Source organism: Chryseobacterium vietnamense, assembly GCF_031454475.1.
Classification (GTDB): Bacteria; Bacteroidota; Bacteroidia; order Flavobacteriales; family Weeksellaceae; genus Chryseobacterium; species Chryseobacterium vietnamense.
Window position 1 is genome coordinate 461,374 of the sequence record NZ_JAVDQX010000003.1, and the last position, 57,671, is coordinate 519,044.

Genomic DNA, 57,671 nt, shown 5'->3' on the forward strand with positions numbered 1-57,671 from the left:
AAAATCAATATTCCGTTAAGGTAGCCTGTATAAAAAGAGCTATTGCAGGAACAACCCTGGGAATTGGAAGAGCGGTTGATACTGCTTTCTTAAACAGTGATATGTCACAGTCTGTTTTGACAACATCCATATTGCAACCTTATTAATTTTCATCGCAATACAATAATAGGAAATCTAAAAACGTTATGTTTTTAGATTTTTTTTGTTTATTAACTCTATTTCTTGTGAATTTGTTCAGATAAAGTAAAGTGTATTATTAAAAATTGAATTATATTTGGACAAGCTAAAAAAATTCTATATGGTAAAAAACTATTTTTTAAAAATGTTTGCCGGTATTGCTTTTCTTGGGCTGCTGACAGCATGTAATACTACCTCAGATCCCACAGAATCCATCCCGAATCCGGATGATGGCCCTCCTCCTAAAAAGATTTTAGCGAAGGTTAGCTCCAATAATGTTTCTCAGGAAGATTATGTTACAACTGCTGTAACCGGAGAACTGCAGACTGCAGTATCTAAAGATGAATCTTTTGCAGGAAGTGCTTATTATACGGGAACAGTAACCTATACCGAAAAAAATATCACCAAAATTAAATATGTAAGTTCAGCGTCATCAAGTCTTGCTTATGAATTTAATATTGTTCCTGATGCTACAGGTAAAAAGATTTATAATGCTACTTCTACAGCTACGGGGGCAACGCCATCCGCTTCTGTGGTAAGTGACTATGCATTTACTTATGATCCGGTTACCAACAAACTTACCAAAATACTTGAGAAAAGAAAAGAAGGAGGAATCAGTGCTTATAACAGATTTATTAATTATTCTTTTGTGTATAACGGAGAAAATGTGATTCAGGTCGTTCGTTCCAAAGGACTGTTGGATATCAACGGGAACCCGAATATGAGTACAGCAGTAATCAGCAAGTTTAGTTTTCAAAACTATGACGCTCAGAAAAGCCCGTATTATACACTGCCATCAGTGTATTTCATCACAAGAAGTCTGATCGATCCTGCTCAATTCTACAAAATATCTCCAAACAATCCTACTTCTACGTTTATAGAATTGCCGTCACCCGCTACTCCTGTTAATACTTCTCAAAGTTATTCTTATGATAATCAAGGATATGTAGTTGTGGAGAAAAATCAGAATTTAACTTTTACCTATAAAAATTTATAGAGGAAATATAGTTACTAATCTTACCGGAATATAAATAATAATATAATTTTTAGGCAAAAAAAAATTATATTTGTCAAAAAAATAATCAATTACAAGGAAATGAAACAAATTTTCTATTTTATTTTACTCATCGCAGGTTTTTCCTCAGTACATTCCTGCAAAGACATGCTGGATGAGGATGGAAATCCATTATTGGATCTTAACAATACAGGGGGATTAAGCGGTCCCAGAGCATTATACAGAGAAATTACAGATAAAGATACTATCGCAGAATATCAGTACAGTGGACTTCTTGTGACTAAAGTAATCACAGACAGTGCTTCCATTACAGATATTATGTACAGTGGTGATAAAATCAGCCAGATTAATTTCAACGGTTTTCTTGATCTTGACGGAAACGGAAAACTGGATAAAGACAGTGTATCCTACACTCAATTGTTCACTTATGCAAATAACAACAAACTGCAGCTGATTTCTGAGAGCCGTTCAACATTCAGAAGACCTCCGCCAGTACCACCGGCAACGACTCCGGGGCCACAGACATTACTGAAAAAAGAGAAAACAGCTTATCAGATTAAATACAGTACTGCTACAGGAAAACTGGATTCAATCATTATGAGAAACGGACCGGATGTTCCAGGAGTTCCACTTAATTTCACAGATTATTCTAAAACAGGTTATACTTACGTAGGAGACAATGTATCTAAAGTGGTAAGACACTACGGAACAATGACAGGAGGAACATTTGGTGCTGTTACCGGAAAATACAGCTACGAATACTATGCCTATGATGAGCAGGTAAGCCCATTCACATTGTTACCACACGTATATAAAATTTCAAGATTATTATCTACGGTAATCAATGATAAAGAAAGTCTTATCTTATCTCCAAACAACCCTAAGAGATGGTCGGTAACAGATCTTACACCGCCAATTCCAACACCAATTGTTAAGAGTACCAATTACGTCTATGATCCTCAGACTTACATGACAAAAGGATATGGCGTTAATTACATCTATAAACCACAATAGAAGAGTTTTTTTAAACAATATTCAAACTCAATCTTTCCTAAGATTGAGTTTTTTATTTTTTATACCTTAATTTTGCAAAAAATTTCTGATGAAATATTTAATTGTCGGGCTTGGTAACAAAGGCCCTGAATATGAAAATACAAGACATAATATAGGCTTTAAAGTTGCTGAAAAAATAGCAGAAACTCTTGAAGTATCATTCAATACCTCCAATTTTGGCTGGCTGGCAGAAGGAAAGCACAAAGGCAGAAAAGTTTTTGTTCTTAAACCGGATACTTATATGAACCTTTCCGGTAATGCAGTGAAATACTGGATGCAGAAAGAAAATATTCCTTTGGAAAATGTATTAATCGTTACTGATGATCTTGCTTTACCTTTCGGAACTTTAAGATTGAAGGGAAAAGGCTCTGATGCAGGACATAACGGTCTTAAAAATATTAATGAAGTATTGCAAACCCAAAACTATGCAAGACTTCGTTTTGGAATTTCTGCAGATTTTACAGCAGGAAGACAGGTAGATTATGTATTAGGAACATGGAATGAAGAGGAATCAGGAAAGCTTACAGAAAGAATCGAAACCTTTGCTAAGGCCAGTCTTTCTTTTGTATTTGCAGGTCTGAATAATACGATGTCTGCATTTAACGGGAAGTAATTCCGGAAAGGAAAAAGAACTGTAATCAGAATATAGTTTATAATATTAAATGACTGCCTTTTTTTTGAGGCAGTCATTTATTTTGTGTACTCATGAATATTTTTCTTGTTTGCCTTTTAATATATTTGAGCTTATTGTTTAAATGAATGTAAACATTAGCATAATTATAAAACAATAAAATTTAATGAGCTTTCCCTTTTAGTAATAGTGGCTTCGGCAGGCTCAGCCTGACAGCGCTTAAAGATTTCGTCTGGTATTCGGGTCTTCACCCTGAGCTAGTCGAAGGGCTAATAAAACAAAAATGCCATCGGATTCCGATGGCATTTTCTGTAAATTATAATTGAAATGTAAGAGTTTTACTTTTTTATAACCAGGTTACTGCACCTGTTTCAACGTCATAGTTTGCTCCAACGATTTTAATTTTACCCTCCGCTTCAAGCTTTTTAAGTGTTGAACTCTGCTTACGGATATCTTCAATCGCACTTTTTACGTTCTGATGATTAAGTCTTTCAAGAAGTGAACTGTTTTTTGATGAACGTTCTTCATTCTCTTCAATGATCTCATTGATGATTGGGTTGAAATGATTGATAAGGTGGTTCAGGTTATCCATTCCCAGACCTTCAATTTGTGCAGCGTCAAGACCTCCTTTTAAAGCCCCGCACTTGGTGTGTCCTAAAACTACAATAAGCTTAGAACCTGCAACATTACAACCAAATTCCATGGATCCCAGAATATCCTGATTGACGAAGTTACCTGCAATTCTGATACTGAAAACGTCTCCTAATCCCTGATCAAAGATAAGTTCTGCAGAAGTACGGCTGTCTATACAGCTTAAAACTACAGCAAAAGGCCATTGTCCTTCACGTGTTGCATTCACCTGCTCAAGAAGGTCTCTGTTTGCCTTAAGGTTGTTGACAAATCTCTGGTTTCCTTCTTTTAAGAATTCCAATGCTTTTTCAGGAGTAATAGTTGACTGTGTTTCGTATGTATGTGCTTTCATATTTTTATTATTTTCGAATTTAAAGTTAAAAAAATTAATTAATTGTTGAGATTACATGGCTCTTTTGTGAGTAACCAGAATATGGGAATCTTCACTTCTTTCGTAATCTCTGTATGAAGTTTTAAAGCCTATCAGTTCTACATTGATATCCTGTTCCTTTGCACGGATATTCGCAAAGTCCTGGATCATTTCCAGTACATCGGTTGCAATATAGGACGTACTTCTTGCATCAATGATCACTGTAGAATTTGGTTTTATATTTTTAAGTGTTTTTTTGATGGCTGCCTTATTTAAAAATGATACTTCTTCTGCAAGCTTGATATTGATTCCATCAGCATCATCCAGTCTTTCTCTGCTTAAATAGTAAGCCCGTTTCATATTTCCCTGAAGAATATAAAAAACGGAGATCGTAAGCCCGATTCCTACTCCTTTTAACAGGTCTGTTGCCACGACAGCTACCACAGTTGCTACGAACGGAATAAACTGGAATTTTCCTAAGTGCCAGAAATGTTTGAATGTTGCCGGCTTTGCCAATTTATATCCTACTAAAATTAATACCGCAGCCAATGTAGCTAAAGGAATTAAATTTAAAACAACAGGAATAGAAAGAACACAGATCAATAAGAATACGCCATGAATGATAGCCGAAATTTTTGAAGTTGCCCCAGCATTGGCATTTGCAGAACTTCTTACCACAACAGAAGTCATTGGAAGTCCGCCAATAAAAGAACTTATAAGATTCCCGATTCCCTGGGCTTTAAGCTCAAGATTGGTATCTGTAATTCTTCTCTGTCTGTCTAGGCGGTCTGAAGCTTCAATACAAAGTAACGTTTCAATAGATGCCACAATGGCAATGGTTGCTCCTACAATCCATACCTTAGGATTGGTAAAACCGTTAAAGTCCGGAGTCGTGATCAGATTTTTAAAATCATCAAAAGACTGTGGAACCGGAAGAGAAACCAAATGCTGGGTCTGGATAGCCAGAGAACTTCCGGACATCTTAAAAAGTTGGTTCAAAAGAATGCTTACAATAACGGCAACTAACGCTCCCGGAAGCATTTTCATCCTTTTCAGTACGTGAATTTTGTCCCATGCGATAAGGATTGCTACAGAAACCAAAGTAATCACAATGGCCCCCGGATGGATCGCTCCAAATAATTCAGTAAAATATCCGAAGTTCAGGCCATTATCAAAAATAGATTCATGACCTTCGTAATCTTTGTCGAATCCCAGAGCATGTGGAATCTGTTTTAAAATAATAATGATTCCTATGGCCGCCAGCATTCCTTCAATAACGTTATTGGGGAAATAGTTGGAAATACTTCCGGCTCTTACAAACCCTAAAACCAATTGAATAAGTCCCGCAATAATCCCTGCGCAAAGGAAAAGTTCAAATGCGCCAAGATCTGTAATTGCTGTTAAAACGATAGCTGTCAGACCTGCTGCAGGTCCGGAAACTGAAATATTTGAATTACTGATTGTTCCTACTACCAGGCCGCCTACGATACCGGCAATAATACCGGATAAGGGTGGAGCACCTGATGCTAAAGCAATTCCTAAACACAACGGAAGTGCTACTAAAAATACCACGAGTCCTGAAGGAAAATTTTCCTTGATTCCTCCTATTAATGATGTCTTTTTCATAATGTGAAGCTGTAAGGTATAGCCGGCTTATTTGTTTTAAATAAGTCAGTTATAAAAAGTTGAGAAAAAATAATTTTTAAAGTACATGAGTATCCGATATCAAAAAATGATATGGAAATGGTATCAAAAAAATCTAACTATAGGAGTTACGCTTCCGGAGGAGGAGAAAATATAGTAAGTAAGGGTGAAAGATGAAAAGAATCATCAATCAGAACAAAAGACACACCCTGAACATCTGGTTCTGAAAACTTCAGATAATCGAATACATCTAAAGGTTTCGGAATGGTTTTTTCGTAAACAATAAATGAGGATGGGTGAGAATGAGGCTCTTCTTCATTGATTATTATATTCGTTCTCGCAATATCCCAGCCCGCAACCGCAGCAATGCCTGGCAGCGCTGTAAAATTCAGAAAGAACGTTAATACAATAATACTCCAGAATTTCATTTTACCTTCTTTTTTAGAAAAACTACTTAGTCTTTCTGCTCATTACCCAATCCGAACCTGTAAGATTATAGATCTTTTGGATGTCTTTTAAGATTTTCTCAAAATCAATCTCCAGATCAATGATTTTACCTGTTCTAAGGTCAAATACCCAGCCGTGAACAATAGGATACTCTTCTAAAATGTATCTTTCCTGCACACAGGCCATTTTGATTACGTTGATGCACTGCTCCTGAACATTAAGTTCTACAAGTCTGTCATAACGCTTGTTTTCGTCCTCAATAGAATCCAGCTCTGCCTGATGTAATCTGTAAACATCACGAATGGTTCTCAGCCATGGATTCAATAATCCCAGATCCTGAGGAGTCATCGCTGCTTTTACACCACCGCAGTTATAATGTCCGCAGACAATAATATGTTTTACTTTCAGATGTTCTACAGCGTATTGAATAACAGCTGTGGAACTCATGTCTAAAGTATTCACAACATTGGCAATGTTTCTGTAAACAAACACTTCTCCAGGTTTTGCTCCCATCAACTCTTCTGCGGTAGCTCTGCTGTCTGAACATCCTATATACAGATAATCAGGATGCTGAGTTTTAGCAAGTTCATGGAAGAAATTTGGATCTTCAGCTACTTTGGACTCTACCCATTTTTTATTGTTTTCGAAAATAACTTCGTACGATTGTGACATAATTTTAAAGTATTATAATTATTTATTTCGTTTAAATTATTTCCAAAATCAATAGACCAAATCAATAATTGTACAAAAATATACTTTTTGTTAAAAAATAAATCACTTTTAACAAAGTTTAATATTAAAATATGCTTAAAATCATATTCATCATTCCAATATTCTTTGTAAGGCGGCTATTGACATCTATAAGGAAATCCAAACGTTTAAAAAACCAGGATAAAATTACGAAGTATAAATTAAAATTCAAGATTTGTGAATTAAAATATTCTTAATTCTCAAGACAATCAGAATTGTTTTTGCTGAAATAGTTCATAAAAATACTTTGTATATGTCAAAAAATAGATAATTTAAAGCTCTGATTAATCTTTCAATCTGATGTCTGATTTTGGTCTGCAATCTTTACCGCCGGTATTTTACCTGGCAGGAGTTTTTATTTCCTGTTTCTCTTCATTTCTGATTGCGGGGAAACGTAAGAAAGTAATGGCTGATTATATTCTGGCAGCATGGTTTATGATTATAGGAATACATCTTATCTTATTTATTCTATTTTTTTCCGGCAGCTACATAAAGTTTCCTTATTTTCTGGGTTATGAGGTTATATTTCCCTTTATTCATGGGCCCATGCTGTACCTGTATGTTTTGAGTGTTACAGGAAAAGCGCCGGGCAGAAAAATCTGGCTTCTGCATTTTGTCCCTGTTTTGATTGTCATTGTGATGTTGTTTAAACTATTGATTTTATCTCCATGGGATAGACTTGCCATTTATCAAAGCGGAGGCAGCGAATACCAACTGATAAGCAGTATTCTCAAATATATGATGATACTATCAGGAATAGTATATATTGTAGTAAGCTTTTTTGCTGTCAGAAAGTATACGAGAGAGATTGCTGAGCAATATTCAAATACAGAGAGAATTAATCTTCGCTGGCTGTATTATCTTATTGCCGGATTAGCTTTGATATGGGTTGCCGTGATGATCAGAAATGATATTCTTATTTTTTTTATCGTTGTTCTGTTTATCATTGTGGCTGCTTATTTTGGGATCAGCCGTGTTGGAATTCTGGACTTACCTGTAATCACAGTAAATATAAATGAAGAAAAGGTGGATGATGAAGTGATAAAATACCAGAAGAATTTTCCCGGAGAGGATGCGATCATAGCTGTTTATGAAAAACTTATTTATCAAATGGAGAAGGACAGTCTTTATAAAGATCCTGAGCTGAGTCTGAGTCATACTGCTGCATTACTGGAAGTTCATCCTAATATACTGTCTCAGGCAATTAATTCGATTGAGAATAAAAATTTTTATGATTATATCAACCGTCAGAGGATTGAAGAGTTTAAAAGGCTGGCGGTACTTCCTGAAAATAGAAAATATACCATTCTTTCATTAGCATTTGAAAGTGGGTTTAATTCAAAAACGTCATTCAACCGGAATTTTAAAAAGTACATGAACTGTTCACCCAGGGATTTTTTAAAAAGCCAAAGCATAGAGAATGAAATGTGATTATTTGTAGTGAGTTAAATAAGTTCCACCTTTCATTTTGGAACAATTGAAGCCTTTCTATTCCTCATTTTTACAGAAAAATAATGGTTACCTATGAGAAAATTACTATTTGTAATAATGGCTGTACTGGCACTATTGATCGGAGCTTATCCTCTTATTTATGTGTTCGTAGAATCTAAATATACTTTTCTGGGTTCAAAAACTCCCGAATTACTCCACAGCTTGATCTGGAGAACAGCATTTTTTGGGCACATTATTTTCGGAGGACTTGCTCTTTTTATAGGCTGGCGTCAGTTTGGAGCTTCATTCCGGAATAGATACATGAGGATTCACAGGAGCATTGGAACTTTGTATGTAATTGCTGTGATGATAAGTTCTGTTTCAGCTGTTTATATGGGATTTTATGCCAATGGAGGTCTTGTTTCAGCGATGGGATTTATCTGTTTAGGATTACTCTGGTTTATAACAACTCTTGGAGCCCTGGTAAAAATCAGAAAAGGTAATATAATCAGACATCAGCAGCTGATGATTTATAGCTATGCCTGTACCTTTGCTGCTGTAACATTGAGATTATGGTTCCCTTTGCTGAAAAATATGACGGGAAATCCTATAGATTCCTATATTGCCGTAGCATGGCTGTGCTGGATTCCTAATGTACTGATTGCTTATCTTATTAACAGAAAATTAGCAGCTGTATAGAATAGGCGTAGATACAAATGGATGTTACTCCGGAAGGTCTTTATATTCCATGCTTCTCATATTTAAGTTCAGATATTTATTCCCTTCATTTTTATAATGCTGAGGAGTTTCAAGCCCCATATATTTCATGATCAGCGGATAGATATAAGTGGTTTGGGTTTGTCTTGTTTCGTGCCCTGTAATTCTATAGTTGGCAGGTACTTTATCTCCAAACCAAACAAAAAATGGTACCTGGGTAGATTCTTTGGAGTCTATATGCAATAGTTTGTCACCCTGTATTTTAAGACCATGATCTGAAGCATAAATGACTACGGAATTGGTGTTCTTCAGTGTGCTGAAAATATTTTTGAAAACGTAATCTGTATATTTGATAGAGCTGTCATAACAATTCAGATCACCAGAATTCCAGTTAGGAGGAAGCCTGTTACACGGATTTGGATGGCTTCCCATTATATGAAGAACTATAAATTTATCTTCCTTCTTCTGAATTACGTTGTTAAGCTCAGGAACAATTACTTCATCATAGCCATTGACCCATTTTTTATTTTTAGACATGGAAGCGATGGCTGTAATTCCTCTGGCACTTGCCTGTGTGCTCAGCCAGAAAGAATTGTAACCGCTCTGATTGGCCATGTTGATGATATTATAGGATAGTTTATCATAACGGTAGCGGAATTCATCAGGATGAATGCTGGATAGCATTAGTGGGACACTCAGGTTGGTAATGCCTGCAGGAGAAATGGCATGATCAAAGATCATCATATTTCCCGCCTGTTCATCCGTATAGGGAGTTGTCTTTTTGTTATAACCATATAATGACATGTTTTGTTTTCTTTCGGATTCTCCAATAATGAGAATTACGTTTTCTATACCAGGCTGTATTTTTCTGATATTGAAAACCGGAACATTCTTTTTGATTTCATTAATGTCTCTCTGTATATTCAAAGCGGTATTGAAATCGGATAAATGATAATAAACATTCTTGATCATCCTACCTCCTCCTTTATTGCTGACATAGGTATGTTTAAGATGGTATCCGAATGGTAGAATAAGCCACAGTAATGCAATAATGATAAATTTAGCATCAGCTTTTACTATATCTTTTTTTAAATAATTCACAGAGTACAGCAGCATTCCCAGAAAAACAAAAAATAAAATGCCTGGAAGAATAAACATATAAGACATGCTCATCGCCTCATCAGGATTAGACTCCAGAATGCTGATGGCCATTCCTACATTGAATCCGGAGTGATAGATAAGAAAACAGGATACCGAAATCAGAAAGTTAATACTTAATACTAAACAAAGAATAACAGCAATTACAGAGGTATATTTATTCTTAAAAAGAAGGGCATTAAATACAAGGAATGAACAAAACATAATTCCATACTCAAAAATATTCCGGATACTGTCCAGTTTTTCGGCTCCGAACAGATTATCAAATATATAAGGGAATGATACCAAAAAACCTGTAAGGTATATTATAATGAGAAGAATGGGAACTATTTTTTTTAACATGTTTGTATGTGTGCTTTTGAGATCAATTTTATATCATCTTTAGTGTTTTTGAATAAGTGAGTGTTGAATATCAGAATTGTGTATAGCATGAAAAAGAATTAATACCAGATAATAATTCTAAATCTTGCAGATATTGTATCAACTCAAAAAGACACTTTTGAAGATAAGTTGTTACGGTTTATAGCGGTATGTTGTTATTCCGCTTTATAGAGTTGGTTGTGTAGGTAGGAATAGAGACCTGGGGATTTTTGTTTTTTTCATCAAAAATTATTTTTTATTAATAATAGGTTGGAGTTGTGTTTTTAATATTAAGCGATTTTTTCAGAACAAGTTGCATGATTTGATGTCATCAGAACCATACAATTTCCAAATGTACATGAAATTACTGATAAATACAAGTAGAATTTTTACGATAACTGTTGGAGTTACTACACTTTACGGTTGATGTAATCCTTTGTTGCATCTGCTGTTGGGATAATTTTTGCGGGATTTCCTATGACGACAGAATGTGAGGGAACATCGAAGTTAACATAAGAATTGGGAACAATCAATACATTATTTCCAATGGTGATCCCTCCTACAATAACTGCATTGGTCCCTATCCAGACTTCGTCACCAATAACAGGATACCCTTCATTTTTTCCACGGTTTTGCTGCCCTATAGTAACTCCATGGGCAATATTGCAATTTTTCCCGATAACTGTTTTTGGATTGATAACAAGGCTTCCAAAATGTCCCAAATAAAAACCTTCACCAATCTGAGTCTCAGGATAAATCTGAAATCCATATTTGATCTGGTAATGTCTTAGCACAATCCTCCAGAAAGTGTTCAAAAAAGGATTTTTCTGATGCTTCTGCGCCATTCTCAGAATGTAAACAAAATGTAGATTTGGATTAATACATTTTTTCCAGATCTGAAATGTTGAAAGCCACTTTCCGCTTTCCCGGTAAAAGTCTTTTTGAATGATTGAATGCTCAGCCATCGTCAATATTTTTATACTTCGTCAATTATTTTCTGAAGATGTTCTACAGATTTTTCCAAAACAAAAGGTAGCTCAGTTTCCGAGATCTGTTTTTTGTATTCCTCAGTGATATTTTTATCCGTAAGAAATTTTTTCATTCCTTCATAAATTCCTTCTTCTGAGTTGGCTGTGATATTTCCCAGTTTTCCATCCTGCAGAAGATCCCTGATCCCAGAAATATCTGTTGCAGAAATAGGTTTATTCAGAATAAGCGCTTCGGCAATAATGGTAGGAAATCCTTCATGTCGTGAAGACATAATATAGAAATCCGCCTTTTTCATATAAGGGTAGGGATTACTGCTGAAACCAAGCATTTTTGCAGTATCCTGGAGACCAAGCTGGTTGAGCTGATCCTGAATCGCATTAAAATCATACCCATCGCCAATAATCAACAGCTGATGTTTCAACCCTTCATCAATAAGCTTTTTGTGGACATTAAGCAATCGGTCGTATCCTTTTTGGGGATATACCGTTCCTACTGTTACAAAAGTGGGAAGATCGCTGTTGAAAGGATAGTCATTCACTTCAATATCCGCCTTTCTTAACGTGTCATTTCTATCAATCGGATTGAAGATCTTAATCACAGATGCTTTTTCAGCTTCATTTTTAGCCAGATTATGCATTCCTTCCTGCAGTTTGTTGGAAATCACAAGAATTCTGTCGAATCTGAAAAACTGTCTGATGACTTCAGGTGTATATTCTTTTAAATTAAAAATATCATTCTGTACCCAAATGATTTTTTTCGAATCTTTTTGCGGGCTGGAGAGAATTTCCTGATGCATCGCATGGATAGCAGCAATCTCTACATCGTATTTTTTATTTTTTAAAATAAATTTATAAAGAAGAGAGGGGAACCAAAGAAACATTTTCTGATAAAGAACCCTGTAGGCTTTCACAGGAATATCCTGCGGCCTGTTGGTTGTTATCATTTCTCCTTTTGTCAAATAGTACAGTGTTACCCATGACGGCACCTCTTTAATGTATAATCCTGAATAAAGATTTACCAGAAGGTCAACTTCATATTTATCGGCAGGGAGATTCTTCAAAAAATTAATTAATACTTTCTCGGCACCACCATGACGTAATGAACCTATACGAATGAGGAGTTTTTTCTTTTTCAATTTGTTTTTTCTATTTTATGATTTTACAAGATAAATTTATTTAATTTTTCTTGCTTTTTTATACTTGTGAGGAAGATTTTCTTTGATATAGGCATCCAGTTTTTTTCGGTCTTTTTCCAGTTCGCGGGGATATTCCGAATTGTTTTTAAGAACAATATCACCATAATCTTCAATGGTGCATAAAAACTGAGCAGGGTTTCCAATAAAGACCGTGTTGTCCGGCATAGACTGGGATAATACAGAGTTAGCCCCTAAAATACAGTTGTTCCCAATCTGAACATCCTGCATAATCACACAATTGAGCCCGATGGTGCAGTTGTTTCCGATTTTTATTCTTCCCAGGATTCTTGCATCTTCATAACCGGGAAGCTTTCTAAGCAACGTGGTTGTTCCACCATGGTTCACAAACCTTACATCTCCTGCAATGTTCACATTATCGCCAATTTCGATAAGGTAAGGTTCAGTTCCGAAATACACTTTATCAGGCATATTAAAGTTTTTTCCTACTTTCATACCTCTGTATTTAGCCACTTCAAGGCTGCCTCTGTTCAAAAAATTTTGATAAAGAGAGTCTATTTTCAATAGGATTCTGAATATAAAAATCATCACAAGTGTAAATTTGTTTTCGTTACTTTTGCAAAGAAAGAGAATTTATTAATATGATGAAAATTTCAAAAATAGAATATTATCTGCCTCAGCAGGTGTTAACTAACGAGGATCTTGAAAAGCAGTTCCCTGAATGGAGCTCCGAACGTATCCAGGAGAAAGTAGGTATTTCCCAACGCCATATTTCTTCTGACAGCGAAACCGTACTGGATATGGCTGTGCAATCTTCAGAAAAAATTTTCGAAAATTATGACAGAAACAAAGTAGATTTTATTTTGTTCTGTACCCAAAGTCCGGAGTATTTTCTCCCTACAACGGCCTGTATTTTGCAGGACAGATTGGGGCTTAGAAAAAATATCGGAGCCATAGATTTTAACCTTGGCTGTTCAGGATTTGTGTATGGATTGGCCTTTGCAAAAGGACTGATTGCCGGAGGAATTGCAAAGAGTATTCTGCTGGTAACTTCAGAAACGTACACCAAGCATATTCATCCAGATGATAAAGGCAACCGAAGTATATTTGGAGATGCCTCTGCCTCTGCAATTATTGAAAAAGCTGAAGGTAATGATTATCAGTTCTGTCTGGGAACAGACGGAAGCGGTGCTGAAAACCTTATCGTGAAAAAAGGAGCTTTCAAAAAAGACTTTGAACTGAATCCTGAGCACGAATTCAGCCCTGAAAATATTTATATGAACGGCCCGGAAATTTTTAATTTTACGATTGAAAATATTCCGGGTCTGGTAAAAGAAACATTGGAAGTGAATGGTATGACCATGGATGATATCGACCATTTTGTTTTTCACCAGGCCAATTCTTTTATGCTGAATTATTTAAGGAAGAAAACAAAAATACCGGCAGAAAAGTTCTATATTGACATGGAAAAAACCGGGAATACGGTTTCTGCAACTATTCCTATTGCTCTTAAAAATATGATGGATAAGGGGATGCTGAAAGAAGGCGATAAGGTTTTAATGGCAGGATTTGGAGTTGGATATTCGTGGGGCGCCACCATTATGGAAATTTAATACAAAACATTTAAAATTATAAAATATGAAAACATCCGTTTTTTTAGAAAAACTACAGGAAGAATTGGAAGAAGATGAAACATTGACTACTGAAACGAACCTGAAATCTTTAGAAAGCTATGATTCTATCAGCTTACTTTCTGTTATTGCGTTTGTAGACGAAAATTTCAGCAAAAAAATTGATACCAAGCATTTTAAAGATATTGAAACCGTTTCAGATCTGATGAATGTTATAGGAAAAGAAAATTTTGAAGATTAATGGATGCTTTCTCATTAAAAAATAAAATTATTCTCATTACAGGCGCTTCTTCCGGGATCGGGAGAAGCTGTTCTGTAGAATGTAGTAATAGCGGTGCTGATCTGATTCTTGTAGGAAGAAATCAGGAAGAACTTGCGAAAACTGTTTCTATGCTCAATCCTGAAACAAAAGTTGAAACAATTACTGAAGATATTACCCAATCTGAAAATCTTGAAGCAGTTGTTGCGGATAAAGTTGCAGTACTTGGTAAAATTTCGGGATTTATACACTGTGCCGGTATCGAAAAGACATTACCGTTAAAAAAGCACAACCCTCAGCTGTACCAAGATATATTTGCTGTCAATGTTATTGCAGGACTTGAAATAGCTAAAATTTTATCTTTAAAAAAATACAAAGATGAAAACTCCAGTTTTGTATTTATCTCTTCCGTGGCAGGGATGATAGGAGAGGCCGGGAAAGCAGCTTATTCTGCCAGTAAAGGAGCTGTTATATCCGGAGCCCGTTCTTTGGCTATGGAGCTTTCAAGAAGTAATATCCGGGTCAACAGCATAAGTCCGGCGATGGTAAACACTCCGATTTTAGAGAAAATGTTTGAAAATATCGGAGAAGAAGCTTCCTCAGAAATCATAAAAAAGCATCCGCTGGGAATAGGCGAGCCTAAAGATGTAGCGAATGCCTGTATTTTTTTACTGTCTGATGCCTCAAGATGGGTCACAGGCAGCAATCTTGTGATTGACGGAGGATATTCTGCACAGTAACTTATTTTTTGTGCAGGGTTTCTATAATGTTTTCTACGCTGTCAAATATTTTCTTGTTGTCAAACTGACTTTCAATGGTTTTAAGGTTCTCTCTGATGTGCAGAACAAGGTTAGGATCAGTAAGGAATGTTTTCATTGCTGAATACATTTCATCTACCTCATAATTGATGAGGTATCCTGTTTCACGGTCTTTGATCATAAGACCTACATCTCCTACCTCTGTTGCAATAATGGGTTTCTGAAGGATTAAAGCTTCAGCAATTACCAATGGCCATGCTTCAGATTCTGAAGGAAGAATAAAATAATCCGCTTTTTTGATGTAAGGATAAGGATTCATCTGATTTCCAGCCAGAATAAATGTTTTTTCAACATTATTTTTGGCTGCCTGTGCCTTGAGGTTGTTCATTTCATCACCGTCACCGATAACAATAATGCTGTGATGAAATCCTTCATCTATAAGCTTTTTATGAGCGTCAATAAGTTTGTGATATCCTTTTCTTGAATGAAGTCTTCCAATAGATGCGAAAACAGGTCCTTCAGGGAAATTGTCAAGCTTTTCTTCAGCCTTCCGTTTAATTTCTTCGATAGGAATTGGATTAATGATAACGCTTTCAGCCGGATAATTGAGATTCGGATAATGCTGGTGCATCATATCTTTTATCTTGTGGGAGCAGTATACCATATGATCAAATTGCGGAAAGCTCTTTAAAATATTCGGAACTAAAGGCTGAAATTTCGGCACATTAATTTCAGAATGAAACCATCCGATTTTTTTTGAATTCTTATTGGTTGAGTTCAGAATAGCATCATAGTCTCTGTAATCCATCCCGATCTCAATATCAAAAGTATCATTGATAAGACGGTCTGCAATGGCAGGAGAATTTTTCAGTTTTCTCAGCTTTAGTCTTCTTTTAACGAGCTGAAGTTTCTGTAAAAGAGAATTATGGGAAAAGTCTTCTTTTCCATCCGTAAGGTATATTTTTCTGATATGTTTCGGAAGTTCATCACGCAGTTTACCCTGATTGAGGGTAAGGCATACCGTCATTTCAAATTTGTCAGGATCAAGGTTGTTGAGAAGTCCCAGTAATACTTTTTCCACGCCTCCCATTTCCATGGAACGGTGCCTGAACAAAATTTTTATTTTTTTTTCTAACATTATCCGAAGATTGATTGTAACGTAATTTTTATTTTTTTCTTAATACGGAATGGCAGCTGGTGCTGGTACTGCAGCAGCCCGAATATTTCATCAGCTCCCGTATACTGTTCCGGAACTTTTTTTCCGTTGATGGTAGTAAGTCCTCTGCGTTTCATGGTATTAAAAATCACCTGAGCAAAATATTCATGGGATTTCTTTTTATTGTCATTCTGGGAAATCCCGCCCTGATGTGTCCGGTAAAGATAGTTCGTTTCATTAATAAACTGAACTTTCCCTTTTTCATATATTTTAAGATATAAATCCTGATCTTCCCCAATTTTTAGATTAGGGTTCATTTTTTCTGTCTGCTCATAAACTGCTTTTCTGAAAGTTACAAAATGAGCAATCTGAATCGGGAAATTAAAAAAACAGGGATCTCCATTCGGTACCTGCATCGCAGATCTGAACGGGGCTATTGGCTTCAGGTTCTGGTCACATGTCATAAACCTTGAATAGGTAAGGACTGTATTCTTTTTAGTCTGGAAAATTTCCATACATTTTTGGATAGCAGTAGGAGAGATGGCATCATCAGGATCCAGAAAACCACAGATTTCTCCTTCAGCCAGCTCAATCAGTTTACTTTTTGTAACACCTACACCGGAATTTTTTTCATTTTCAAAAAATCTGAATCTTTTGTCCTTTGAAATCATTTCCTGTATTATTTTCTTCTCATTTTCAGCAGAACCATCGTCTAGAATTACAGCTTCCCAGTTTGTATAGGTCTGTTGAAGAATACTTTCAAAACAATCCTTAAAAAAAATAGCGTTGTTGTAATGGGCAATAAGGATAGAAAACTTCATGACCGTTCCTTGAATATTAAATCCTGATGATTGATAACAGTGGTATTAGACGGAATATCTTTGTGAATGACACATCCTGCTCCGATGATACAGTTGTCACCAATAGTAACCCCTTTTAAGACAGTCACATTACTTCCAAGCCAGCAGTTACTTCCTATTTTGATGGGAGCGGTGGTGAACTCAGAAGAGAACAGCTTAAATTCCGGCTCAGTCTGGTAAGCGTGGTTGTGGTCATACAGTTTTACCCCTTCTCCGAATAATGTGTTGTCTCCTATAGAAATACTCTCGAGACAGTTGATAGAGCAGAAATTATTCATGAAAAAATGATCTCCGATTTCTAAAGTGGCATTCTGCTGCACAAGGATATGTACATAATTCCTGAAACTCATGGAATTCCCGAGCGTAACATTTTTTAAATTTTCGTGCAGAACAAAATGATTACTGATCCCAAGCTTTATCCCTTTAAAAGAAACATTAGGGTGTTTTTTGAGACGAGAAATCTGGCTTTTCCGTTGAATTTTTGCTAAAATTTCATCAAGCATACCTGAATTTATTTTCACATTTGTAGTGTACAAATATAATTTGTTTTAAATAATTATAATAATAAATCTTATTTTTGTGCCTTAAAAATTAATACTTTATACCAAATAAATGCCACCTTCGGAGTTGAGGTTGCTGAGTTTTGATAAAGTAAAGCATTTTGTGTTCTGTGAAGATAAGTCAGATTACATTTACCAGGTTTGTTGCTGCAATGGCAATTGTTATTTCTCATTTCAATAAGGATCTGTTTTTATACAAGATAGATTATATTTCCAATCTTTTTTTGAGAGCTAATGTCGGCGTAAGCTATTTTTTTATTCTTTCGGGATTTATCATGATCATTGCTTATCACAAGAAAGATAAAATTGATTACCTGGAATTTTATAAAAACAGGTTTGCCAGGATTTATCCACTTTATATGCTCGGACTTTTGCTTTATTTTATGACAAGATATGAGATGTTCGATTGGTATAAACTGCTTTTATATGGATTGGGCATTCAGAGCTGGATTCCGGGCGAAGCCATGATCCTGAATTTTCCGGGATGGTCAATTTCCGTAGAGTTCTTTTTCTATCTGCTTTTTCCGCTTTTGTATAATTATTTTTATGTCAGGAAAAACAAAATGATATGGGTGTTTGCCATTGGTCTCTGGTTGATCACTCAGGTATTTTCTAATCTTTATCCGGTGTATGGAGCTTATGAAGGACCTCATACAAAAAGCCATGAGTTCCTTTACTATTTCCCATTCTGGCATCTTAATGAATTCCTGATCGGAAATCTGGCAGGGATATTTTTTGTAAAAAATTACAGGCAGAAAAATTATGATCGTCAGGTAATTGCAGTCTTTTTTCTGATTCTTGTGTCTCTGATGTTTGTCCCGTTATTCTATCACAATGGTTTGATGGCATTACTTTTTGTTCCCGCTATCCTTTTGATCTCTGCTAATAATGGATGGGTTACCAGGTTCTTTTCACTGAAGCCACTGGAATATCTTGGAGAAATAAGTTATGGTATATACATCACCCATATCCCTGTGCTATATCTTGTAAGAGAGCTTTTAAAATGGCAGGAATACACATTCAGCATTGATATCGTATTTGTGATTTACATAATCGTTATGCTTTTTAGTTCTGCAGCTTTTTACCAGTTTATTGAAAAGCCGATGCGGAATCTTTTAAGAAAGATCCATTTTGCAAAGCGTTAATTTTCAAATCAATCTCTTGTAAACTAAATATTTAGTTTAGTTGTTTTGTTAGAATAAATCATTTCTGAAATTGATATTATAAAGCCCTGAACGTATGCTTTTATAATCTGTCAGCAAATATTTGGTGATCATTCCCCACTTTTTCAGAAGGGGAGCATTTGCGATCTGAAAACTTCTGTATACCCGTTTGATGTGAAGTTTAATATCCTCAGGAATGGTGTTTTCATTTTCTGCCCAGTGGTTCACTTCCTTCCACAATACAACCCGCGTGGAAGCCGGTTTCACTTCTCCGGAATCTACTTTGGTAATTCTGTTGTTCTCATGAACTCCTCTCACCGCTACTGCTTTATCAAGAATCCCCGGATATAAATTCAGATAGTAGGAGAGTCTGAAAAGAAATTCTGTGTCCTGATGAAGCTTTAAATGGGTTTTGAAAAAATATTCCATATGCTGTAGAGAACTTTTACGGATGGTCAGTGCATCAATACTGAAAAGCCCGAAGGTTCCTCTCATATTCAGCTGTCCCGGGAATACATCTTTAGGAGGATGCTCTTTATAAACTGTGGTCAGGCGATCTCCAAAAACCTTATAATACTGTTCTTTTGCCTTTTCAGAATAATAATGAACCCCTATAGCGCCATACACTCCATCTACCTCATCATTGGTGAAAAGCTTTTTTTCTGCATCAAAACGGTTAGGGAGATAGTAGTCATCAGCATCAAGGAAAGCAATAAAATCTCCTTCAGCCTTTTCCATTCCTAAATTTCTGCTGGCACCCGCCCCATGATTCCCCTTGTCTGGATGCTGAAAGAGCTTTACCCTATCATATTTTTCAGCGAGTTCCCGGCATACCTGCAAGGCATTGTCAGGTGATTTGTCTTCTACCAATACCACTTCATATACTTCTTCAAACCGGAGTGCAGATTCTACAGCCTGAGCAACATATTTTTCGGCATTGTAGACGGGAATGATTACTGAAATTTTCATTTTTTCGATTATGCGTTTAATTTAATTTTTAAATAATGGGTAACTCTTTTTTCTACAAAATAATACAGAACTGAGGCCAGAATAATAACCAGGGCAATTTTAAGAAGAAAAAAAGGAATGTTGAGATAACCTTCAACTTTAAATCTTTTTAAAACAATTTCTATAAAAGGATGTGACAGGTACAGTGAATACGAAATATCTCCCAGAAATATTAAGAATTTGTTTCCTTCAAAATGGAATATATAATCAAAAGTCAGAAAAGAAAAAACAAACATGGAGATGATGGCCAGTTTTAGCCAGTCATTGCTGATAGGAATGATACTAAGTAAAACGAGTATAAATGATGTTATCCCTGTTACAGATACTATTGCAGCCCACTTCTTTGGAACTGTATATTTGTTCAGTAGAAGCGCGAAGAGAATTCCTACAACAAAATAAAGATTGAGAGAATGGGTTACCATTTTCAGATAAGGACTGTCAAAATGTATACAATATCCCAAAATGGTGGTAAGAATGAAAAATCCTACGATGAAATAATACCTTTTTTCTTTAAAAAATAATGAGAGCCCGAATATGAGATAAAAAAACATCTCAAAATTTAAGGACCAGCCCAGGAAAAGCACGGGAAATTCCTTTTGAGTAGGAAGAAATAACAGGGAATGAATAAGTTCATAAAGACCAGCTCCATGAAAATAGATCAACAAACCGCCCCCCGGTATTATTACAGCAAATGTCAAAAGATAATACAGCGGAACAATTCTGATCAGTCTTCTTTTGTAAAATAAAGTGATCTGCTGAAAAGAATCTTTACTGAAATTTATTTTTTGAGTGGTGAAAGCCATGATAAATCCACTGATAATAAAAAATACGGGAACACCGATACTTCCTTTATTAAAAAGAATATCGCCAAGATTCAGCCCGGGTAAGTTTATCGTTTCACGGAAATGAAAACAACATACCAATAATGCTGCAATCCCTCTTAAAATCTGGATATTATTAAGCTTCATTACGGATGCCGGATCTTATCTTTTAAAAATTTTTTTCAAAATAAGTCCCATCACAAACGGTACTCTTGCAATATTATGCTGAAGGGTCTTGAACCTGTCAATTGTAAATTTTGTATCTTCAGTCATTCCATATTCTGAAAAATCAACCTCAGGAACCGCTTTATGTTTAAAAGTAACATTCATCAGATTGTACTGATGGATGATCTGTATGTACATTTCCTTACTGTCTTCCACGGAGAAATCCGGATAATGACGATAGCTGTTATGCGCTCTCTCCTTTAACATGGTTTTGAAGTTGTCTACACTTTCTGCAAGGCTTACAAAAGGATTTACGACAGCATTATATACATTTACAACGGCTTTACGACCCGGAAGCATTGTCAGCTGATATCCTCTTCTTAAGTCAATCACAAGATCATGAATCGGCTTGAAGTGCTCCTGTACGGTTTTTATATAGTCCTGATGAAGCATATCATCATTATCAAGCTCACTGGTGATGACAAATTTTGTCTCAGAAGTGAAGAACTGAGGAATTACTTCTACTGCTTTGGTTTTCATTGCATCAAAATCCTCTACAAAAACAGCTCTGAAAACAGGATATTCTGCTTCGATTTCTTTGATGATTTTTCTAAACTTATCAGATGTATTGGTGTCAAAGAAAGTGAGCCATATATAGTTTTGGTTAGTCTGATTTTTATAGGAAGGAAGTACATAAGTTCTGAATAACTTGAAGCGGTCATCCAGCCATTCTTCCGTTAGAGGTTTATATCCTGAACGTGTTTCGTTCCAACCTTTTGTAGGAACATTGAATCTTGTCATAATCACGTGTACAAACTGACTCATCTCAATAAATTTTTTAAAAAGTTAAATATTCTGTAAGGTTTACTGTTGTAGATATTCTCCAGTTTTTTTTCATAAAATGTTTTTCTGTTTAAAAGGGCAATATAACTGGGGAAAAACTCATGAAACAGTGCTTTGTGTTTTTCATATACGGCATGGTAGATAAACTCTTTTTTATCATTACTGCCGGTAATATCTTTTATCATGGAAGTGTCCGGATGGGATCTGTAGTTGAAAACAACATAATCAATTTTTGTTACAGGCTGGTTCCTGTGCGAAGATATAAGTTGTATCCAAAACTCCCAGTCTTCAAATCCATGTCTTAATTTTTCGTCATACGTAATGCCTTCATCAAAATACTTTTTGGCAAACATAGAAGTACAGTATAATTTATTCCCCAAAAGCAATTCCCGAAGGGTAAACGTTTCCTGTAAATTTGACTTTTTGCTGGTATGGCCAAAGGTAACGGTATCAGAAAAAACAATTAAGGTATCAGGATTCTGATCAAATACGGCCACCATCTTTTCTAAAGCCAGCGGGTTAAGTGTATCATCTGCATCCAACGGCAGAATATAGTCTCCTGAAGCATTTCTGATTCCTGTATTCCGGGCACCTGAAAGGCCTTTATTTTCCTGATAAACATAGCGTATTTTATCATTTTCAAGTTTTCCGGATACTACTGCAGTATCATCAGTAGAGCCGTCATCTAAAATAATACATTCCCAGTTTGTATAGGATTGGTTCATTACAGACTGGATGCATTCTTCCAGATATTTTGCATGATTAAAACAGGGAACAATAATGGAAACTTTATTTTTCATTCGATATGTTTTATTTTATAAATAGGCTGAAAATAATTTTCTTAAGTAGTCCTCGGAAGAGATTCCCGTGAAAAAAGATTCTGTGCGGGGATTAAACTCTATATTATAATAAGACCCTTCATCAATATTTTTAAACACTGCTTTTTTTCCTAAATACTGTTCCAGCTGAAACAAAATTTCAGGCAGAGAATACTGGTAAGGATAGGTGAGATTAATAATTTCATTGTTCAGTACATCAATATATTGTTTTGTAAATAAAGCAATATCATCAGTACCAATGAGAATTCTCTTTGCATTGTTGTGTATGGTGAATTGGGTTCCGGACACAATTGAGTTCTTAAGAAAGTTGATTAATGTGTTTGGATTTCCTCCACGGCCTACTGCATTTCCAATTCTGAAAATGACAAAGTTTTTACAGTGTTCTGTAATGAATTTTTCAGCATTAAGCTTATGGTTTACGTATGGACTTTCTTTTTTTGTAGGATCATAAATACTGCAGGTTGAAAAATAAACCAGTTTTTTATCCGGAAATTCTTCTGTCGCTTTTGTTAACAGAGAGATTTCTCTTTCAAATTCTGCAGGATTCTTTTCCAGAGAATTGGAAACCCCAGATGCAAAAAAAAGTATATCTTCTCTGTCATAAGGTCTTACGGCTGCTGCCAAAATTCCATTGCCAATAATCATATATTTTTATCTAAACGGTTTAAAAATCTTACAGGTACCTGAAGATTTTGAATAGTCCAAGTTTATTTCCCAGTTTTGCCCATCGTGAATTCTTCACACGATCCAGCTTATCAAGAGTATATTTGTATTTGTTTTTCGGAATATAGTTCTCAAGGAAAAGATCTTCAATATTTATGTTTCTTCTTTCAGCCATTTTTATAAGAGCTACCCAATGCCAGAACAGTGCTTTTTCCGTGTTCTTTGTAGTAGATATTCCATTTTGGTGAATTCTGTACAGATACAGATCTTCATCTATATATTGTACAGGAGCTACTTCACACATTTTCATGTACCAGTCTTTATCTTCCGCAATTTTTAAAAACGGATCAATACCGGAAGTTTTTTCGTAGATCTTTTTCTTAAAAGTAGCAAAATGAGAAATTTCACCATTAAAATTATAGTAAGAGTGATCCAGCTCAGTAATCTGCTTCGCTTTGTGTACTGATTTGGGATTCAGATGTTCATCACAAAATACCAGATTGGAATAGACCATTCCTGCTTCAGGATATTCAGAATGCGTTTTTAAAACAGATTCCAGGGCGTGGCTAGCCAACGCATCATCCGGATCTAAAAAACCGCATATTTCAGATTCAGCAAGCTGTATTAGTCTCTTTTTGGTATATCCGATTCCTCTGTTTTGATCATTTTGATTGATTTTAACCCGCGGATCATTACCTATAAGTTTTCTTATAACTTCAAGAGAATCATCAGTAGAGCCGTCGTCTAAAATTACTGCTTCCCAGTCTGTTTCAGTCTGAGCCGTTAAACTTTGGTAACATTTTTCAAAAAAGTGACCATTATTATAATTGGCAATAAGTACACTGAATTTACTCATTTCTACTGTGTTTATTCAAGATTTTTTTTAATGCATTCAAGTACCCGAAGCCATTTTTTCTATCCGGTTCCAAAATGTTTCCTTCTGCCCACTCGTTCCAGGATTTAACAATTAAAAACTGTTCCGGATAGTCTTTTTTATCTTCAAGATATTTTGCCGCTTTTTCTACCTGCTTTTCAAACAGTTCCGGTGAATTGTTGGCCAGTATAATTCCTCTGTAACCGCTTCTTGGAGTATTGTCCCAATTAGGCAGGATACATGGATAGGTAGGAACATTGCTTTCTTCAAACTTCAAGTCATTGACGACTTGTTGCGCATCCTGAATTCTGACTTTTGGCTGTTCTTTTTTCTTAATTCCGATTAATCCTTTTATCCTGTTTTTATAGTATTGAGAGTGGGAAATGTATTCTTTTTTATTAATATGAGGAACCCAGGCTTTGTGAAAGGCATTGGAAATCTTGCTGTCATATCCCATAGATTGAAAATCAAGGTCATCAGAAAGTTTATTGGAAGCCATTACATACAACCCGTCAAATCCGTTTTCTATGGCAAGAGCTCTGAATTTTGAGATATAGTGCGGATCACCTTCATTGAGATGATTAGGATCGTAGATAATGAAAAGAGGTTTATTATCCACTTTGATATATCTTTCGTCCTTGAAGAAAGGAAGCAGGTATTCGAAATGGGCAATTAAATCCTGCTCATCAGGATAAGTCTGTTCTGCCAGTATTTTTTCTGATAATCCATGCCATATTCCTGACCATGTTTCGTTGGCCCAACAGAAGCAGAAAGGGAAATCCGGTTTTCCTGATTTCAGTACATCATTAGCCACGCGCTCCAACAATTGTTTGCCGCTGCCAAACCAGTAATGATAAAAGATAAACCCATGTACTCCATAATCTTTTGCCATCTGGGCCTGCTGTTCTCTTACTTCGGGAACGCGCAGGTCATAATATCCCAGATCTGCAGGGAATATAGGCTGCTCGTGTCCTTCGAATAAAGGTTGGGCTTTACTTACATTAGTCCATTCTGTAAATCCTTTTCCCCACCATTCGTCATTTTCCGGAACGGGGTGATATTGAGGGAGGTAAAATGCAAGCGGTTTTATTTTTTTCATAATCAGTTTTCTAATGTTTTTATTAATCTGGCGGGAATTCCAGCTATCACTGAATTTTTTGGGAAGCTCTTATTCACTACAGAGTTGGCGCCTATAATAGAATTTTCACCAATAGTAACCCCGGGAAGGATACATACTCCTTCACCAATCCATACATTATCTTCAATAATAATGGGACCTTTGGAATGTAAAGGCCTTGCAGCAGGAATATTTTTCAGGTCATTAGCCGTTATATTGCCATGGGAATGATCAGAAATATATATTCTGCTGGCCATAAGGACATTATTTCCTATGACAATTTTATTGATTGCTCCGATATGAACATCGGAATTGCAGACCACATTATCACCAATAATTATTTCAGGGTGAAATACTTCTCCCTGAAAACGATCCCAGGCTTCCAGCCTTAAATGGTATAAAGAACTGAAATTTTCACCTATCGAGATATATTTAGGGTTTTTTATCCAGTGTTCTTCAGGTAATGCAGAATTCGTTCCGAATTTTTTGAAGCTCTTCTGAGCCCAGGCATTCAGTTTGTTTTGCTGATGGGTTTTATAAGCATTCGAATTCAGTATATCAAATAAAAAACCGACAATATATTTTTTTAGAAAATTCATGTTTTGTGATTGAGAAGTGATGGGGCAGTTATATTATTTTGTAAAAAAACTGTTGATCAGTTCTATGATCTTATGCTGTTCAGTTTCAGATAATTCATAATAAAATGGCAGTCGCAGCAGGCAATCTGTGAAATGATCAGAGTTTGGAATATCTATTTCAGGATTGTTTGCAAGGAAGAAATCACTTTTATTCAAGCTTAAATAATGGAAAACCGGGTGTATATCCTGCGCCTTTAAATATTGAATAAGATTTGTTCTTTCTTCATAGCTTCTGCAGACAATATAATACATGTGAGCATTGTTTGTTGCATAGGAAGGCATGTCCGGCAAAGTAATGAAGCCTTTTTCCTGCAGTGCAGAAAGTCCGTTCTGATAATTGTTCCAGATCTCTAATCTTTTTTTCTGAATAATTTCCAGATTCTCTAATTGTGCATACAAAAAAGCCGATATAATCTCTGAAGGTAGGAAAGATGAACCGAGATCCACCCAGCCATATTTGTTTACTTCACCTCTGAAGAAGGCACTTCTGTTTGTTCCTTTTTCGCGGATTACTTCAGCGCGGTCAAAATATTGTGGATCATTAATGGCTAACATTCCACCTTCTCCGGCAATGATATTTTTGGTTTCATGAAACGAAAAGGCCGCAAAATGGCCTATAGAACCCAGCGCCTTTCTTGTTCCGTCTGAGAAAGTATAATAGCTGTCAATTGCCTGTGCTGCATCTTCCACCACAAACAAATTGTGTTTGTGAGCCAGCTCCATAATTTTTTCCATATCACATGCCACACCAGCGTAATGTACAGGGACAATTACTTTGGTTTTTTCGGTGATATGTTTTTCTATTTCTACCGGATCAATATTGGGATTGTCATGGCAGGAGTCTACAAAAACTATTTTTGCTCCCCTCAGTGCAAAGGCATTAGCAGAGGAAACAAAAGTATAACTGGGAACAATTACTTCGTCTCCTGGCTCCACATTGCACAAAATAGCAGCCATCTCCAGTGCATCCGTGCATGATGTAGTCATCAGTACTTTAGGAAAATGATATTTCTGTTCAAAAAACTGCTGGCACTTTTTCGTAAACATTCCGTCACCGGAAATTTTACCGCTCTTTACAGCTTCTTCTATATATGTGAGTTCTTTGCCAATAATAAATGGCTTGTTAAATGGGATCATAGTGTTTTAAATTTTGAATCTTTGATGTCTATAAATTTTTTTTCAATGTATCTATACGAGCCATAACTGACTAAAATAGTTATACCTGGTATGAACATAAATACACCAATATTAAATACAAATATATTATTATAAAATATTAATAGCTTATAAAATACGGGGAATATTAAAAACATAATCAGGGGATGGTACATGTAAATCCCATAAGAGATCGTTCCTAAGAATGAAAAATATCTGCTCCTTAACACCGCTTTATTGGATGAGTTTATGCTTATTATAATCAATAATAGAAAAACAAACCCTAAAATAATATTTTGAATATACAGCTTAAAAACAGGAATAGAAATTAAAATGGCTATTAACAATAGTACACCAGCATATAGGATATTACTCTTTGTATACTGAGTTATTTCTTCAGTGTTTTTATAATAAAAATAGCCTCCCAATGCCCCAATGGCCATAAATTCAAACGGAATGATGGTAACAATTGTGCCTATCAATGAGTTTGGAAACTGGAGATTAATAACAGCAAAAACAGCCAAAATGGATAAAAAAACCAAAAGCATTGTTTTTCTGTTACAAAAGGAGATAATGATGGGCCAGATGATATAAAACTGTTCTTCTACCCCTACAGACCACGATTGAGAAGCTCCTGCAAGAATTTTTCCTGCCTTCACTGCAAAATTGGGAAGAAACGTAAAGTAGAGAAGGAAAGATTTCAAATCATAGTTTGAAGCATCTTTTATTAAATGGTAGTAAGATTGAGTGATAGAGAATAAAGGAAAAATAAAGGTTAACAGTGGAACGATAATAAAGGATATAAAAAGGATAATATAGTACAAAGGCCAGATTCTGAAAATTCTTCTTAAATAGAACTTTTTAAGATTGATAGTGCTGTTTTTTTCTTTTTCAGACAGCAGAAGGTAAGTGATCAGAAATCCACTCAATACAAAAAACAGATACACCCCATTTTTTCCCAAATGCTCAATCCAATACAGCGTATATTCAGAATCAAATAAACTTTCTATTTTATCACGGTGTTTAAATAATTCAATATGATGCAGGATGACAGATAAAGCAGCTATTGCTCTCAGTTCATTTAATCCTCCAAAAAAAATATTTTTTTTTATTCCCATGGATTATCGTATAAATCTTACCGGATTTCCTACATAGAGACCAGGTTGGGAGATATTTTTAATAACTACTGCACCGCCTCCCAGCTGTACTTTTTCTACAATATTGATGTTGTCAATAATGGTACTGTTTATGCCAAGAATACATTGTTCCGAAATAGAAACAAAACCGGCTACAGCTACAGATGGAGATACAAAACAGTGATTTCCTACCAATGAATCATGAGCGATTGAACACGAAATATTGATCAACACATTATCTCCGATTTTCACATTCTGATCTATCATGCTATACGGATAAATTACTGTGCCTTCTCCTATTGTTGCGGAAGGATCAATATAGCTTGTAGAATGAATAAAGGTATAAAAAGGAATTTTATTTTTAAAAGTTTCAAATATCTGTTTTTTAAATTCTAAGTGTTTATAACCGATAGCAATAATTATTTCATCAAAGATACCTTGCTGAAAAATACTGATCACATCTCCTTTTCCTCCTAATATGGGAAGATCTTTAACGCTGTTTCCTTTTTCCATAAAGTCATCAAAAAAACCAATGACTTTATCATCGGTATCCGTTTGAATATGATGCAGAATCTGCTGTCCAAGGTGGCCTGATCCGATTATAGCAATACGTTTCATAACAAATCAATTTTTTTGTCCGACTGATAAATTAAATACCCGGATCGGTCATTACTGGAATGTGCATTTTGTAACGAAGGATTGGTTATTTCCTTTTTTACAATATAGTCCTCCAATTGGTTTTCTGTAAAATATGGCAACAGTTGTTTGGTGTTTTCGGATAGAAAATATACTCCGGAATATTTCTTTTGTGTTATCTCAAGGGGGAATATGAATTGGCCTAATGCAATATCTAAAACAGCCTGTACATAATCAAACCCTGTAGAGAGCTGAACCAGATCAGAACCAATAAAATCTCCACCCATACGGCTTCCTATTTCAATCGGATAAACATCACCGTTTTCGGTTATCATAAGCTCAACATGTGCGGCTCCGTTTTCAACCTTTGTTGCATTCAGGATTGCATAGGTGATATCCAGTATTTTATTTTGAATATGCTCAGGGAATGAAGTAGGCTGATGATGTGCCAATTCCACAAAATAAGGTTCCGTGGTGATGACTTTATCTGTAATTGTTATAATTCGATGCTCACCTCCGAAACTGATGGTCTCAACACTTACTTCCTTTCCTTTGATGTATTCTTCCACCACACAGGTTTTAGAGAAAGAATAGTTTATTGCATTTTCAATGGCGTCTTTAGCTTCATCAAAAGATGTTGCTTTTATCACCCCCAAGCTTCCTGATCTGTCAGAAGGCTTGATGATTAAAGGATAATTAAATGTTTTAAAATCATTGGCATTAATTTCAGAAACCGTAATGGATCTGGGTGATCTGATATTATGTTCTTCAAAACATTTTCTCATCAATGACTTATTGGTTGTCAGTAATGAACATTCAATGCTGTTTCCCGGAAGATTGAGCTCATAGGCTACGTAGGCTATTGTTGGAATACAGATGTCAGTGGCAATGGTAAGAATGCCATCAATGCCTATTTCTTTACATTTTTCGAGAATTAAATCCTTTTCCAGAACAGAGATATCATAAAAATAATCTGCGTATTCTTTGCATACTGCTCTTCCATCATCCCAGGCGAAACAATGTACTTCATGCCCGTTTTCTTTTGCCTTCTGAACAAGCGGCATCTGTAAATAACTGGCTCCTAATATTGCAATCTTTTTCATCAGAGAATATTTAAATTTGATAGGTGATAATCTGTTTAAAAAATTTATAAAGTTTCAATTTCAGGAATCTGGATTGAACATTTTTTATTACTCCATGCCGCTACTCCTACGTCAGTCCATTGTTTTTCCATCTGTTTTTTCAGGAACCCTTTTTCCCAATGATAAGGAGTTGTATCTATTTTTTTTAGCTTAATAATAAATTTAGCATCATCTAAATTAACATTATTCTGATAGGCCCAGAAAGCTGTGAAATCCTGTATTCCTTTCTTCAGGTTAGATTGATCAATTTCATTGTTGTTTACTCTGAAAGTCCATTTTACCCATACAGGACCATAATAGAGAGAGGTTCCGGGAGTTCCGTCTTTGTTGATGATGGGCAGCCATTTTTCATTGCCATTATTGTCAAGGTAAGCAACGGCAACAATATGATTATAGTTACTGAAATGGTAGTCCATAAAAACAGCATGATGGGTAATTCCCAGAAAAGTTTTGGCAGGTCTTTCTACAGCATCTGAAAACTTGTTTATTGCGCGGCTTATAGAAGTTTTTTCAAACCCTCCTTTATAACCTATAGAATTGTATGAGATGATAACCTGTATCAGGATAATAAACCCAAGTCCCCATTTGATCCCGGATATTTTCAGATCTTTTAACGTGTAATTCTGGAGAATTTTAAAGCTGTCCTCATCCTGAGGCAATGTTGGAGGAGTATAGCCGCAGTTTTCTTCGGTGCAACGTTCTGTATTTCTGTTTTTTGCAACAAATTGATATACTGATTTTCCTAGATGATAAATTCCGGGTACTCTTAAAAACCAGCTCAGCGGTTTCAGATAGGGAATAGCGTTAAAAACCTGGATATAGGTATCTAATCCTTTATATATTTTCCCATTTTTTATGGAATGGATGTCATTCAACAGATCATCGGTGGGAATATCTTTTAAGAGTTCTTCCTGTTCGGCATAATACTGAACTGTTTTAAAATCTATCCTTCCTGTGATATCAAAATGCTGAATGATAATCTTTGTACGGTTGCACAAAGGACATTCACCATCATAATAAAATACCATTTGAGGTTTTTTCCTGTTTACTGTAAATAATTTTTCCCAGCATGCAACAGGAACCATTAATAAATAGATGGAGCACATTCCTAATCCAAACCATGGAATAGGATAGCAGATGGAGATCCCGAGATGTAATCCTAAACCAATAATAAGCAAAGGAACACGCCACTTTTTACGGAAAAAGGTAAAGATAAATAGCAATTCGAAGATTAAGGTGAGGTATCCTAAAAATAACATCAGATATTCCTGGTCTAAAATCTCCGGAATAGAAAAGAAGTTAGTGAAAGGAAAACTGGTTGGATACCATACCCCCAAGCCTTTAGTCCAGTAAGAAGATGTGGATTTATAAAATATAGAATCGAAATATACAAATGCAACTCCAATAAAAATAGGAATAAGATAGCTTAGAGCATTTACCTTTTTAGGAGGATCATAGTTGAAGCGGGTATTGGAATATTTTAGTTTATTAATAAGGCGGTCTAATGACAGATTTCTTGATATGGGCAAAAATATCATCAGGAAATTGATTCCCAGATAAGCATAAAACATATGATATTCATAAGTGTTGATGCTGCCAATAAGAATGATGGTCATCAAATAATTAATGATGGTTGCTAATCTTGTAAAAAGACCAAATATAATGAAGATGATGGCAATCATCCAGATTTTAATGGGAATTCCAAAATCAATTTCCGCAGGATGTATAAAGGGAATTTCGTCAAAAATAAGGTGTCTGAAATAGTTAAACTGTGTAACTCCGCATAGCAATACTAATGAATAGAAAATTCTGAATATAGCGAGTCCCAGTCCGGAAATTTTTTTATTATATAGTTTCTTAATCATTCTGTTCCAATATTTTTGAAAAAATTTCGGATGCATACTCATACGAAGAAAATTCTTCTACCTGCTTTACAGCATTTTTAGAAAATATACTGTAAGAATCATGGTCTAATTTAAAAATCTTTTTTATTCCATCGGCTAATTTCCTGCTGTCTTTCATGGGAGCTTTATACCCGTTATAGTCATCGATGACCATATTCATGATTACTCCTGTATCAAATCCTACAACAGGTGTTCCGCAGGCCAAAGCTTCTGAAACCATCATAGGCCCGGAATCTTCAACAGATGAATTGATAAATAGGTCAGCGGCCTGATATAATAATGACAGCAATCTATAATCTTTTATATAATCTATTTTCTGCTTTTTAAAAGTTACCTTGTCAAATTCTTCATTCACCGTATTGGAAACAACAAGAAGTACAATTTTTTCTTTTAATTCCTGAGATAACTCCTGATCTAACAGCTTAAGCGCTTCAATGAGGTAGGCAAAACCTTTTCTGGGATCTTCCATGTTCTGGGCGCCTGTTAAAATGTAAAAGCAGTCGTCAGATAATGAAAAAACCTGTTTTGCTATTGATTTGTTCTTATCATTAAGCAGAGTGGTATCAATTAAGCTATTGATATTATGAATTGTCTTTTGATCTTTATAGATCTTTGAGTTTTGAGCTTGTATCAGTGTCAGTCCGGAGCCTGCAATAATTTTAAAATGAGCTTTTTTAGCGTTTTCATATTTTCTTTCAAAATTATTTTTAGCAGTTACTTTTTCATCTTCTTTTATAATAGCAGGGCAGTTTTCATCGCATCCTCTGATATAACCATCGCATCCCCAGGAAAAATGACATCCTCCTGTGAAATGATTCATATCTACTGTGATGTTATATATTTTTGCCTTTGTTGTATTGTAAATGTTCAGAAGGTCTGTACTATTGAGAAAATCAATAGTCATTCCTGTAAAAATAAAATCCGGTGTGAAGCCTGCCGTTTTTAATAAGCTGTCCACATTAATATTTGCCGTTATTTCATCTTTACTGAAGAAAGAATATTTTCTGTCTGTACTGATTGTTTTTTTTACCTCTTTAGGTTTTACAATATTAAGCCTGGTTTTGACTTTATGAATAACTGAGGTGAGCAAGCTCTGCTTTACTGGAGTAGAAGTAGGATGATTATAGGCTTTAATGAATTCTTCATTCTTTGTTTTATGTTTCACACACATAACAACTTCATGACCCATATTTTTCATAATATGAGCTACTTTGTACATGGCTTCATAAGCACCATTTACATCACCTGTCGAAAGAATTAATATTTTTTTACCCATTGTTTACATCCATATTACAGGTGGAGTGATGATTCCGTTATCCGTATCTCCGGCAAGGAAATTCTCATGTCCTGTTTCAATGATATTAAGTTGGATTCCACCTTTTATAATATCATACAATTCTACTGACGGAGTATCTATAGCAACCGAAAGTACATAAGTATTAGGTATTAATTTACCTCCTTCAATCTTTATTGTAAAGTTATTTTCATTTTTCGCATCAAATACTTTTCTGGTGATGAAGATTACATTTTCGAACTTATCCAAAACGGCAATATTGACTCTAATGCCTGCACTTACACTTCTGTTGATGAAAGTCAGGTCTATGTTGATATCTTCATTATGTCCGAATTCTGTAGTTTCTACAGACTTATCATTATATACCCTTACCTTTTGAATCTGAGCTTTTTTGCTTATATCTTCTATATATTCAAATTCAATATTAGGCGATAATTCATTGATAATGTAGTTTTCCAATACACTGTTGATATCCCCGCGATGAGCTACCTGTCCGTTTTTCATCAATATACCTGATGTACAAAGCTGCTTAACAGCTGCCATATTATGACTTACAAAAAGAATTGTTCTTCCTTCTCCTTTGGTAACATCATTCATTTTTCCCAGACATTTTTTCTGAAATTCTGCATCCCCTACCGCTAAAACTTCATCTACAATAAGAATTTCAGATTCCAGATGAGCTGCAACAGCAAATGCCAGACGAACATACATCCCGGAAGAATATCTTTTAACAGGAGTGTCAATATACCTTTCAACGCCCGAAAAAGCTACAATTTCATCAAATTTGCTTTTGATTTCTTTTCGGGTCATTCCTAAAATGGCACCATTTAAAAACACATTTTCCCTCCCGGTCATTTCCGGATGAAAACCTGTACCAACTTCTAATAAAGAGGCAATTCTACCATTTGTATATATTTTCCCTGTCGTGGGTTTTGTTACTTTACTCAGTAATTTAAGTAACGTAGATTTCCCCGCTCCATTTCTTCCGATGATTCCTACAGCATCTCCTTTTTCTATTTCAAAATTAATATCACGAAGAGACCATACGTATTCGGAATCTCCTTTTGTAGTTCTGTCATTGGTTTCTCCAATTTTCAGATAAGGATCTTCTTTTCCTCTTACTTTATGCCAGAATCTATTTAAATCATGAGAAAGAGTTCCTGTTCCGACTTGTCCCAGACGGTATTGTTTAGATATGTTTTCTGCTTTTAAAGCCAGCATGTTTTTTAATTTAAATTTTTAAACAGGGAATAATTACACCGTATCCATAAAAGTTTTTTCAACTTTATTGAAAATTACAATTCCTATTGCCATGATGACAAGGATGATAACAGAACTTATGCCTAACATGAGAGGGGAAAAGTCACCAACACCTAACCAGGCATACTTGAAACATTCAAAAATACCTGTTAAAGGATTATACAAAGCAAGCTTCTTGAAAAATCCTGGTAATGATGAAACCGGATATATCACTGGTGTGGCATACATATATAAACTCACTCCAAAGCCAAGCAGCATGGCAAGATCTTTATACTTAGTGGTAAGAGCAGAAAAAATCATACCCAGTCCCAATGAGAAAAGAGCCATCAATAAAATAAGCAGAGGAGTTGCCAATACCCAAATATTAGGGTGAACCTTTCCTTCACTCAGGTAATATACCCACACAAGAATAAATAAAAGAAACTGTACCCCAAACCGCATCAGGTTGGAGATAACAATGGATAACGGAGTCACCAGTCTTGGAAAATATACTTTTCCGAAGATTCCTGCATTTCCTGTAAAAGTGGAGGAGGTAGCCAGTAGTGAAGAAGAAAAATAATTCCAGAGAGTAACACCAGCCAGATAAAAGATGAGTGGCGGAGCTCCATCTGTAGGTAATTTGGCAATTCTTCCAAAAATAACCAAATAGACAATGGTTGTTAAAATGGGATTGATAAAAAACCAGATTGGGCCTAAAATAGTCTGCTTAAAGCTGGATACAAAATCTCTTTTTACAAACATATAAACAAGATCTTTGTATCTCCAGACTTCTTTTAGCTTCAAGTCAAATAACGAATGATCTGCATCAATCGTTTCAGTCCACTTCTGTTGTGGTTCATTCATCTGTGTAAGTTTTTGCAAATTTATAATAATTAATTCTTACCGTATCTCTTAGTTTATGAATTTTCATTGTCAATAAAACTAAAAATCAACAACTAATATATTGATATTTGACGGTATGAACAAAAACTATTGGCCATAAAGCCAATAGTCTATGAATTTTATAAATTATATTTGTTATTTTCCGATAAGTTGTTTCAGGTATTCGCCGTATCCGCTTTTACCATATTTGGTGGCCGTTTCAAGCAGTTTTTCTTCATCAATGAACTTATTTCTGAAGGCAATTTCTTCAATACAGCCAATTTTAAACCCTTGTCTTTTTTCAATAACACTTACAAATTCTGAAGCATCATGAAGAGAGTCAAATGTTCCGGTATCCAGCCATGCAGTTCCTCTGTTAAGAACCGCTACTTCAAGTTTTCCATTGTTTAAATAAACATTGTTGATATCTGTGATTTCCAGCTCACCTCTTGCGGAAGGTTTGATATTTTTCGCAATTTCTACGACATTATTATCATAAAAATAAAGGCCGGGGACAGCATAGTTTGATTTAGGATTTAAAGGCTTTTCTTCAATAGAAACCGCTTTCAAGTTTTTGTCAAATTCCACCACTCCATATCTTTCAGGATCTGCTACGTGGTAAGCAAAAACAACTCCTCCTTCAGGATTGGTTTTGTTTTTCAATAAAGTACCCATTTCGGAACCGTAGAAAATATTATCTCCCAATACCAATGCTGCGGGATCATTGCCTATAAAGTCTTCACCCAGGATAAAAGCTTGCGCTAAACCATCCGGGCTTGGCTGTACAACATATTCTATATTACAGCCAATTTGTGAGCCATCGCCCAAAAGTTTGATGAAACCTTCCTGGTCGTGTGGGGTAGTGATGATCAAAATATCTTTTATTCCTGCTAAAAGTAGTGTGGAAAGTGGATAATAGATCATGGGTTTATCGTAAACAGGCATAAGCTGCTTGCTTACGGCAATAGTTAGAGGGTAAAGTCTTGTTCCGGAACCTCCGGCTAATATTATTCCTTTCATGTTTTGATGCGTAATACGCGTATTTCTTTTGTGTTATAAATCGATTTTGTTTTGCTATTCAGGTTACGATAAAAAAGTGAAATAATTATTTCAGATTCTCTATTTGTTCCTTTAATAGCTGAGATTTAGCTGTATTGCTTGCTGTAGTAATCCTGATAATTTCCCGAAGTCACATTTTCAAGCCATTCTTTATTTTCAAGATACCAGTCGATGGTTTTTGCCAGCCCTTCTTCAAAAGTTACTGAAGGTTTCCAGCCTAAATCTTTATTCAGTTTTGTTGCATCAATAGCGTAACGTTTGTCGTGGCCCGGTCTGTCTTTAACAAAAGTAATCAGTTTTTCAGAATAGCCTTCCGGTCTTTCCAGTTTAGCATCCATTTGTTTGATCAGTTCTTTTACAAGATCAATATTCTGCCACTCATTGAATCCTCCGATATTATACGTTTCACCGGTTTTAGCTTCCTTAAAAATCTGATGAATCGCTTTGGCGTGGTCAATTACAAATAACCAGTCTCTGGTGTACTTTCCGTCACCATAAATAGGAAGTGGTTTTTCGTTAATGATATTCGAGATACAAAGAGGAATAAGCTTTTCAGGGAAATGGTTCGGACCGTAGTTGTTGGAACAGTTAGATACGATGAAAGGCATTCCGTAAGTATTTCCGTAAGCTCTTACCAAATGGTCGGAAGCAGCTTTTGAAGCTGAATACGGAGATTGTGGGTCGTACGATGTTGTTTCTAAAAAGAATCCTGTTTCGCCTAAACTTCCGTATACTTCGTCCGTGGAAATATGATAGAAAAGATTGTTTCTTTTTTCATCCGGGAATCTGCCATGCGTGTGATCAGGATTTAATGTCCAGAATTCCTTACAAAGGTTCAGAAGGTTAGCGGTGCCGTTTACATTCGTATTGATAAATGCCATTGGATCTGTAATACTTCTGTCTACGTGGCTTTCTGCTGCTAAATGTACAACAGCATCAGGACTGTATTTTTCGAAAACTTTTCTAAGTTCTTCAGGTTTTGTGATATCTGCTTTTTCGAAAACGTAATTCGGTTCATTTTCAATGTCCTTTAAGTTTTCCAGATTTCCGGCGTAGGTAAGAGCATCAAGATTGATGATTGTAATATCCGGATTGTTTTTTACAAATTCTCTTACAACGTGGGAGCCAATAAATCCGGCACCTCCTGTAATGATAATATTTTTCATTTGTTTATTTTGTGATGGTCTTTCTTCCTATACTTTTATAATGAAATCCGTTTTGTTCAGGGATTTCCAGTGGGTAAATATTTCTGCCGTCAAAAATGACTTTGTTTTTCATTTTTTTAGCCATCAGTTCAAAATTAGGGTTTTTGAATTCCGGCCATTCTGTAGCAATAAATAGCGCGTCTACATCTTCCAGTGCATCATACATTCCTTTGGCGTACTGTATTTTATCACCTAAAAGTTTCTGAACATTATTTTCTGCAACTGAATCATAGGCTATTACCTCTGCTCCTTTCTCCAGCAGTAGGGCAATGTTGTCCAATGATGAAGCTTCCCTGATATCATCTGTATTGGCTTTAAAGGCAAGCCCCCACATAGCAATTTTCTTTCCTTCAATACTTCCCCCGAAATATTTTTCAATTTCAGACACTAAAATGACTTTCTGGGTGGTATTTACATTTTCTGTAGCTTCGAGAATCTGGAAATTAAATTCCTCCTGTTTTCCCGATTTTATAAGCGCTTTTACGTCTTTAGGAAAGCAGCTTCCTCCATATCCGATCCCCGGGAATAAGAATCTGTGCCCGATTCTGTCATCACTACCCATTCCCAGTCTTACCTTATCTACATCTGCGCCTACCTTTTCACAATAGTTGGCAATTTCATTCATAAAAGTGATCTTTACTGCCAAAAATGAATTCGCAGCATATTTTGTGAGCTCCGAAGACTTCTCATCCATAAAGATAATGGGAATTCCGATATTGGTGAAGGGCTGGTATATTTTAGACATGATGTCTTTGGCTCTTTGTGAACTTGCGCCCACTACTACTCTTGAGGGATTCATTGAATCTTCAACCGCAAATCCTTCTCTTAAAAATTCCGGATTTGAAACAACATCAAAAGGTATATTTGTTTTCGCTGAGATGGTTTCTCTTACTTTGTCCGCCGTTCCTACAGGAACCGTGCTTTTATTAACAATGACTTTGTACTCAGTCATTAGTTCACCAATATTGTTAGCTACCTGAAGTACATAAGAGAGATCCGCAGATCCATCTTCTCCCGGAGGGGTTGGTAGTGCCAGGTATATAACTTCGCTCTTGTCTAAAGCTTCTTTAAGATTGGTAGTGAAAAATAATCTTTCAGACTGTATGTTTCTCAAAAACATTTCTTCAAGGTTCGGCTCATAGATGGGAACAATGCCGTTTTTCAAACCTTCTACTTTTTTTTCATCAATATCAACACAGTATACTGAATTGCCAAGTTCTGCCAGCGTAGTTCCTGTAACTAAACCTACATAACCTGTTCCTACAATCGTTATATTCAAAATGTCTGTTTTAAAATTCTAGAGACAAAAGTAATAAAAATCCTGTGACATATTCTTTTAATTTATTGTAAATGAATCTGGCGCTATTTACTTGATACTTAAGATAATTTTGCATTTTTAGAAAAAAAGCTTATATTTGCAATGGATTTACGGAAAAAATGGGAAGGCTTCGGAAGAAAGCCTTTTTTCGTACTGTAAATCAAGATAAAAATATATGGAGTTTAGAAAAAGAATTGAAGAATTATTAAATGAATTCCTTGAGACCAGAAAAGATCTGTTTCTTATTGATCTTAAAATTTCTGCAGGGGATGATATTACAGTGATTTTGGATGGTGATAACGGAGTTTCTTTGCAGGATTGTCTTGATGCAAGCCGTGCAATTGAATTCAATATGGATCGTGAAGAGCATGACTTCAGCCTTCAGGTGATGTCCGCAGGATTAAGCGAACCATTGTCCACACCAAGACAGTTCAGTAAAAACATTGGAAGAGAGATTGAAGTGATGCTGGAGGATTCTTCTAAAATTGAAGGAGAATTGTCAAAAGTAGACGATGAGAAGATCACACTTGTTCTACGTTACCGAAAGCCGAAAGATATCGGAAAAGGAAAAGTAGATGTGGAGGAGGAGAAAGAAATTTCTTATCCTGAGATCAAAAAAGCATTAGTAGTAATTAAATTTTAAAAAGAAAAAAGAATAGATGGATAATATAGCGTTGATTGAATCCTTTGGTGATTTTAAAGACGAAAAAGGGATCAGTAAGATTGATCTTATGGCAATTATTGAAGATTCACTGAAGACTCTTTTAAGAAAGAGATTTGATTCAGATGATCATTTTGATGTGATTGTAAACCCGGATAAAGGAGATTTTCAGATATTTTTAAATAAAACAATTGTAGAGGACGAAATGTCTGAAGATGATGATTTGGAAATTGAAATTTCTGAAGCTAAGAAGATTGACCCTACTTTTGAAGTAGGTGAAGACTTTACAATGGAAATTCCTGTTGCACAATTGGGAAGAAGAAATATTCTTACCCTTAAGCAGATTTTGGCTACAAAACTTCAGGAGCACAATAATGCAATGCTGTACGAGCAGTTTAGAGATAAAATTGGGGAAATTGTTGTTGGGGAAATCCACCACATCCGTCATAAGCATGTGATTCTGCTGGATGATGAAGGAAACGAATTTATTTTACCAAAAGAAAACCAGATCCCATCCGATTTCTTTAAAAAGGGTGAGAATATCAGAGCTATTGTTGAGACAGTAGACTTTAAAGGTTCTAAACCACAGATTATTATTTCCAGAACTGCACCTAAATTCCTTGAGAAATTATTAGAGCTGGAAATTCCTGAAATCCAGGACGGAACAATTATCCTGAAAAAGGTAGTGAGAATTCCTGGTGAAAAGGCGAAGATTGCAGTAGATGCTTATGATGACAGAATTGATCCGGTAGGTGCTTGTGTTGGAGTAAAAGGATCCAGAATTCATGGCGTTGTAAGAGAGTTGAGAAATGAAAACATCGATGTTATTCAGTGGTCTAAAAACCCTGAGATTTTGGTGAAGAGAGCTTTAGGAAACGTTACTGTCAATAAAATTGACATCAATGAGGATCAAAACTATGCATTAGTATATACTCCTGTTGAAGAGATTTCTAAGGTAATTGGAAAACAAGGACAGAATATTAGACTGGCTTCTTGGTTGTCAGGATATGAAATTGATGTATACAGAGAGTCCAGCGAGGATGACGATGTTGAATTGAGAGAATTTAATGACGATATCGAGCAGTGGATTTTGGATGAGTTTAAGAAAGTAGGACTTACAACTGCAAAATCAGTATTAGATAAAGAAACTGAAAGTCTTTTAAATATGGTAGACCTTGAAGAAGAAACAATCGAAGAGGTGAAACGTATTCTGAGAGAAGAATTTGAAGATTAAGATTTTAAATAAATTTTAATAAACAGTAAAAAAGAAATACTTTAATTTTAAAAATTAAAAAACAGTAAATAATATAAATGCCAAAAATTAGATTAAATAAAGCGGTTAAGGAATTCAACATTTCGATGTCCAGATTAGTAGAGTTTTTACAATCAAGGGGTTTCGAAGTTGAAAGCAATCCTAACGCTCAATTGGAAGAAGCGGCATATTCTGCATTGGAGGCTGAGTTTGCTAAAGACGGCGAACAAAGAAAGGCTTCCCATGAGGTGGTGATCACTAAAGTTCCGGAAGAAAAACTGGAAATTGAAGAAAAGAAAACCCCTGAAGTGATAAGAGCTAAAGCAAATAAACCAGAAACTAGAATTTTAGGTAAAATAGACTTAGAACCTAAGAAGCCTGAAGTTGAAGAAGCTCCTGCAGCTCCTGTGGCTCCTGTTGCGACACCGGTTGAAGAAAAGAAAGAAGAAATCGTGAAAGAAGAACAACAGCCGGAAGTTAAAGCAGCCCCAGAAAAGCAGGAATTTAAAGTTTTGGATAAAATTGATTTGTCTCAAATAGAATCTAGAAACAGACCTGTGAAAAAAGACAAGCCAAAAATGGAGGAGAAAAAAGAAGAAGTTAAACCTGTAGAACCAGTAAAAGAAACTCCAAAACCAGTTGTTGCAGAGGAGAAAAAAGTGGAAACTCCAAAAGCTGAGGCTGAACCTGAATCTCAGGAACCACAGAAAATTGAGACAGTGTATCAAAAACTTGACGGCCCTAAGATCGTTGGTGAAAAAATAGACTTAACTCAGTTTGCACCAAAGCCAGGAGCTGGAGCAAAAAAGAAAAGAAAGAGAATTGAAAAACCTGGTGGCCAGAATAACCAACAAGGCCAGGGGAATAATCAAAACTCAGGAAATAATAACAACAACCAGGGTGGTCAGGGCCAAGGAAACCGTCAGCACAATAATAACGGTGGACAAGGTGGAAACCGCCAGGGTGGTCCAGGTGGACAAGGAAATCGTCCTCAAGGTCAAGGTGGCCAGGGTGGAAACCGTTTTGGAAACAACCAGGGAGGTGGAAACCGTCAGGGTCAAGGTGGTGGCTTCAAAAAAGGAGGCCAGAACAACAGACCTGGACAGAGAGTTATGCCAGTTGAGCTAACTGATGAGCAGGTTAAAAACCAGATCAAAGAAACATTAGAAAAACTTACTAATAAAGGAGGGAAGTCTAAATCTGCAAAACACAGAAAAGACAAGAGAACTTTCCGTAGAGAACAGGATGAGCGTCAGCAGGAGCTTGAAGCACAAGACAGAACTCTTAAAGTAACAGAATTCATCACAGTAGGTGAATTGGCAAGTTTAATGAATGTTTCTCCAACTGAAGTAATTTCTGCTTGTTTCTCATTAGGTGTAATGGTTACCATGAACCAAAGACTTGAAGCTGATACCTTATTATTAGTAGCAGATGAATTCGGTTATAAAATTGAATTCTCAGATGCTGATCTTGAAGATACAGATTCAGAAGATGAAGTAGATACTGAAGAAAGTCTATTACAAAGAGCTCCTGTAGTTACTGTAATGGGACACGTTGACCACGGTAAGACTTCATTGTTGGACTACATTAGAAAAACAAACGTAATTGCCGGTGAATCCGGAGGAATTACTCAGCACATTGGTGCTTATAACGTGAAACTGGAAAACGGTCAGAGAATTACTTTCTTAGATACACCAGGTCACGAAGCCTTTACTGCGATGAGAGCAAGAGGTGCACAGATTACGGATATTGCAATTATTGTAATTGCTGCCGATGATGATGTGATGCCGCAAACGAAAGAAGCTATTGCCCACGCTCAGGCTGCACAGGTTCCAATGATTATTGCAATCAATAAAGTGGATAAACCTAATGCAAATCCTGATAATATCCGTCAGCAACTTTCAGGCTTGAATCCTCCTGTTTTAGTAGAAGAATGGGGTGGAAATGTTCAGGCACAAGAGATCTCTGCTAAATTCGGTAACAACGTTGATGTATTATTGGAGAAAGTTTTACTACAGGCTGAAATGCTTGAGTTAAAAGCGAATCCTGAACGTGCAGCAAACGGAGTTGTTATTGAAGCATCTTTAGATAAAGGTAGAGGATATGTAGCAACAATGCTGGTGCAAACCGGAACTTTAAGAGTTGGAGATTATGTGGTGGCAGGTAAAAATCATGGTAAAGTAAAAGCTTTGCTTGATGAAAGAGGTAAAAATCTTAATGAAGCTGGTCCATCAATCCCTGCAACAATCTTAGGATTAGACGGAGCACCTACAGCAGGTGATAAATTCCGAGTATATGCTGATGAAAGTGAAGGTAAGGCAATTGCTAATAAGAGAGAACAGTTACAGAGAGAATTATCAATCAGAACTAAAAAACATACAACGCTTGAAGAATTGGGTAGACGTATTGCTTTAGGAGAATTCAAAGAATTGAATATTATCCTTAAAGGTGACGTGGATGGTTCTGTAGAGGCTCTTTCTGATCAGTTACAGAGATTATCAACAGAAGAAATCAGCGTTAAAATTCTTCACTCAGGTGTTGGACAGATTACAGAATCTGATATCAACTTAGCAGCAGCATCAGATGCAATTATTATTGGATTTAATGTAAGAGCCGGGGCTAATGCAAAAGAACTTGCAGATCGTGAAGAAATTGAGATCAGAACGTATTCTGTAATCTATAAAGCAATTGATGAGGTAAAAGAAGCGATGGAAGGAATGCTTTCGCCGGAGATTCAGGAGCAGGTAATTGGTAATGTTGAAATCCGCGAAGTATTCAAGATTTCTAAAGTGGGAACAATTGCAGGTTGTATGGTTCTTACCGGAAAAGTAACAAGACAGTCTAAAGTGCGTTTGCTAAGAGATGGTATTGTTAAATTTGACGGAGAACTTGAAAGCTTGAAACGTTTCAAAGATGATGTGAAAGAAGTTACGAAAGGTTACGAATGTGGTCTAAACCTTAAAGGTTATAATGACATCGAAATCGGAGATATCCTTGAAGTATACGAAGAAGTAGCAGTCAAGAAGAAACTGAAATAAATATATCCTAAATATGTGAAAACCACTTTTTTATAAAGTGGTTTTTTTATTTTTTAAACTCGTTTAATTTATAATCGTTCTAAATAATTTTTTTTGAATTATTAATAATTTGTTAAAACGAATGGGGTCGGCAAAAAAATTCTTTTTTATTGAATAAAAACTGTCTATTATTATTGAATCTTATTTGTTTTATGTAAATTTTAAATGAAACGGTAAAAAAAATAGTCGTTTAAACGTTAGTTTAATTTGTGGATGTTAATATTTATTAACATATTTGCCCATTAAATATATTAAAATTTGTTAATATGAATGTTAAACTACGTGTATTAAGCGCTGGAGCTCTGTTTTTCCTAGGACAAGTAGCTTATGCGCAAAAAGCAAAGAAGGATACAGCTAGAGCTACTGAGATTGATGAAGTAGTAATGGTCGGGTTCGGACAGAAAAAATCTGTTAAAGAAGTTACAGGTTCTGTAAGTACAGTTAAAGGTGAAAAGCTTAATGATCTGCCTGTTGCATCTCCTGATAAAGCCCTAATGGGTAGAGTTACCGGGGTACAGACTGGAGCAGCTTCAGGACAGCCAGGGGGTATTGTAAACATCCGTGTTAGAGGTAATACTTCTGTTAATGGAAATAATAGCCCAATCTTTATTGTTGATGGAGTAAGAATTGCTTCAGGAGATCTTACAAGCTTAAACACAACGTCAAATATCTTGGCGAATTTAAGTTCTGATGATATTGAATCAATGACTGTACTTAAAGATGCAGTTTCAACATCACTATATGGAGCAGATGCTGGTGCCGGGGTAATCATTATTACTACAAAATCTGGTAAATCTGGTAAACCAAGATTCCAGTTCTCAAGTAACTTTGGGGTAAATAAAACTGCTTTTAAATTGCCAAATTCATTGACAAAAGATCAATGGCATGGCTTAGCAGCTCAGACAATGGCCAATACACCTGCTGCATTTGGTTATGGATCTTATCAAGAGGCTTATGATGCTTTATTTGATCCAGACCAGGATCCACTAGGATATGCTGCATATGGTAATGTAAATACCAACTGGCAAAAAGAGCTTACTAGAAATAGTGCTAATCAAAATGAAACAAACTTCTCAGTTAGCGGAGGAAGTGATAAATTCAAATATTACTCTTCTATCGGTATGTTCAACCAGGAGAGTGTTTATAAAGGGAGTGACTTCAAAAGAGTGAATGCTTCCACTAAAATTGAATATAAAGCAACTGATAGATTAACGATTAATACGGATTTCCAGTTTTCAAACAGTAAAATGCGTACTTTGAACGATGGTGGAGATTTTGCTAACCCATTGATCGCTCAGTACTTTAACCTTCCTGTTGATCCGGTAAGAAACCCTGATGGTAGCTGGTATTACGGGGTTAATAACTCATTGCCTTCCGGAAACTTTAACGTAGCAGCATTACAGGATATTAACTCTAGAAAAGCAAACACAAGTAGAGTATTTGCCAACTTGGGAGTGACTTATAAAATTCTTGATGGGCTTGTTTATAGAATGAATTTCGCACCTGAATATATCAACGTAGAAGAAGATGTTTACTTATCTCCTCTTCATGGTGATGGATATTCAGCGAAAGGTGATTTGACATCTAATGCAAGAAGATTTTTTAACTTCAATATACAGAATATCTTAGAATATTCTTTCAGAATTGGAGATAAAAATAAATTTGTTGCCAGAGCCATTCAGGAAGCTTACAAATCTGACATGAGAGCAATCAATGCTGAAGGACAGGTTGTTGCCCTTTCATCTCTTCAGACTTTAGATAGTTTTGTTAAACCCGTAGCAGCTGGAGGAACAAAAACTATTACATCAAGATCTGGTTATGCAGGACAGGTAAATTATAACTATGACAATATTGTTAACTTAGATTTATCATATAGAAGAGATGCAATGTCTAACTTCTTCCCAGGTCAGAAAGGAGGTAACTTCTATTCTGCAGGAGCAAGTGTTGACTTAGCAAGAATCTTTATCCCTGATAATGATTATTTAACATTGTTGAAACTTAGATCTTCTTACGGTAAACTAGGAAATCAGATTTCAGCGTCTCCTTACGCTACATACAGTTACGGTATCAATTATAATAACAATGCTGGAGCAAGCTTCGGAGGTTTTTATAACCCAGGACTTAAATGGGAAACTGTTAAGCCTTTCAACGTAGGAGTTGACATTGGTCTATTAAAAGATCGTGTTTCATTAACAGCAGAATACTATAACAAACAAACTGAAGATCTGATTTTTACTGTTCCATTGTCCCTTTCTCAAGGTATTTCAGGATACACAGATAATATTGGTACATTGGTTAACAAAGGATTTGAATTCAGTATCAATGCGGATATCTTAAAGCCTGAGAATCCAAAAGGTTTTGCTCTTAGCATGGATGCTAACTTATCAACGCTTAATAATGAGTTGACTAAAATCTATGGTGGAAAAGACATTATTTCCGGAGCTACGATCCTAAAAGAAGGAGAATCTATCAACAGCTGGTATATGAGAAAATGGGCAGGTGTTGACCCTAACAATGGAGATCCATTATGGTATGTGAATGGAGTTGATGGTGAAACAACCAACAATTATAATAAAGCTCAAAGAGCTGTTCAAGGTAATCGTTTAGCGAAGTATTTTGGAGGAGTTGGTATTAAAATGTCTTATCAGAATTTTACAGTTTCCGCACAGGGAACATATAGCTTTGGAGGTAAAGTATATGATGACTGGGCAATCTATACGATGAGTGATGGTCAATATAGCTTATTCTATCCTGGATATGAGGATCAATTAGATTATTGGACTCCAAACAATACTAATGCATTGAACCCAAAACCTATTTATGGTGGAAATAAACTTGCAAACAGAACGTCTACAAGATTCTTATATAAAGCAGATTATTTGAGATTAGCTAACTTAAAAATAGCTTATACTTTTGACTCTAGCTTCTTAAAAGGTACAAATCTTAATAAAGTAACAGTTTACGTTATGGGTAACAACCTTTGGACGCATGCATATGATAAAAACCTAAGATATGATCCGGATATTGCACTTGCAGGAACAACAAACCTGAACTTGCCTCCTTTGAAATCTTATTTAGTTGGATTTAATGTTGAATTTTAAAAATTGAAAAAAATGAAAAAATACTTAATAGCATTCTCAGTTATTGCCCTTACTTCTACAGCGATTACTTCGTGTAGTGAGGACTTTATTGATACACAATTTTTCCAAAGTAAACCTCAGGAAGATATTAAAACAATAGAAGAGCTTCAGTCTTTTGTATTCGGAGCTTATGGTACTATGAGAGGTGCTTCTTATTATGGATGTGATTTTGTAACAATTCCCGAAGTGAGAAGTGATGAAATGTATTCTAATAACCGTTCGGGATATTATAGTACGGTTTCAAACTATACAATGCTTTCTAATGATGCGTACGCTTCAGGTCCATATACTGCAATGTATACAACAATTGCTAAAGCCAACATCATTCTTGGAACTTCAAATAACTTAACTTGGGGGGAAACTGTTGATCCAACTAAGATTGCTCTGAAAATAAAGCAACTTAAAGGACAGGCTTATGCAGTAAGAGCTCAGGCTTTGTTTGATGCTTTAAGATTATTCGGACAGCAGTATTCTGGTGGAACTACCGGAGTGGTTGTTCCTCTTCAGTATAATCCTTCTGCGAATATGGCTCGTTCTTCTGTTCAACAGACACAGGCTCAGATTGAAGCAGATTTTAATAATGCATTAACAAACCTTACAGGAAATTCTAATCAGGTTTATGAGGACAAGACTGTATTGAACGAGTTTTCAGTTAAGGCTTTAATGTCCAGATATTATCTATACAAAGGAGATTATGCTAAGGTTCGTTCGTTAGTAAAAGATGTAGTAGCATCTGGGAAATATAGTGTAATTCCTCGTGATTCTTATTTAACAAGTTGGACTCTTAATAATGCAGCTTCTAACTCAGTATTTGAGTTAGCAGTGGGGCCAATTGCAGCTTTAGGTTCTACAAGTATTAACTCTAAAATTAGTCCAGATAACGGTTATCAAAATGTACCGGTTAAACCTATTGTTCTGACTTATATGTCTGAACAGGATATCAGAAAATCAATATTTGCTGGGAGTGACAATACTTCAGGACTGTTTATTGCAGCAAAGTATCCTAATAAAAATGGAGAGGATAATATTAGAGTTTCCAGATACGAAGAGGTTATCCTTAATGGTATTGAAGCAGAGCTTAAGGGGGGAGATCCTGCTAAAGCTCAAGGATATTGGGAGCTACTGCTTAAAAATAGGCTAAAAGATATTGTTGATGCTCAAGGTAATGTAATAAAAAGTATTGCCAAACAAATTGAAGATTTGGGACCAATTGATTTTGATAAGCTGAAAGAAGAAAGAAGAAAAGAACTTATTGGTGAAGGATTCAGAATGTGGGATTTACTAAGATGGGGAGGACCTATTCCTAAAAATGCTACCAATGGTAATGCAACAGCTAATATTCCAGTTGGAGATAACAGATTGGCATTCCCAATTCCTTTGGCAGAAACTAACGTTGCTGGAACTTTGGTAAAATCAAACCCAGGTTACGATAACTAATTATCAAATCAGATAAAATAAAAAAATAAGCCGCCTTGTAAAGGTGGCTTATTTTATTTGTTCAAAATCTTTAAAAAAGTCTGTACCATTTATAAAGGATAAGTGTAGCAATTGTTGGTATTTAAAAGACTGTTTTATTCGGGCTGCTATCATGATAGTAACAGGTATGGATATAGTGCTAATTTAGGAATGTCATCATAGCCTGGGAATAGTTAGTACGCCCCGGATACCAATCAAACAGTTTTTATGTCCTTTTATTTCTTATTTTTGCTGTACAATAATGAATAATGAAGTACATCCTTTTCATACTCTTCTCTTTAGGTTTTGTAGCCAAGGCTCAGGTCGTTAATAAAGCAGAAACAAAGCCTCAGCCTAAAAAAGAAGACACTCTTGTAATAGATTCCGGGAAAAAAGATTCCCTGAAAATTTTCAAACCTACTATAAATGATTATCAGTATCAGACCCAGTTTTCTGAAAAGAAAGTTTTTGATACAGTAATGACTTTTGATAAGACCTATATCTTTTCGCAACAAAATAATAAAGATAACTTCGGAAGAGTACAGCCTGCCAACATTGGTTCAGGATTTAATCCTCTTATATTTGAAGTTAATGATGAACAAAATCTTTCTTTATTGCCATCCAACAAATCTTACATGATCATTGGAGCAAATGATGTGAAATATTATGATGTAAAAACACCTACTGCATCATTTATTTATCATAATGCTATGCGAAACGGGGCTGCTTTAAAGTCTACCTATACTCAGAATATCGGAAAGAGGTTCAATTTTGCTCTTGAATATATGGGACTCCGTTCGCAGGGACTTTACAGAAATTCCTTATCAGCTAACAACAATACCTTATTTTCCGGACACTATGTTTCAAAAAATGGGAACTATGAGCTTTTTGCGCATTATCTTCACCAGAATGTAAATAATCAGGAAAATGGAGGGATTACTGAAGATAATCTGTTTCAGAGTGGAGACAGTAATTATAGTAACAGACAAAATGCACAGGTAAATCTGGCTTCTTCCAGTTCACAGTTTTCTTACAGAAGATATTATCTGAGCCATCAGTTTACACCATTCAATTCTGAGAAATTTCCTTTCAGCATAAGACACATTCTTTCTCATCAGGGAAATAAATACTATTATAACCAAACCGCATTAGAGCCGTATTGGTATGATGCTCCTACAGATTTAGTGAATGGCTTTCCATTGACAACCAAAAAATATTCTGAGAATTTCAGCAATACGGTAAGCCTGATTTTTAATAATGAAAAATTTAAGCTGGATGCAGGGGTACGTTATCAGATCATTAAATTTGGGATAAGAGATGTCGTTGCACTGAACAACGTACCTTTTCCTGGTGAACTTAAAGAAAACAGAATCGGAGCTGTAGGAAACCTGCAGGTAAAACTTTGGGACAAAATTCAGTTGAACTCATTCCTTGAATTTTCAAACGGAAGCCAGTTTAAAAGTTATCTGAAGACAACCAATAATCTGAAATTTGAACCTATAAAAGATTATTTTGTTAATGCTAAGGTAAATTTCCAAAGTGCATATCCTTCATTCAACTACTTATTGAATACTTCTGTATATAATAATTTCAATTATTATCTTGAAAATGCAAAGAACCAGTCTGTAATGGAAGTGGGAGGAAGCATCAATCTGAAATGGTTTAAAACAGAAATTTTCGCCAATTACTTCAGAATCGATAACTATACTTATTTTGACAGCAACGGAAGTCCGAAACAAAGTGACAATTCAGTAAATATCTCTCAGATCGGAGGAGACGCTACATTCAGCTTCAACAAATTCCATCTGAATACCAGAGTACATTTCCAGAATACCTTAACGAATAAAGAACTGCTTCCCATGCCAGGCTTCATCGGTAGAGCCAATTTCTTCTACCAGACACAGGCCTTCAAAAAAGCAGCAGAAATTCAGGCAGGTGTTAAAGTATACTACTTCTCTAAATTTGCTTCAAGAGAATATTTCCCTGTTCTTAATGAATATATCCTTCCAAGAGCAGATTCATTCTCAATTGGAGGACAGCCTATCGCCGATGTTTATATTAATATGAAAGTGAAAAAAATGTTCTTTTTTATAGAAGGACAGCAGATAGGAACTGTTATTTCGAATAACAAAGCATATGCATTTCCACATTATCCGGTATATGATTTCAGATTGAATATTGGAATTGTGTGGTATTTGTTCAACTAAAAACTGTACAGGTTGAAAACAATTAATAAAATATCATTTAACGATATAGAAAGCATTCCTCAGCTGGTAAAAGATTTTTTAAACCAGAATATCGAGGGTTTTGAAAATAATACATTTTCCTTAGATCATTTAAGACAGCAGATTCATCTGAAAAAGGATTCTTTTACCTCTGAAAAAAGAAACATTTTAGCTGACGTGTTTGAAGGACAGTTCGAAAATCTTTCTCTTTCTTCAAAGCAGAGAGAAAATCTTGAGAATCTTAAACTGCCCAATACGTTTACGATTACAACAGGACATCAGTTGAACCTGTTTTCAGGGCCTGTTTTCTTTGTGTATAAAATTCTTCAGACTATAAAAACATGCACGTATCTGAAAGAAAATTTCCCGGATTTTAATTTTGTTCCGGTCTATTGGATGGCCTCAGAGGATCATGATTTTGCAGAGATCAATCATTTTAAAACCGAAAATAATTACTACGAGACCAATGAGAAATCAGGCGGTCCGGTAGGGAGAATTGCAATCAGTGATACCTATTTTATTTCTGAATTTGAAAAAGAATTCAAAGATTCTATTTTCGGGACAGAGCTGATCTTAATGATGAAGGAAGCTTACAAAGTAGGAAATACCCTAACGGAAGCTATTAAAATTCTTGTGAATCGTCTTTTTTCAGAATTCGGGCTTTTAATCTTGGATGGAGATTCTCAGGAGCTTAAAAATCAAATGAAAACGATTTTTAAAGATGAACTTCTGAACTTCAGTTTACAAAGAACATCAAAAGAGAAAGTAGATTTTCTAACAGAAAAATATGGAAAGGTGCAGGTAAACCCTCGTGAGATTAACCTTTTCTACCTTTCTGAAACAAGAGACAGAATAGAATTTAACGGACAGAAGTATATTGTTGTAGATCAATCTATCCAGTTTACTGAACAAGAAATTCTTGGTGAACTGGAAAATCATCCTGAAAAATTTAGTCCAAATGCCTTGATGCGTCCGGTATATCAGGAAAATGTGCTTCCTAATTTAGCCTATATCGGAGGAAATGCTGAAATCATGTACTGGCTGGAACTGAAAGATTATTTCTCAAAAATTAATATTCCTTTCCCTATCCTTATTCCAAGAAATTCCATGCTTTTCCTGAAAGAAAAAACATTAGGTAAAATTGAGAAACTTGATCTTAAAATTGAAGATTTTTTCCAGAATTTCTCGGTACTTACCAATCAGAAGATTTTAAAAGATCATCCGATTTTACAATTACTTGATGAGAAAGAAGAGTTATTGATCAATAATTTTTCTGAATTGAAAGCTTCAGCAGAAACAACGGAGAAATCTTTCGGAAATATGGTAAAGGCAGAAGAAGTGCGACAATTAAAATCATTTAAAAGAATGAAAAAACGTTTGCTTCATGCTGAAAAAATAAAACAGAATGAATTGCTGGAAAGACTTGAAAATCTGTTTTTAGATGTTCATCCCGCAAAAACATGGCAGGAGAGAGTATATAACTTTAGTGTATTCTTTTCAGATTACGGCTATTCGTGGCTTGAAAATTGTTTGGAAGAAATGGTGGTTCAAGATTCAAAATTAATAATTGTTGCCATTTAATTTTAAAGAAGTATTTTTGTAAATTATAATTATCGACTATGATAAAGAGGTTTTTTATTCTATCCAGTTTATGTATGGTTTTGGGAGTTTCAGCCCAGAAATCACATACGGTTGTGCAAGGTGACAATCCTTACAACATTGCAAAAAAGTATGGAATGACTGTAGATGAATTGCTGAAGCTAAACCCAAAACATAAAGATGGCAAACTGGCGATCGGAGATGTTTTAACTATAAAATCAGACAAAGCAGCCACTCCGGTTGTGACAAAAACGGCCCCAGTAGAAAAGGTGACTTCAACAACAAGTGCTTCTTCTCTAGGTAAAATTGTTTTACTGCCAAAACAAACGATTTACGGCATTACAAAGCAATACAGAATTTCTGAAACTGATCTGAGAAAACTGAATCCAGAATTAGATTCTCACATGAAGATCGGAGACGAGATCACCTTACCTCTTGCCAGTATTAAAAAATATGGAGGAGAGCAACAGGCAATAACCACAGAAAAACACACTGAAACTCCAGTAGAAAAAACAACGACTACACCTATAGCAGTTACCACACCTGCAGAAGGAGAACCGTATGTCATCCAGGCCAAAGATAATTATTACAGAATTACAAAACAGTTTGGCATCAGCCAGCAGGACCTTTATGCTCTAAATCCAGGATTGGAAGAAAAAGGACTTAAACCTGGGGATACCATTAAAATAAAAAGAACAAATACTACTGCCAATACAGATACCGTTGCTGAAACTTCAAATTCAAAAGCAAAAATGGATTCAGGGAACGAAAAATCTACAGCTGCTTCCAATGTTGCAGCTGGTGACGATTATGTGACCTATACAGTTCAGCAAGGCGATACAGTGTTCTCTATTGTAAATAAATTCGGTGTTTCTATTGATGAGCTTATCGCTCTCAACCCGGATCTTTCACACGGTTTGAAAACCGGAATGGTTCTAAAGATCAAAAAGCAGGATGCCGCTTATATAAAGAAAAATGGCGATGCTTTGAGTGTTATATTGATGCTTCCTTTCGGGTACAGTACCAACGAAACTCAGTATAGAGCAATGGCACTTGACTTTTTGACAGGAGCTAAGCTTGCTATTGAAAGAAATGCAAGAGGAGGGCAAAAACTGGATATCAAAGTTGTAGATTCAGGAAATGAAGCTTCATTCAAAAACTCTTTGACGCAGATTAATCCTGATAATACGGATCTTATCATTGGCCCTTTCTTTAAATCCAATGTAATTGATGTTCTTGATTTTACCAAAAATCAGAAAATCCCGGTTGTAGCACCATTTGCCAACTCTCCAGAACTCTACAATTACAGCAATTTGATTATTGTTGAGACGAATAATCAAACCTATGCTGATAAGATTGTAGAAGAAGTAAAAGGCGTGTACTCAGATCAGAAAATATATATAGTGGCGGATGCAAAAAAAGAAGATGCCAACTATATTAAAGCCGGACTTGAAAAAGCGGTGAAAAATCCTAATATCATTATTGTTAATTCCCCGGCAGATATTCAGCCGGATCAGAATATGATGACAGGGCAGTCTGCACCGGTTATTGCCATTTTAGCGAATGATGATAATGCTGCAGGAGATGCTTTTGCCAACAGAATGATTGCTATTTCTAAAGAAGTTCAGGGAATAAAAGCCTTCAGTATGTTTTATTCTCCTGTTTTTGAAAAGAAAGTGGATGAGCTGAGCCAGGCAAGTCTTGTATATCTGATGGATAGAAAGATTAATACAGACGGTAGTTTTGAGAAAGAAATTCTGGCAGCTTATAAAACTAAATACTGCAAAACTCCACCAAAATATGCTATTGTAGGTTTTGATGTCGTAAATGACATGTTAACCAGAGAGAATAAAAAAGGAGAAATCTTTAAGCAGATGAATAAAGTTCAGACTCAGCTTGCTACCAAATTTGAGTTTGTAAAATCTAAAGCTAACGGTGCATATGTAAATACAGGTTACAGAGTAATCAGGTTAGTACCATAAATGATTTATAGCACTTAGAACGAATATTGTTAACATTATAGTTATATTTGCATAATATTTAATTCAATACATGAAAGCACTTGTATTTCCAGGGCAGGGTTCTCAGTTCGTAGGAATGGGAAAAGAATTGTATGATTCTAGAAAAGATATTAAAGATCTGATGGAATCTGCCAATGAAATTTTAGGTTTCGACATTCTTTCCATTATGTTTAACGGTACGGATGCGGATCTTAAGAAAACAGAGGTTACCCAGCCTTCAATATTTATACATTCAGTAGCAGCATTAAAAGCAGTAAATGGTCTCGGTGCCGAAATGGTAGCAGGACACTCTTTAGGAGAGTTTTCAGCTTTGGTTGCCAACGGAGTTTTATCCTTCGATGACGGTTTGAAATTAGTTTCTGAAAGAGCGAAAGCAATGCAGGAAGCTTGTGATGCCAATCCAAGTTCTATGGCGGCTATCCTAGGTTTAGAAGATGCTAAGGTTGAAGAAATCTGTGCACAGATCAGCGGGATTGTTGTTCCTGCCAACTATAACTGTCCGGGGCAATTGGTTATTTCTGGTGAAACACCAGCTGTAGAAGAAGCTTGCATCAAGCTGAAAGAAGCGGGCGCTAAAAGAGCATTGCTGTTACCGGTAAACGGAGCTTTCCATTCACCATTGATGCAGCCTGCGCAGGAAAGACTGGCAGCAGCTATCGAAAAGACAAAATTCAGAAAAGCAACGATTCCTGTATACCAGAATATCACTACAACAGCGGTAACAAACCCTGATGAGATCAAGCAAAATCTGATCGCTCAGCTTACCGGCCCAGTAAAATGGACTCAGTCTGTTCAGAATATGATTAAAGATGGTGCTTCTAACTTTGTGGAAGTAGGACCAGGAAAAACCCTTCAGGGACTGATCAAAAAAATTGACGGATCTGTAGAAGCTACTTCTGCAATCTAAATAAAAAAATATGAGCGCGATATTTTCACCGGGCAAGCTTATGCTTACTTCAGAATATTTCGCAATCGATGGAGCTCTTGTCTTAGCGGTACCTACCAAGCTGGGACAAGAGTTTTTTTTTGAAGAAAAAGAAGATGGAAAATCTCTTATTCTTTGGGAAGCCTATCATCAGAATACATTATGGTTAAAAGCTGTCATTGATTATAAAAACTGGCAGATCCTGGAAACCAATATTCCATCAAGCGCTGAATTTATTACCAAAACATTACGAAATGTTCAGCAGCTTTCTACAAGTAAATTCAAAACCGACCTTAGTTATCATTTAAAAACCAATCTTCAGTTTCCTGCAGATTATGGGCTTGGAAGCAGTTCTACCCTGATGAACAATCTTGCAGAGTGGGCTGAAATAGATCCCTTTTATCTTAATATGATCAGTTTGGGAGGCAGTGGATATGATATCGCCGTAGCGAAAGAAAAATCTGCAGTGCTCTTCCAAAGCAAACCTGAGATAAAATATGAGAAAGTAGATTTCAATCCCTCCTTTAAAAATGAACTGATATTTATTCACTTAAATCAGAAGCAGGATAGCAGAGAAGGAATCAACTTTTACAAGTCCAAAAAGAAGTCTCCGGAATTGGTTAATGAATTTTCAGATCTCACAAAAAAAATATTATTATGCAGTGAATTGGAAAATTTTTCCGAATTAATGATGATTCATGAGCATAAAATTGCTGATTTTCTTGAAATTCTCACAGTTAAAGAAAAATTATTCTCAGATTGCCCTTCATTTGTCAAAAGTTTAGGCGCATGGGGTGGAGATTTTGTAATGAGTGCCAAATTTGGGGACTATAAGAACTATTTTTGGGAGAAAGGTTTTACAACTATTTTTGAATGGGAAAATATAATTGATTTATAATCAATTAGTTGTGATCCTGTTTTTTTATTTGCCATTCTGACTTATATCAGTATATTTAAACCACCTTTAACAAATAATTAATATTATTTTTGTTGAAAGCAATAAAGAATAGAAAATATAAGTAAAATGAAAAACACTAAAATCATCCAGGATTTAGAGAAATTAGGGATTAAAGGAAACTATGAAGTAGTGTATAATCCTTCTTATGAAGAATTATATCAGGCTGAAGTTTCTCCTGAAAATCAGGGGTTTGAGAAGGCTGAGCTTACAGAATCAGGCGCAGTATCAGTAAAAACAGGAATTTTCACAGGTCGTTCACCTAAAGACAGATATATTGTTCAGGATGATGTTACAAGAGATACAATTTTCTGGGATGGTAAAGTAAACTTACCTACAACAGCAGAAATTTTCGGGTCTTGTAAAGAACTAGTGCTGAACCAGCTTGCTGAATCTAAAAAGATTTATGTAGTAGATACATTCTGCGGAACGAATGCGGATACAAGACTTAAAGTAAGATTTATCGTTGAAGTGGCATGGCAGGCGCATTTTGTTACTAATATGTTTATTCGTCCTTCTCACTATGAGCTTGAAAACTTCGGTGAGCCGGATTTCACAGTAATCAACGGATCAAAGACTACCAACCCGAACTGGGAAGCTCAGGGATTAAACTCTGAAAACTTCATCATGTTCAACCTTACTGAAAAACTACAGATCATCGGAGGTACATGGTACGGAGGTGAGATGAAAAAAGGGATGTTCGCGATGATGAACTATTACCTTCCATTAAAAGGGATGGCTTCAATGCACTGCTCTGCTAACGTAGGAGAAAAAGGTGATGTAGCTTTATTCTTTGGTCTTTCAGGAACGGGTAAAACTACTTTATCAGCAGATCCTAAAAGATACCTTATCGGTGACGATGAGCACGGATGGGATAACAACGGAGTATTCAACTATGAAGGTGGATGCTACGCTAAGGTTATCGACTTATCAGCAGAAAAAGAACCGGATATCTTCGCTGCCATCAAGAGAGATGCACTTCTTGAAAACGTTGTTGTGAACAATGGAGTAGCAGATTATACTGACGGATCTATTACAGAAAATACAAGAGTTTCTTATCCAATCTATCATATTAACAAAATTGTATTGCCGTCTAAAGCAGGTCATGCGAAAAAGATCGTTTATCTTTCAGCAGATGCATTCGGAGTACTTCCTCCGGTTTCTATCCTGAATGAAGATCAGGCTCAGTACCACTTCCTTTGCGGTTATACCTCAAAATTAGCCGGAACTGAAAGAGGAATTACTGAACCACAACCTTCTTTCTCTCCGGCATTTGGAGAAGCATTCCTTACATTACACCCGACAATGTATTCTAAAACATTAATCGGTAAAATGAAAGAGCACGGAGCTAAGGCTTATCTGGTAAACACAGGTTGGAATGGTACAGGAAAGAGAATTTCTCTGAAAGATACCAGAGCGATCATCGATGCTATCATTGACGGTTCTATTGATAATGCTCCTAAGACTCAGGTTCCGATTATGAACCTTGAAATTCCTACTGAATTGCCAA

At 35.7% G+C, this 57,671-nt stretch carries 51 protein-coding genes (2 of these 51 only partly in view); 21 read left to right on the top strand and 30 right to left on the bottom strand.

The features are described from left to right. The 4 genes from J2786_RS16100 to pth form a co-directional block, all read left to right on the top strand. Window positions 1-146: the final stretch of a hypothetical protein gene (locus J2786_RS16100; protein ID WP_047427328.1), read on the top strand. The gene continues 592 nt to the left of window position 1, outside the view; 146 of the gene's 738 nt are visible here — the last part of the coding sequence; its start codon lies off the left edge, out of view; it ends in the stop codon at window positions 144-146. A 152-nt stretch (window positions 147-298) separates the two neighbouring features. Further along, window positions 299-1,174, top strand: coding sequence for a hypothetical protein (locus J2786_RS16105; RefSeq protein WP_047427332.1), 876 nt, complete (start codon window positions 299-301; stop codon window positions 1,172-1,174). Window positions 1,175-1,273: 99 nt separating this feature from the next. Then, window positions 1,274-2,206, top strand: a complete 933-nt coding sequence (locus tag J2786_RS16110) for a hypothetical protein (protein WP_047427335.1) — start codon at window positions 1,274-1,276, stop codon at window positions 2,204-2,206. Between the two features lie 88 nt (window positions 2,207-2,294). Next, the gene (gene pth / locus J2786_RS16115; RefSeq protein WP_047427337.1) at window positions 2,295-2,858 is read left to right on the top strand and encodes an aminoacyl-tRNA hydrolase; all 564 of its coding nucleotides are present in this window, start codon (window positions 2,295-2,297) and stop codon (window positions 2,856-2,858) included. A 364-nt stretch (window positions 2,859-3,222) separates the two neighbouring features. Here pth and J2786_RS16120 read toward each other — a convergent pair whose 3' ends face one another. The 4 genes from J2786_RS16120 to J2786_RS16135 form a co-directional block, all read right to left on the bottom strand. Then, window positions 3,223-3,858, bottom strand: a complete 636-nt coding sequence (locus tag J2786_RS16120) for a carbonic anhydrase (RefSeq protein WP_047427340.1) — start codon at window positions 3,856-3,858, stop codon at window positions 3,223-3,225. A 51-nt stretch (window positions 3,859-3,909) separates the two neighbouring features. After that, entirely contained in the window at window positions 3,910-5,502 is a 1,593-nt protein-coding gene (locus J2786_RS16125) for a SulP family inorganic anion transporter (RefSeq protein WP_047427343.1), read from the bottom strand. Between the two features lie 146 nt (window positions 5,503-5,648). Continuing rightward, a complete protein-coding gene (locus J2786_RS16130; protein WP_047427346.1) occupies window positions 5,649-5,948 on the bottom strand; it encodes a hypothetical protein in 300 nt (99 codons plus the stop codon). A 22-nt stretch (window positions 5,949-5,970) separates the two neighbouring features. Next, window positions 5,971-6,639, bottom strand: coding sequence for a carbonic anhydrase (locus J2786_RS16135; protein ID WP_047427348.1), 669 nt, complete (start codon window positions 6,637-6,639; stop codon window positions 5,971-5,973). 378 nt (window positions 6,640-7,017) lie between these two features. Here J2786_RS16135 and J2786_RS16140 point away from each other — a divergent pair, with 378 nt between their 5' ends. After that, complete coding sequence (locus tag J2786_RS16140; RefSeq protein WP_047427350.1) at window positions 7,018-8,148, top strand: AraC family transcriptional regulator; 1,131 nt, start codon at window positions 7,018-7,020, stop codon at window positions 8,146-8,148. A gap of 93 nt (window positions 8,149-8,241) precedes the next feature. After that, the gene (locus tag J2786_RS16145) at window positions 8,242-8,847 is read left to right on the top strand and encodes a DUF2306 domain-containing protein (RefSeq protein WP_047427352.1); all 606 of its coding nucleotides are present in this window, start codon (window positions 8,242-8,244) and stop codon (window positions 8,845-8,847) included. 24 nt (window positions 8,848-8,871) lie between these two features. Here J2786_RS16145 and J2786_RS16150 read toward each other — a convergent pair whose 3' ends face one another. From J2786_RS16150 to J2786_RS16165, 4 genes are all read right to left on the bottom strand, one after another. Next, complete coding sequence (locus J2786_RS16150; protein ID WP_047427354.1) at window positions 8,872-10,365, bottom strand: phosphoethanolamine transferase; 1,494 nt, start codon at window positions 10,363-10,365, stop codon at window positions 8,872-8,874. Window positions 10,366-10,793: 428 nt separating this feature from the next. After that, complete coding sequence (locus tag J2786_RS16155) at window positions 10,794-11,348, bottom strand: serine O-acetyltransferase (RefSeq protein WP_047427356.1); 555 nt, start codon at window positions 11,346-11,348, stop codon at window positions 10,794-10,796. Between the two features lie 11 nt (window positions 11,349-11,359). Beyond that, on the bottom strand, window positions 11,360-12,508 hold the full coding sequence (locus tag J2786_RS16160; RefSeq protein WP_047427358.1) for a glycosyltransferase: 1,149 nt from the start codon (window positions 12,506-12,508) through the stop codon (window positions 11,360-11,362). A gap of 36 nt (window positions 12,509-12,544) precedes the next feature. Further along, window positions 12,545-13,114 carry an acyltransferase gene (locus tag J2786_RS16165; RefSeq protein WP_047427359.1) on the bottom strand — a complete coding sequence of 190 codons (570 nt, stop codon included), beginning with the start codon at window positions 13,112-13,114 and terminating at the stop codon, window positions 12,545-12,547. A 53-nt stretch (window positions 13,115-13,167) separates the two neighbouring features. Here J2786_RS16165 and J2786_RS16170 point away from each other — a divergent pair, with 53 nt between their 5' ends. The 3 genes from J2786_RS16170 to J2786_RS16180 are packed head-to-tail and all read left to right on the top strand — an operon-like array spanning window position 13,168 to window position 15,156. Next, the gene (locus J2786_RS16170; RefSeq protein WP_047427360.1) at window positions 13,168-14,139 is read left to right on the top strand and encodes a 3-oxoacyl-ACP synthase III family protein; all 972 of its coding nucleotides are present in this window, start codon (window positions 13,168-13,170) and stop codon (window positions 14,137-14,139) included. Between the two features lie 25 nt (window positions 14,140-14,164). Further along, window positions 14,165-14,398, top strand: coding sequence for a phosphopantetheine-binding protein (locus J2786_RS16175; RefSeq protein ID WP_047380387.1), 234 nt, complete (start codon window positions 14,165-14,167; stop codon window positions 14,396-14,398). Then, on the top strand, window positions 14,398-15,156 hold the full coding sequence (locus J2786_RS16180) for an SDR family NAD(P)-dependent oxidoreductase (protein ID WP_047427362.1): 759 nt from the start codon (window positions 14,398-14,400) through the stop codon (window positions 15,154-15,156). The genes J2786_RS16175 and J2786_RS16180 overlap by 1 nt, the downstream gene beginning before the upstream one ends. 1 nt (window position 15,157) lies before the next feature. On the opposite strand, the gene J2786_RS16185 is transcribed toward J2786_RS16180, so the two are convergent. The 3 genes from J2786_RS16185 to J2786_RS16195 are packed head-to-tail and all read right to left on the bottom strand — an operon-like array spanning window position 15,158 to window position 17,693. Continuing rightward, window positions 15,158-16,312 carry a glycosyltransferase gene (locus tag J2786_RS16185; RefSeq protein WP_047427364.1) on the bottom strand — a complete coding sequence of 385 codons (1,155 nt, stop codon included), beginning with the start codon at window positions 16,310-16,312 and terminating at the stop codon, window positions 15,158-15,160. Further along, window positions 16,312-17,151 (bottom strand): glycosyltransferase family 2 protein, encoded by an 840-nt coding sequence (locus J2786_RS16190; RefSeq protein WP_047427366.1) that lies wholly within the window; start codon window positions 17,149-17,151, stop codon window positions 16,312-16,314. The genes J2786_RS16185 and J2786_RS16190 overlap by 1 nt, the downstream gene beginning before the upstream one ends. After that, the gene (locus tag J2786_RS16195; protein WP_047427368.1) at window positions 17,148-17,693 is read right to left on the bottom strand and encodes an acyltransferase; all 546 of its coding nucleotides are present in this window, start codon (window positions 17,691-17,693) and stop codon (window positions 17,148-17,150) included. Before J2786_RS16195 ends, J2786_RS16190 begins: the two co-directional genes overlap by 4 nt. A gap of 167 nt (window positions 17,694-17,860) precedes the next feature. On the opposite strand from J2786_RS16195, the gene J2786_RS16200 reads away from it, so the two are divergent. Beyond that, window positions 17,861-18,895, top strand: a complete 1,035-nt coding sequence (locus J2786_RS16200) for an acyltransferase family protein (protein WP_156121326.1) — start codon at window positions 17,861-17,863, stop codon at window positions 18,893-18,895. 48 nt (window positions 18,896-18,943) lie between these two features. On the opposite strand, the gene J2786_RS16205 is transcribed toward J2786_RS16200, so the two are convergent. The 19 genes from J2786_RS16205 to J2786_RS16295 all read right to left on the bottom strand — a co-directional run bounded on the left by J2786_RS16205 (window position 18,944) and on the right by J2786_RS16295 (window position 38,812). Further along, window positions 18,944-19,882, bottom strand: coding sequence for a glycosyltransferase family 2 protein (locus tag J2786_RS16205; protein WP_047427370.1), 939 nt, complete (start codon window positions 19,880-19,882; stop codon window positions 18,944-18,946). Window positions 19,883-19,890: 8 nt separating this feature from the next. After that, the gene (locus J2786_RS16210; RefSeq protein WP_047427374.1) at window positions 19,891-20,889 is read right to left on the bottom strand and encodes an acyltransferase family protein; all 999 of its coding nucleotides are present in this window, start codon (window positions 20,887-20,889) and stop codon (window positions 19,891-19,893) included. 15 nt (window positions 20,890-20,904) lie between these two features. Beyond that, window positions 20,905-21,732: a glycosyltransferase gene (locus J2786_RS16215; RefSeq protein WP_052186775.1), complete on the bottom strand. Its 828-nt coding sequence runs from the start codon at window positions 21,730-21,732 to the stop codon at window positions 20,905-20,907. Beyond that, window positions 21,729-22,550, bottom strand: a complete 822-nt coding sequence (locus J2786_RS16220; protein ID WP_047427376.1) for a glycosyltransferase family 2 protein — start codon at window positions 22,548-22,550, stop codon at window positions 21,729-21,731. The genes J2786_RS16215 and J2786_RS16220 overlap by 4 nt, the downstream gene beginning before the upstream one ends. 15 nt (window positions 22,551-22,565) lie before the next feature. Continuing rightward, complete coding sequence (locus J2786_RS16225; protein ID WP_047427378.1) at window positions 22,566-23,234, bottom strand: Rossmann-fold NAD(P)-binding domain-containing protein; 669 nt, start codon at window positions 23,232-23,234, stop codon at window positions 22,566-22,568. A gap of 28 nt (window positions 23,235-23,262) precedes the next feature. After that, the gene (locus tag J2786_RS16230; RefSeq protein ID WP_052186777.1) at window positions 23,263-24,108 is read right to left on the bottom strand and encodes a glycosyltransferase family 2 protein; all 846 of its coding nucleotides are present in this window, start codon (window positions 24,106-24,108) and stop codon (window positions 23,263-23,265) included. Then, window positions 24,101-25,225, bottom strand: coding sequence for a glycosyltransferase WbsX family protein (locus tag J2786_RS16235; protein ID WP_047427381.1), 1,125 nt, complete (start codon window positions 25,223-25,225; stop codon window positions 24,101-24,103). The genes J2786_RS16230 and J2786_RS16235 overlap by 8 nt, the downstream gene beginning before the upstream one ends. Before the next feature lie 2 nt (window positions 25,226-25,227). Continuing rightward, complete coding sequence (locus J2786_RS16240) at window positions 25,228-25,842, bottom strand: DapH/DapD/GlmU-related protein (RefSeq protein WP_082001901.1); 615 nt, start codon at window positions 25,840-25,842, stop codon at window positions 25,228-25,230. Between the two features lie 33 nt (window positions 25,843-25,875). After that, window positions 25,876-27,018, bottom strand: a complete 1,143-nt coding sequence (gene rffA, locus J2786_RS16245; RefSeq protein WP_142018428.1) for a dTDP-4-amino-4,6-dideoxygalactose transaminase — start codon at window positions 27,016-27,018, stop codon at window positions 25,876-25,878. Next, window positions 27,015-28,154 carry an acyltransferase family protein gene (locus J2786_RS16250; RefSeq protein WP_047427387.1) on the bottom strand — a complete coding sequence of 380 codons (1,140 nt, stop codon included), beginning with the start codon at window positions 28,152-28,154 and terminating at the stop codon, window positions 27,015-27,017. The genes rffA and J2786_RS16250 overlap by 4 nt, the downstream gene beginning before the upstream one ends. A gap of 3 nt (window positions 28,155-28,157) precedes the next feature. Continuing rightward, window positions 28,158-28,790, bottom strand: a complete 633-nt coding sequence (locus J2786_RS16255; RefSeq protein WP_047427390.1) for an acetyltransferase — start codon at window positions 28,788-28,790, stop codon at window positions 28,158-28,160. Continuing rightward, complete coding sequence (locus tag J2786_RS16260) at window positions 28,787-29,911, bottom strand: ATP-grasp domain-containing protein (RefSeq protein WP_047427391.1); 1,125 nt, start codon at window positions 29,909-29,911, stop codon at window positions 28,787-28,789. The genes J2786_RS16255 and J2786_RS16260 overlap by 4 nt, the downstream gene beginning before the upstream one ends. A 44-nt stretch (window positions 29,912-29,955) precedes the next feature. Then, window positions 29,956-31,815 (bottom strand): DCC1-like thiol-disulfide oxidoreductase family protein, encoded by a 1,860-nt coding sequence (locus tag J2786_RS16265; RefSeq protein WP_185097521.1) that lies wholly within the window; start codon window positions 31,813-31,815, stop codon window positions 29,956-29,958. Next, on the bottom strand, window positions 31,808-33,130 hold the full coding sequence (locus tag J2786_RS16270; RefSeq protein WP_047427396.1) for a glycosyltransferase: 1,323 nt from the start codon (window positions 33,128-33,130) through the stop codon (window positions 31,808-31,810). Before J2786_RS16270 ends, J2786_RS16265 begins: the two co-directional genes overlap by 8 nt. A 3-nt stretch (window positions 33,131-33,133) precedes the next feature. Then, window positions 33,134-34,369, bottom strand: a complete 1,236-nt coding sequence (locus tag J2786_RS16275) for an ABC transporter ATP-binding protein (protein WP_047427398.1) — start codon at window positions 34,367-34,369, stop codon at window positions 33,134-33,136. 33 nt (window positions 34,370-34,402) lie between these two features. After that, complete coding sequence (locus tag J2786_RS16280) at window positions 34,403-35,251, bottom strand: ABC transporter permease (RefSeq protein ID WP_047427400.1); 849 nt, start codon at window positions 35,249-35,251, stop codon at window positions 34,403-34,405. A 174-nt stretch (window positions 35,252-35,425) separates the two neighbouring features. Continuing rightward, on the bottom strand, window positions 35,426-36,289 hold the full coding sequence (rfbA, locus tag J2786_RS16285) for a glucose-1-phosphate thymidylyltransferase RfbA (protein ID WP_047427403.1): 864 nt from the start codon (window positions 36,287-36,289) through the stop codon (window positions 35,426-35,428). A gap of 125 nt (window positions 36,290-36,414) precedes the next feature. Then, complete coding sequence (gene rfbB / locus J2786_RS16290) at window positions 36,415-37,494, bottom strand: dTDP-glucose 4,6-dehydratase (protein WP_047427405.1); 1,080 nt, start codon at window positions 37,492-37,494, stop codon at window positions 36,415-36,417. Window positions 37,495-37,498: 4 nt separating this feature from the next. After that, window positions 37,499-38,812: a UDP-glucose dehydrogenase family protein gene (locus J2786_RS16295; RefSeq protein WP_047427407.1), complete on the bottom strand. Its 1,314-nt coding sequence runs from the start codon at window positions 38,810-38,812 to the stop codon at window positions 37,499-37,501. A gap of 214 nt (window positions 38,813-39,026) precedes the next feature. On the opposite strand from J2786_RS16295, the gene rimP reads away from it, so the two are divergent. The 11 genes from rimP to pckA form a co-directional block, all read left to right on the top strand. Next, window positions 39,027-39,494 (top strand): ribosome assembly cofactor RimP, encoded by a 468-nt coding sequence (gene rimP / locus J2786_RS16300; RefSeq protein ID WP_034691441.1) that lies wholly within the window; start codon window positions 39,027-39,029, stop codon window positions 39,492-39,494. Between the two features lie 16 nt (window positions 39,495-39,510). Next, window positions 39,511-40,746, top strand: coding sequence for a transcription termination factor NusA (nusA, locus tag J2786_RS16305; RefSeq protein ID WP_034691439.1), 1,236 nt, complete (start codon window positions 39,511-39,513; stop codon window positions 40,744-40,746). A gap of 77 nt (window positions 40,747-40,823) precedes the next feature. Next, window positions 40,824-43,802: a translation initiation factor IF-2 gene (gene infB / locus J2786_RS16310; RefSeq protein ID WP_047427412.1), complete on the top strand. Its 2,979-nt coding sequence runs from the start codon at window positions 40,824-40,826 to the stop codon at window positions 43,800-43,802. 305 nt (window positions 43,803-44,107) lie between these two features. Further along, window positions 44,108-46,942: a SusC/RagA family TonB-linked outer membrane protein gene (locus J2786_RS16315; protein WP_047427415.1), complete on the top strand. Its 2,835-nt coding sequence runs from the start codon at window positions 44,108-44,110 to the stop codon at window positions 46,940-46,942. A gap of 12 nt (window positions 46,943-46,954) precedes the next feature. Then, window positions 46,955-48,418 (top strand): RagB/SusD family nutrient uptake outer membrane protein, encoded by a 1,464-nt coding sequence (locus J2786_RS16320; RefSeq protein WP_047427418.1) that lies wholly within the window; start codon window positions 46,955-46,957, stop codon window positions 48,416-48,418. A 287-nt stretch (window positions 48,419-48,705) separates the two neighbouring features. Beyond that, entirely contained in the window at window positions 48,706-50,643 is a 1,938-nt protein-coding gene (locus J2786_RS16325; RefSeq protein WP_047427420.1) for a putative porin, read from the top strand. 12 nt (window positions 50,644-50,655) lie between these two features. Next, entirely contained in the window at window positions 50,656-52,242 is a 1,587-nt protein-coding gene (gene bshC, locus J2786_RS16330; protein WP_047427422.1) for a bacillithiol biosynthesis cysteine-adding enzyme BshC, read from the top strand. 38 nt (window positions 52,243-52,280) lie between these two features. Then, window positions 52,281-54,242: a LysM peptidoglycan-binding domain-containing protein gene (locus tag J2786_RS16335; RefSeq protein WP_052186783.1), complete on the top strand. Its 1,962-nt coding sequence runs from the start codon at window positions 52,281-52,283 to the stop codon at window positions 54,240-54,242. Window positions 54,243-54,312: 70 nt separating this feature from the next. Further along, window positions 54,313-55,188, top strand: a complete 876-nt coding sequence (gene fabD, locus J2786_RS16340) for an ACP S-malonyltransferase (protein ID WP_047427426.1) — start codon at window positions 54,313-54,315, stop codon at window positions 55,186-55,188. A 10-nt stretch (window positions 55,189-55,198) separates the two neighbouring features. Continuing rightward, window positions 55,199-56,104: a GYDIA family GHMP kinase gene (locus J2786_RS16345; RefSeq protein WP_047427428.1), complete on the top strand. Its 906-nt coding sequence runs from the start codon at window positions 55,199-55,201 to the stop codon at window positions 56,102-56,104. 126 nt (window positions 56,105-56,230) lie between these two features. After that, window positions 56,231-57,671: the 5' portion of a phosphoenolpyruvate carboxykinase (ATP) gene (gene pckA, locus J2786_RS16350; RefSeq protein WP_047427432.1), read on the top strand. Its footprint extends 176 nt past the window's final position; the window shows 1,441 of its 1,617 coding nt (coding positions 1-1,441); it begins with the start codon at window positions 56,231-56,233; the stop codon falls past the right edge of the window.

Bases quoted from the DNA above. Each gene is read 5' to 3' on its own strand.
- J2786_RS16105 (WP_047427332.1), top strand. From the start codon at position 299: ATGGTAAAAAACTATTTTTTAAAAATGTTTGCCGGTATTGCTTTTCTT.
- J2786_RS16110 (WP_047427335.1), top strand. From the start codon at position 1,274: ATGAAACAAATTTTCTATTTTATTTTACTCATCGCAGGTTTTTCCTCA.
- pth (WP_047427337.1), top strand. From the start codon at position 2,295: ATGAAATATTTAATTGTCGGGCTTGGTAACAAAGGCCCTGAATATGAA.
- J2786_RS16120 (WP_047427340.1), bottom strand. From the start codon at position 3,858: ATGAAAGCACATACATACGAAACACAGTCAACTATTACTCCTGAAAAA.
- J2786_RS16125 (WP_047427343.1), bottom strand. From the start codon at position 5,502: ATGAAAAAGACATCATTAATAGGAGGAATCAAGGAAAATTTTCCTTCA.
- J2786_RS16130 (WP_047427346.1), bottom strand. From the start codon at position 5,948: ATGAAATTCTGGAGTATTATTGTATTAACGTTCTTTCTGAATTTTACA.
- J2786_RS16135 (WP_047427348.1), bottom strand. From the start codon at position 6,639: ATGTCACAATCGTACGAAGTTATTTTCGAAAACAATAAAAAATGGGTA.
- J2786_RS16140 (WP_047427350.1), top strand. From the start codon at position 7,018: ATGTCTGATTTTGGTCTGCAATCTTTACCGCCGGTATTTTACCTGGCA.
- J2786_RS16145 (WP_047427352.1), top strand. From the start codon at position 8,242: ATGAGAAAATTACTATTTGTAATAATGGCTGTACTGGCACTATTGATC.
- J2786_RS16150 (WP_047427354.1), bottom strand. From the start codon at position 10,365: ATGTTAAAAAAAATAGTTCCCATTCTTCTCATTATAATATACCTTACA.
- J2786_RS16155 (WP_047427356.1), bottom strand. From the start codon at position 11,348: ATGGCTGAGCATTCAATCATTCAAAAAGACTTTTACCGGGAAAGCGGA.
- J2786_RS16165 (WP_047427359.1), bottom strand. From the start codon at position 13,114: ATGATTTTTATATTCAGAATCCTATTGAAAATAGACTCTCTTTATCAA.
- J2786_RS16170 (WP_047427360.1), top strand. From the start codon at position 13,168: ATGATGAAAATTTCAAAAATAGAATATTATCTGCCTCAGCAGGTGTTA.
- J2786_RS16175 (WP_047380387.1), top strand. From the start codon at position 14,165: ATGAAAACATCCGTTTTTTTAGAAAAACTACAGGAAGAATTGGAAGAA.
- J2786_RS16180 (WP_047427362.1), top strand. From the start codon at position 14,398: ATGGATGCTTTCTCATTAAAAAATAAAATTATTCTCATTACAGGCGCT.
- J2786_RS16185 (WP_047427364.1), bottom strand. From the start codon at position 16,312: ATGTTAGAAAAAAAAATAAAAATTTTGTTCAGGCACCGTTCCATGGAA.
- J2786_RS16190 (WP_047427366.1), bottom strand. From the start codon at position 17,151: ATGAAGTTTTCTATCCTTATTGCCCATTACAACAACGCTATTTTTTTT.
- J2786_RS16195 (WP_047427368.1), bottom strand. From the start codon at position 17,693: ATGCTTGATGAAATTTTAGCAAAAATTCAACGGAAAAGCCAGATTTCT.
- J2786_RS16205 (WP_047427370.1), bottom strand. From the start codon at position 19,882: ATGAAAATTTCAGTAATCATTCCCGTCTACAATGCCGAAAAATATGTT.
- J2786_RS16210 (WP_047427374.1), bottom strand. From the start codon at position 20,889: ATGAAGCTTAATAATATCCAGATTTTAAGAGGGATTGCAGCATTATTG.
- J2786_RS16215 (WP_052186775.1), bottom strand. From the start codon at position 21,732: ATGAGTCAGTTTGTACACGTGATTATGACAAGATTCAATGTTCCTACA.
- J2786_RS16220 (WP_047427376.1), bottom strand. From the start codon at position 22,550: ATGAAAAATAAAGTTTCCATTATTGTTCCCTGTTTTAATCATGCAAAA.
- J2786_RS16225 (WP_047427378.1), bottom strand. From the start codon at position 23,234: ATGATTATTGGCAATGGAATTTTGGCAGCAGCCGTAAGACCTTATGAC.
- J2786_RS16230 (WP_052186777.1), bottom strand. From the start codon at position 24,108: ATGAGTAAATTCAGTGTACTTATTGCCAATTATAATAATGGTCACTTT.
- J2786_RS16235 (WP_047427381.1), bottom strand. From the start codon at position 25,225: ATGAAAAAAATAAAACCGCTTGCATTTTACCTCCCTCAATATCACCCC.
- J2786_RS16240 (WP_082001901.1), bottom strand. From the start codon at position 25,842: ATGAATTTTCTAAAAAAATATATTGTCGGTTTTTTATTTGATATACTG.
- rffA (WP_142018428.1), bottom strand. From the start codon at position 27,018: ATGATCCCATTTAACAAGCCATTTATTATTGGCAAAGAACTCACATAT.
- J2786_RS16250 (WP_047427387.1), bottom strand. From the start codon at position 28,154: ATGGGAATAAAAAAAAATATTTTTTTTGGAGGATTAAATGAACTGAGA.
- J2786_RS16255 (WP_047427390.1), bottom strand. From the start codon at position 28,790: ATGAAACGTATTGCTATAATCGGATCAGGCCACCTTGGACAGCAGATT.
- J2786_RS16260 (WP_047427391.1), bottom strand. From the start codon at position 29,911: ATGAAAAAGATTGCAATATTAGGAGCCAGTTATTTACAGATGCCGCTT.
- J2786_RS16265 (WP_185097521.1), bottom strand. From the start codon at position 31,815: ATGATTAAGAAACTATATAATAAAAAAATTTCCGGACTGGGACTCGCT.
- J2786_RS16270 (WP_047427396.1), bottom strand. From the start codon at position 33,130: ATGGGTAAAAAAATATTAATTCTTTCGACAGGTGATGTAAATGGTGCT.
- J2786_RS16275 (WP_047427398.1), bottom strand. From the start codon at position 34,369: ATGCTGGCTTTAAAAGCAGAAAACATATCTAAACAATACCGTCTGGGA.
- J2786_RS16280 (WP_047427400.1), bottom strand. From the start codon at position 35,251: ATGAATGAACCACAACAGAAGTGGACTGAAACGATTGATGCAGATCAT.
- rfbA (WP_047427403.1), bottom strand. From the start codon at position 36,289: ATGAAAGGAATAATATTAGCCGGAGGTTCCGGAACAAGACTTTACCCT.
- rfbB (WP_047427405.1), bottom strand. From the start codon at position 37,494: ATGAAAAATATTATCATTACAGGAGGTGCCGGATTTATTGGCTCCCAC.
- rimP (WP_034691441.1), top strand. From the start codon at position 39,027: ATGGAGTTTAGAAAAAGAATTGAAGAATTATTAAATGAATTCCTTGAG.
- nusA (WP_034691439.1), top strand. From the start codon at position 39,511: ATGGATAATATAGCGTTGATTGAATCCTTTGGTGATTTTAAAGACGAA.
- infB (WP_047427412.1), top strand. From the start codon at position 40,824: ATGCCAAAAATTAGATTAAATAAAGCGGTTAAGGAATTCAACATTTCG.
- J2786_RS16315 (WP_047427415.1), top strand. From the start codon at position 44,108: ATGAATGTTAAACTACGTGTATTAAGCGCTGGAGCTCTGTTTTTCCTA.
- J2786_RS16320 (WP_047427418.1), top strand. From the start codon at position 46,955: ATGAAAAAATACTTAATAGCATTCTCAGTTATTGCCCTTACTTCTACA.
- J2786_RS16325 (WP_047427420.1), top strand. From the start codon at position 48,706: ATGAAGTACATCCTTTTCATACTCTTCTCTTTAGGTTTTGTAGCCAAG.
- J2786_RS16335 (WP_052186783.1), top strand. From the start codon at position 52,281: ATGATAAAGAGGTTTTTTATTCTATCCAGTTTATGTATGGTTTTGGGA.
- fabD (WP_047427426.1), top strand. From the start codon at position 54,313: ATGAAAGCACTTGTATTTCCAGGGCAGGGTTCTCAGTTCGTAGGAATG.
- J2786_RS16345 (WP_047427428.1), top strand. From the start codon at position 55,199: ATGAGCGCGATATTTTCACCGGGCAAGCTTATGCTTACTTCAGAATAT.